Source organism: Frigoribacterium salinisoli (assembly GCF_054781095.1).
Genome location: NZ_BAAGVB010000004.1, coordinates 226,414 through 282,411 on the forward strand (window position 1 = coordinate 226,414; position 55,998 = coordinate 282,411).

Genomic DNA, 55,998 nt, shown 5'->3' on the forward strand with positions numbered 1-55,998 from the left:
CCGTCGAGCAGCAGACCGCGAGCTACACGGCCCTGCTCGAGGCGTTCCCCGGCAAGAAGGTCGTCGTGCGCGCCCTCGACGCCGGAGCCGACAAGCCGCTCGCGTTCCTCAACGACGCCCACGAGGAGAACCCGGCCCTGGGGCTCCGCGGCCTGCGCGCCCTGCGGGCGAAGGAGGAGATCCTCCGCGACCAGCTGACGGCGCTCGCCGCGGCCCAGGCGGCCACCACCGCCGACCTCTGGGTCATGGCGCCCATGGTCAGCGACGCGGCCGAGACGGCCTATTTCGTCGAGCTGGGGCGCGAGCTCGGGCTGCGCACGGTGGGCGTCATGGCCGAGGTGCCCTCCCTCGCCCTCGTCGCCGACCAGGTGCTCGAGTCGGCCGACTTCGTGAGCATCGGCACGAACGACCTCACCCAGTACACGATGGCGGCGGACCGCATGCTCGGGTCGGTCGCGTCCTACCAGGACCCGTGGCACCCCGCCGTGCTCCGTCTCGTCCGGGCCCTCGGTGCCGCGGGCGCGACCGCGGGCAAGCCCGTGGGCATCTGCGGCGAGGCGGCGGCCGACCCGCTGCTCGCCGTGGTGCTCGTCGGCCTCGGCGCGACGACCCTGTCGATGACCCCGGCGGCCCTCGCCGACGTGCGGCTCGAGCTGTCGCGGCACACCCGCGAGCAGGCCGTCGCGCTCGCCGAGGCGGCCGTGGCGGCGACGACGGCGGCCGGTGCGCGCGAGGCGGCGCAGGCCGCCTCGGCCTGACCCCCGGTCACGCCGGGCCTCCGGGGAGCAGACTCGACAGGTGGGCACACCAATCCGACACCCGCTGGTCGACGCGGTCACGCCGCGGGTCGTCCGGGTCGACGGACGAGCCCGCGTGGTCCGGCTGAGCCGTCCCTTCGCCGAGGTGCTGGCGAGACCGGCGCGCGGCAGGAGGGTCGTGCTCGTCACCGACGAGGGCTCGCGGCTCACCGTCGGGCTCCGTGCCGCGCTCGTCGCCGCGGGGGGCGTCTGGGCCGTGACCGACGGCACGGGGGCCCTGCGCGACGGCCTCACCGGCGCGCCGTACGCCGACGTGGACGCCGCGGCGCTGCCCGTCGAGCAGCAGCCCCGGGGGACCGCCGCGCCCGTCGTCGCCGACGCCCAGGGCACGACGGCGCAGCTCACGGTCGATCTCACCGTCCTGCACCGGGCCTCCCACGACACCAGCCTGGGCGGCCCCGTCGAGGCGCTCGCGGCCTCCATCGGCGACGCGGTCCCCACGCGCTGGGGCGAGTCGGAGCCGCTGCAGCACCGCTGGGACCGCTGGGTGCTGACCCAGCACGCGCGGCACGCCGCGCCCGAGACCGTGCGCGTCGTCGTGGAGGGCGACCGCTTGTCGGCGACCATCACGGCGCGGGTCACCGAGCACGGCATCGAGGAGACCACGTCGCTCACCGTCGAGGTGCTCGCGGGCGAGGATGGCGCCCCCGACCTCGACGCCGCCTCGGAGCGGCTCACCGACGCCCTCGCGCAGCTCGCCCGGACCTCGTTGCCCACCTTCGCGCTCGTCGTCGCCCGCGAGGGCGAACCGGACCGCTCCGTGCGGGCCGTGACCTACCCGCCGCCCAATCCGCTGGCCCTGCTCATCGGCGCCCCGAGCGTCAAGCGGCTCGGCCTCGAGGCGTCGGGGCTCGACGCCGACCGTCCCGTGGTCGTCGTGGGCCGGCCGCGCCTGCCCGGGTTCGTGGTGCCGCTCGGCGACTCCGCGACCTCCGGCTGGACCGCCCTGCACCGCACCCTGGACGCGGTCGGTCCCGAGCGCATGTCGACGCTGGTCGCGCCGCCGCTGCTGCAGGCCTGGGAGGACGACCTGCGCGAGTTCGACCTCCTGCACGAGAGCGAGCTGCCGGGCGAGCCCGGTGCCGAGCGCCCCGAGGCCGACGACGGCACGGTCGCCGCCGACACGACCGACGACGACGACGAGGACGGTGCCCCCGGTGCCCCGTGAGATCACGATCCTGAGCCCCGGGGAGCCCGACGCCCTCGACCTGGCGGTCGCGGCGCGGGGCGTCGACGACGCGTTCGGCGTGCGCGAGATCGACGGGGGCGACGCCCTCCAGGTCTTCGACGCCTCCGGCAGCTCGGTGCTGACCGTCTACGGCGCCCGTCGGCTCGACGTCGAAGGCGAGATCGAGCGCCTCCTGCCCGACCCTCCCGCCGTGCGCCTGCCCGTGTTCTGGATCGACGCCGTGGCGCCGCTCGACGACGTCGGCGAGGGCGGCGTCGGCGTCGCGCTGCGCCTCGCGCTCGCGCTCGACGCGACCTGCATCGTCGAGGACGACTAGCCGACGCTCACGCGGCTCACGCGGCTCACGCGGCTCACGCGGCTCACGCGGCTCACGCGGCTCACGCGGCTCACGCGGCTCACGCGGCGCACCGGGAACGACGGAGGGCGCCGACCCCGAGGTCGACGCCCTCCGCAGGACGTGCCGTGCGCCGTCCGAGCGCGCGGACCGCGACGGCAGGAGGCCCTAGGGCCGGCCGCGCAGGACGGCCTGCTTGACCTCGGCGATGGCCTGCGTGACCTGGATGCCACGGGGGCAGGCGTCGGTGCAGTTGAAGGTCGTGCGGCAGCGCCAGACGCCCTCCTTGTCGTTGAGGATGTCCAGCCGCACCTGGGCCTGGTCGTCGCGCGAGTCGAAGATGAAGCGGTGCGCGTTGACGATGGCGGCGGGGCCGAAGTACTGGCCGTCGGTCCAGAACACCGGGCAGCTGGACGTGCACGCGGCGCAGAGGATGCACTTCGTGGTGTCGTCGAAGCGGGCGCGCTCCTCGACGGACTGCAGGCGCTCCTTGTCGGGCTTCGACGAGGCCTGCAGGAACGGCTGGATGTCGCGGTACGACTGGAAGAAGGGCTCCATGTCGACGACGAGGTCCTTCTCGAGCGGCAGGCCCTTGATGGCCTCGACGTAGATGGGCTGCGTCAGGTCGAGGTCCTTGATGAGGGTCTTGCAGGCCAGGCGGTTGCGGCCGTTGATGCGCATGGCGTCGGACCCGCAGATGCCGTGCGCGCAGGAGCGCCGGAAGGTGAGCGAGCCGTCCTGCTCCCACTTGATCTGGTGCAGCGCGTCGAGGACGCGGTCCGTGGGGAGGACCTGCACGTCGAAGTCCTGCCAGCGCGGCTCGTCGTCGAGGTCCGGGTCGAAGCGGCGGACGATGAGGGTGGCGGTGAAGCGCTGGACGGCCTCGGCGGCGGCCGGCTTCTTCTCGTCGAGGACTGCGGTCATCTCAGTACTTCCGTTCCATCGGCTGGTAGTTCGTGATCACGACGGGCTTCGTGTCGAGCCGGATGTGGTCCCCGGCGAGGGAGGAGTGGGCGTCGCCCGTGAGGTAGGCCATGGTGTGCACGAGCCAGTTCTCGTCGTCGCGCGTCGGGTAGTCCTCGCGGAAGTGCCCGCCGCGGCTCTCCTGGCGGGAGCGCGCCGAGTAGACGACGACCTCGGCGAGGTCGAGCAGGAACCCGAGCTCGATGGCCTCGAGCAGGTCGGTGTTGAACCGCTTGCCCTTGTCCTGGATCGAGATGTGGCGGTAGCGCTCGCGCAGGTCGGCGATGACGCGCGTGACCTCGTCGAGGGTCTCCTCCGTGCGGAACACCTGGGCGTTCTCGTCCATGCTGTCCTGGAGCTCCTTGCGGAGCACGGCGATGCGCTCGGTGCCGGAGGCGGAGCGCACCTCGTCGACCATGCCGCGGACGAAGCCGGCCGGGTCGTCGGGCAGCGGCACGAAGTCGGCCGTCCTGGCGTACTCGACGGCGTTGTCGCCGGCGCGCTTGCCGAAGACGTTGATGTCGAGCAGCGAGTTCGTGCCGAGGCGGTTCGAGCCGTGCACGCTCACGCAGGCGCACTCGCCCGCCGCGTACAGGCCGGGGACGACCGTGTCGTTGTCGCGGAGCACCTCGGCCTTGACGTTGGTGGGGATGCCCCCCATGGCGTAGTGGGCCGTGGGCAGCACGGGCACGGGCTCGGTGTACGGCTCGACGCCGAGGTAGGTGCGCGCGAACTCGGTGATGTCGGGCAACTTGGCGTCGATGACCTCGGGGGAGAGGTGCGTGATGTCGAGGTAGACGTAGTCCTTCTCGGGGCCCGCGCCCCGACCCTCGCGGATCTCGGTGCGCATGCAGCGGGCGACGATGTCGCGCGGGGCGAGGTCCTTGATGGTGGGCGCGTAGCGCTCCATGAAGCGCTCGCCCTCGCTGTTGCGGAGGATCGCGCCCTCGCCGCGCGCGGCCTCGGAGAGCAGGATGCCCAGCCCGGCCAGGCCGGTCGGGTGGAACTGGAAGAACTCCATGTCCTCGAGCGGCAGGCCCTTGCGCCAGATGATGCCGACGCCGTCGCCGGTCAGCGTGTGGGCGTTCGAGGTCGTCTTGTAGACCTTGCCGAAACCACCGGTGGCGAACACGACCGACTTGGCCTGGAAGACGTGCAGCTCGCCCGTGGACAGCTCGAGGGCCACGACGCCCGCCGGGCGCTGCTCGCCGTCGACCTCGCCCATGACGAGGTCGAGCACGTAGAACTCGTTGAAGAAGTTGATGCCGAGGCGGACGCAGTTCTGGTACAGCGTCTGCAGGATCATGTGGCCCGTGCGGTCGGCGGCGTAGCAGGCGCGGCGCACGGGGTTCTTGCCGTGCTCGGCGGTGTGCCCGCCGAAGCGGCGCTGGTCGATCTTGCCGTCGGGCGTGCGGTTGAAGGGCAGGCCCATGTTCTCGAGGTCGATGACCGCGTCGATGGCTTCCTTCGCGAGGATCTCGGCGGCGTCCTGGTCGACGAGGTAGTCGCCGCCCTTGACGGTGTCGAAGGTGTGCCACTCCCAGTTGTCGTCCTCGACGTTCGCGAGGGCCGCGGCCATGCCGCCCTGGGCCGCGCCCGTGTGCGAGCGCGTCGGGTAGAGCTTCGAGATGACCGCGGTGGACGCGCCGGGGCCGGCCTGGATGGCGGCCCGCATGCCCGCGCCTCCTGCACCCACGATGACCACGTCGTGCTGGTGGTAGTGGACGCCGTCGACGACGGTGCTGCCTGCGGAGGGGGAGGGAGGAGGAGTCACGGTGCTTTCCGGTGGTGGGAGGGGCTCGGGGACGGCGGGTCGGCGAGCGTCAGGCGCTGCAGAACGACGGCAGCAGGTCGGCGGGGGCGCCGGCGGGGCACGGGTCGAAGGTCCAGACGACGAGCGTGCCGAGCAGCAGCAGCACGGCGCTGGAGACGACGAGCGCTCCGAGCAGGACGCGGCGGACCGTCGGCGCCGCGACGTAGTCGTTGACGATCGTGCGCATGCCGTTCGAGCCGTGGACCAGCGCGAGCCAGAGCAGCAGGGTGTCGTAGACCTGCCAGAACGGGCTGGCCCACTTGCCGGCCACGAAGCCGAAGTCGATGGCCTTGACGCCGCCCTCGCCCGCGATGAGGTTGATGAAGAGGTGGCCGAAGACGAGCACGACGAGCACGAGCCCGCTGGCGCGCATGTAGATCCAGCCCCACTTCTCCCAGTTGGTGCTGCGGCGGGCCTTCTGGGCCGAGCGGGGGGCCTCGACGGTCTGGGTGGTCATGGCGCTACTCCGAGAAGATGTTCATGAGGTGGCGGGGGGCGAAGCCGATCATGAGCACGGCCCAGACGGCGAGGACGACCCAGAACATGACCTTCTGGTACTTGGTGCCGAGGCTCCAGAAGTCGATGAGGATGATGCGCACGCCGTTGAGCGCGTGGAACCCGATGGCCGCGACGAGGCCGAGCTCGCCGATGCCCATGACGGGGTTCTTGTACGTGCCGATGACGGCGTTGTAGGCCTCGGGGCTCACGCGCACGAGGGCCGTGTCGAGGATGTGCACCAGCAGGAAGAAGTAGATCGAGACGCCCGTGATGCGGTGCAGCACCCAGGACCACATGCCCTCGCGGCCGCGGTAGAGCGTGCCGGCGAAGCGCTCCGGCTTGTCGGCGCCGCGGGGCGGGGTCGCACGGGGCGACGGCGTCGTGCCGACGGTCGTCGCACCCCCGGGCGGCACGGTCGTGCTCGTCGTCTGCTCGGCCATGAGCGACCCTCCTCGAGGATGGGGCGGCACCGGGCCGTGGGCTCGTGGTGCGAGCCAGGGACCGCCGTGTCCGCCGGATGCGTTCTCAGAACCCCCTCAGTCTACGGACGGGCGGGGCGCCCCGCCGCTGAGGCGTGCCTAACTGTCTCGACGTCGAGCGACGAGCGCGGCCGTCCAGGCCTCCCCGAGCGGGGTCGCCGCGACCGGTGCGCGGCGGGCGAGGACGGTGCCGTAGTGGCCCAGCAGCTCGTCCCCGACCTTCTCCCAGGTGCGGCCGACGACGGCGCGCCGACCGGCCTCGCCCAGGCGCGCGCGGAGCTCGGGCTCGCGCACGAGCCGACGCACGGCCCGGCGCAGGGAGTGGTCGTGCCGGGGGTCGAAGAGGAACCCGTCCTCGCCGTGCCGCACGAGGTCGAGGGGGCCGCCCGCGGCGGGGGCGACGACCGGGGTGCCGCTCGCGTGCGCCTCCTGCAGGGTCTGGCCGAACGTCTCGGTCGTGCCCGTGTGCACGAAGACGTCGAGCGAGGCGTAGGCCCGGGCGAGCTCGTCGCCGTGCAGCGGACCGGTGAACACCGCGCCGAGCGGTCGCAGCCGACGGCGCAGGGCCGCCTCCGCCGGGCCGCCGCCGACGACCACGAGGCGGATGCCGTCGACGCTCGCCAGCGCCGCGAGGCGGTGGACCTCCTTCTCGGGGGCGAGGCGCCCGACGTAGCCGACGACGACCTCGCCCCCGGGTGCGACGCGCTGCCGGAACGCGGCGACGCGCTCGTCGAAGCGGTGGTTCGGGTGGTAGCGGACCGCGTCGACCCCGCGGCCCCACAGGGACACGCGGGGCACGCCCGCCGCGGCGAGGTCGCGCTGCGTCGCGGTGCTCGGCGCGAGCGTGAGGTCGGCGCCCTCGTGGATGCGGCGCAGGACCTTCCAGACGAGCTTCTCGCCGACGCCAAGCCCGTTGCGGACGGCGTAGCGGGCGACGTCCGTCTGGAAGACCGCGACCGTGGGCAGGCCGAGGCGTCCGGCGGCGGCGAGGGCACCGGCCCCGAGGACGAACGGCGAGGCGACGTGCACGACGTCGGGGGCGATCCCGGCGAGGACGGGCTGCAGGTGCGGGCCGGGCAGGCCCACGGGGAACTCCCGCCAGCGGGCGGCGGGGACCCGGTGCACCGGGAAGCCGGCGACCCGGTCGGGGCCGCGGCCGGCCGGTGCGACCACGACGGCGTCGTGCCCCCGCAGCGCCAGGTGGTCGAGCACGCGCAGCACGCTCGTGGTCACGCCGTTGACGGTGGGCAGGAAGCTCTCGGTCACGACGGCCACGCGCATGTGCTCTCCTCGGCTCGGTGCTGCCGAGCCTCACGCCCGGCGGTGAACGGCCGGAGGCCCGCCCGGCGTCGCCGCGGTGACGGTCGCGTGAACGGGGCGGTCCGACCGTGCCCCTGCCGGTCGGCACCGCGTCGCTACAGTGGCGGGATGACGACCTCCCAGGACGCCCTCGGCCGGTTCTACAGCGTGATCCCCGCCGGCGGCATCGGGTCGCGGCTGTGGCCGCTGAGCCGCGCCGACGCCCCCAAGTTCCTGCACGACCTCACCGGCAGCGGGTCGACCCTCCTGCGCGGCACCTGGGACCGGCTCGCCCCGCTCAGCGGCGACCAGCGGATCATGGTCGTCACCGGCCGCGCGCACCGGGCCGCCGTCGAGGCGCAGCTGCCCGACCTGGCCGACCACAACGTCGTGCTCGAGAGCGAGCCGAAGGACAGCACGGCCGCCATCGGCCTCGCCGCCGCGGTGCTCCGTCGGCGCGAGCCCGACGTGATCGTCGGCTCCTTCGCCGCTGACCACGTCATCGCCGACGTGCGCGGGTTCCACCGTTCGGTGCGCGAGGCCGTGGCGGCGGCGGACGCCGGGTGGATCGCCACGATCGGCATCACCCCGACCGAGCCCGCCATCGGCTTCGGCTACGTCCACGCGGGGGAGCAGCTGGGCATCGAGGGCGCCCCCACCGCCATGACGGCGCGCGAGTTCGTCGAGAAGCCCGTGCTGGCGAAGGCCAAGCGCTACCTCGCGGACGGCTCGTACCTCTGGAACGGCGGCATGTTCATCAGTCGCGCGGATCGCCTCCTGGAGGAGATCGGCCGGTCGCGGCCCGAGCTGCTCGCGGGCCTCGAGGAGCTCGCCGACGCCTGGGACACCTCGCGACGCGGCGCCGTCGTCGACGCGGTCTGGCCCCGGCTCGAGAAGATCGCCATCGACTACACGGTCGCCGAGCCCGCGGCGGCGGCCGGGCGCCTCGCCGTCGTGCCCGGCGACTTCGACTGGGACGACGTCGGCGACTTCGCCTCGATCGCCAAGCTGCACTCGGGCGGGCGCACGCGCGACCTGGCCATCCTCGGTGCCGACGCGCGCGTGCTCGCCGACGCCTCGAGCGGGATCGTCGTGGCCAACAGCGGCCGGCTCATCTCGCTCGTCGGGGTCCGCGACATCGTCGTCGTCGACACCCCCGACGCCCTGCTCGTGACCACCACGCACGACGCCCAGCGCGTCAAGAGCGTCGTCGACTCGCTCAAGCTCAGCGGCAGCACCGACGTGCTCTGACCGGGGGCCGGCGGCCGGAGGTCACGCTCGCGTCACGCTCCTGCGCCGGGCGCCCGCGCGCTGCCATGATGACCGGATGACCCACCTCCGACGCCGTCGTCCCTCGCCCGTCCGCGCCTCCGGGGCGGCCCTCCTCGGCACGGCCCTCCTGCTCGCGGGCTGTGCCAGCGCCCCGACGGACGACGGGGCGGGCGCGCCCGGGGCGACCGTCGCCTCCTGCGCCCGCATGGTCACCAACTCGGGCGGGCTCGAGGACCGCTCCTTCAACCAGTCCTCGTGGGCGGGGCTGCAGGCGGCCGAGGCCGACGGCGTCGCCGCCGAGGTGCTCGTCTCGACGACCGAGAACGACCTCGCGCCCAACGTGCGGCAGGCGGTCGACAGCGGCTGCGGGTTCGTGCTCACGGTGGGCTACGAGCTCGCCGCGGCCACCGAGGAGCAGGCCGCGGCGCACCCCGACGTCGACTTCGCCATCGTGGACGAGGCCGTCGAGGCCGAGAACGTCAAGCCGATCCTCTTCGACACCGCCCAGGCGGCCTACCTGGCGGGCTACGTCGCCGCGGGCGTGAGCGAGAGCCACGTCGTCGCCACCTTCGGCGGCGGCAACCAGCCGCCCGTCACCCTCTTCATGGACGGCTTCGAGCAGGGCGTCGCGGCCCACGACGAGGCGCACGGCACGAGCACGACGCTGCTCGGCTGGGACCAGGAGGCGCAGGACGGCTCGTTCACGGGCGACTTCGAGGACGTCGCGAAGGGCCGGCAGCAGGCGCAGGCGCTCATCGACCAGGGAGCCGACGTGATCATGCCCGTCGCCGGCCAGGTGGGCGAGGGAGCCGCCTCCGCCGCGCTCGACGCCGGGGGCGTGAGCATCGTCTGGGTGGACAACGACGGGTACGAGACGCTGCCGGAGCAGTACCGGCCGATCCTGCTGACCAGCGTGCTCAAGGACACCGAGGCCGCCGTCCGCGAGATCGCCGTCGCCTCGCAGGAGGGCTCGTTCGACCCGGAGCCCTACGTCGGCACGCTCGAGAACGGCGGGGTCGGGATCGCGCCGTTCCACGACCTCGAGGACCGCGTCGGCACGGAGCTCGCCGCCGAGGTCGACGAGCTCCAGGAGCGGATCGCGAGCGGCGAGCTGCGCGTGACGTCGCCGAGCGCGCCCTGACGGACCGGTCCGCCCCTCCTGCCCCGCGCGGGGCGCACGTTTCGGGCGTGTGACGAGCGGGTCGCAGCTCGGCAACGATGCCGGGTCGTGACCTCCGGGCGGTCGTGCGCGGCCCCGGCCTGTGGGTACCCTGCTGCCATACGTGCCCGGCGCCCCCTCGTCGGGCAGCACCTTGGAGGAACTCTGTGAACACCACTGCGCGCAAGGCCGTCCTGTCCGGCCTCGCCCTCGCGAGCACCGCCGCGATCCTGACCGGCTGTGCCTCGGCCCCCGAGGGCGACAACGCCTCGGGCGGCTCCGGCGGCAGCGACTTCGTCCCCTGCATGGTCTCCGACCAGGGCGGGTTCGACGACAAGTCGTTCAACCAGCTCGGCTTCGAGGGCCTGAACGAGGCCGCCGACGAGCTCGGCGCCGAGGCCAAGACCGTCCAGTCGGCCGACGACACCGTCTACCAGGCCAACCTCGACAACCTGGTCGGCCAGGGCTGCGAGCTCATCGTCACGGTGGGCTTCCTGCTCGCCGACGCGACGGGCGTGGCCGCCGAGGCCCACCCCGACGTGAACTTCGCCACGATCGACGACGCGTCGAACACGGGCGACAACGTCCGCCCGATCACCTTCAACACCTCCGAGGCCGCGTTCCTCGCCGGCTACGCGGCCGCGAGCTACTCGAAGACGGGCGTCGTGGGCACCATGGGCGGGGCGCAGATCCCGACCGTGACGATCTTCATGGACGGCTACTACGACGGCGTCCAGTACTACAACGAGCAGAAGGACGCCGACGTCCAGGTCGTCGGCTGGGACGTCGACGAGGCCACGGGCACCTTCACGGGCGGCTTCGAGGCCGGCACGCAGGCCAAGGCCAGCGCGCAGACCCTGATCGACCAGGACGCCGACGTCATCATGGCCGTGGGCGGCCCCATCTACCAGAGCGCCGCCGAGGCGATCCGCGACTCCGGCGAGGACATCGTCATGGTCGGCGTCGACAGCGACCTCTACGTCAGCGACGAGGCCAACCAGGACCTCATGCTCACGAGCGTGCTCAAGGGCATCAAGCAGGCCACGAACGACGTCGTCACCGAGGCGGCCGAGGGCTCCTTCACGAACGAGCCCTACGTCGGCACGCTCGAGAACGAGGGCGTGGGCCTGGCCCCGTTCCACGACTACGAGAGCGAGGTCGACCCCGGCCTGCAGGACGAGCTCGACGCCATCGAGCAGGGCATCATCGACGGCGACATCGAGGTGAAGACCTCCTCGGGCGAGTAGTCGCCCCACCCGCATCGTCTACGATCGATGCACCAGGGCCCGGAGCGCGCGGTCACGTGCCGCCGCTCCGGGCCCTCACCACGCCGGTCGCCGGTCCACCCCGCGCTGCCGAGCACCCGCACAGCACCCACACCCGAGGTGACACCACACGATGAAGCTCGAACTCCGGGGCATCACGAAGCGCTTCGGCGCGCTCACCGCCAACGACCACATCAGCCTCACGGTCGAGCCCGGCGAGATCCACTGCCTGCTCGGCGAGAACGGCGCCGGCAAGTCCACGCTCATGAACGTGCTCTACGGCCTCTACCAGGCCGACGAGGGCGAGATCCTCCTGGACGACGTCGTCCAGGCGTTCTCGGGCCCGGGCGACGCCATGGCCGCCGGCATCGGCATGGTCCACCAGCACTTCATGCTCGTGCCCGTCTTCACGGTCGCCGAGAACGTCATGCTCGGCCACGAGCAGACGAAGGCCGGGGGCCGCCTCGACCTCGCCGCCGCCCGCGCGACGGTGCGCGAGATCTCGGCGCGCTTCGGCTTCGACGTCGACCCCGACGCGCGCGTCGAGGACCTCCCCGTCGGCGTGCAGCAGCGCGTGGAGATCATCAAGGCGCTCTCCCGCGACGCCCAGGTGCTCGTCTTCGACGAGCCCACCGCGGTGCTCACCCCGCAGGAGACCGACGAGCTCATGGGCATCATGCGGCAGCTGCGCGAGGCGGGGACCGCCATCGTCTTCATCACGCACAAGCTGCGCGAGGTGCGCGAGGTCGCCGACCGCATCACGGTCGTCCGGCTCGGCAAGGTCGTCGGCGAGGCCGTGCCCACGGCGACCAACTCCGAGCTCGCCGCGCTCATGGTCGGCCGCTCGGTCGAGCTGACGGTGCAGAAGGCCCCCGCGGTCCCCGGCGAGGACGCCCTCGTCGTCGAGGGGCTGCGCGTCGTCGACCAGGTCGGCCAGGTCGTCGTGGACGACGTGTCGTTCACGGTCCGTCGCGGCGAGATCCTCGCCGTGGCCGGCGTGCAGGGCAACGGCCAGACCGAGCTCACCGAGGCGCTGCTCGGCCTGCAGGACCGCGTCGAGGGGCGCGTCACGCTCGACGGCCGCTCGCTCGTCGGCCGCAGCGTGCGCCAGGTGCTCGACGCGGGCGTGGGCTTCGTGCCCGAGGACCGCAACGAGGACGGCCTCGTCGGCGAGTTCACGGTCGCCGAGAACCTCATGCTCGACCGATCGCAGTCCGGTCCCTTCGTGACGCGCGGGTCGCTCCGCCTGGGCGAGCTCGCCGCCTTCGCCACCGAGAAGGTGCGCGAGTTCGACATCCGCACCCAGGGCATCACCACCCCGGCCGGTCGGCTCTCCGGCGGCAACCAGCAGAAGGTGGTCCTCGCGCGCGAGCTCAGCCGCGACCTGCGCCTCTTCGTCGCCGCCCAGCCCACGCGCGGCATCGACGTCGGCTCGATCGAGTTCGTGCACAAGCGCATCGTCGAGACGCGCGACCAGGGCGTGCCCGTCATCGTCGTCTCGACCGAGCTCGACGAGGTCGTCGCGCTCGCCGACCGCATCGCCGTGATGTACCGCGGCGGCATCGTCGGCATCGTGCCGGCCGACACCCCCCGCGACGTGCTGGGGCTCATGATGGCTGGCGAGATGCCGCAGGGAACGGAGCAGGCAGCGTGACCGACGCCACCACCACGACCACCCCGACGACGCCCCCCGGGCGCGCGGGCGACGAGCAGGGCGGGTCGCGCGGGTCGCGCCTGCTCCGCGAGCTGACGACGGGCAACGCCGCGATCTCGGTCCTGGCCGTCGTGCTCGCGCTGATCGTCAGCGGCGTGCTCATCGCCGCGACCGACCCCGACGTGCAGACCACCGCCGGGTACCTCTTCGCCCGACCGAGCGACTTCCTCCAGGCCCTCGGCGACGCCGTGGGCGGGGCGTACTCGTCGCTCTTCCAGGGCTCGGTCTACAACTTCCGCGTGGACGGCTTCGCGGCGGGCATCCGCCCGCTCACCGAGACGCTCAACTACTCCGTGCCGCTCATCGCCGCCGGGCTGGGCGTCGCCGTCGCGTTCCGCGTCGGCCTGTTCAACATCGGCGCGCGCGGCCAGATCCTCATCGCGGCGGCGGCCGCGGGCTGGGTCGGCTTCTCGTTCGAGCTGCCGGCGGGCGTGCACCTCGTGCTCGCGCTCCTCGCGGGCGTCGCAGGAGGCGCGATCTGGGGCGGCATCGTCGGCCTGCTCAAGGCGCGCACCGGCGCCCACGAGGTGATCCTCACGATCATGCTCAACTACATCGCGTTCTACCTGATCTCGTACCTGCTGCGCACCCCGGGCCTCCTGCAGGCCGAGGGCAGCAACAACCCGAAGTCGCCCGCCACGCTCGAGACCGCGATCCTGCCCGGCCTGTTCGGCAGCGGCTACAACCTCGACCTCGGCTTCGTGGTCGTGATCCTGCTCACGGTGGCCGTGTGGTGGCTGCTGTCCCGCTCGACGCTGGGCTTCCGCTTCCGTGCCGTCGGGGAGAACCCGCACGCGGCGCGCACTGCGGGCATGAACGTCAAGAACGTCTACCTCTACGCCATGCTCATCTCGGGCGGCCTCGCCGGGGTCGCCGGCTCGACCCAGGTGCTCGGCACCCTCACGACGGGCTTCAGCTCGGGCATCGACGCGGGCATCGGCTTCGACGCGATCACCGTCGCGCTGCTCGGCCGTTCTCGCCCGTGGGGCGTGTTCGGCGCCGGGCTGCTCTTCGGCGCCCTCAAGGCGGGCGGGTACTCGATGCAGGCCGCCAACGGCGTGCCGATCGACATCGTGCTCGTCGTCCAGTCCCTCATCGTGCTGTTCGTCGCGGCCCCGCCGCTCGTGCGCAGCATCTTCCGCCTGCCGACGCCCGGCGCCCGCCGGGCCACGCCCTCGACCAAGGAGGCGGTGGTCACCAAGTGAGCACCCTCACCCCCGACACCACGGTGCCGTCGACGCCCTCCGGGCAGCTCGCCACGGCGCGGACCCGCAGCCTCAAGGCGCCGATCGGCTTCGCGGCCTTCACCGTCGTCGCCGCCGTGCTCTTCCTCGGGCTGCGCCGCGAGGGCGACAGCACCTTCCGGCTCTCCACCCCGTCGGACTTCTTCGCCCTGCCCGACGCCGTCCTGCCCGCCGCGGGCACGGGCGTCGTGCTCACGGTCGTCCTCGCCGCGCTCACGGCCCTCGCCGTCGCGCGGACCGTCCGCTACCGTCGCGTGCCGGTGTGGCTGGTCGCCGTGTTCGGCGTGCTCTTCCTGGTGGGGTTCCTCACCTGGACGAGCGCGGGCTCGACGATCCCGGTGCCGGGCCTCCTGCTCGGTGCGCTCGCGCTGAGCACGCCGCTCATCTTCGGGGCGCTCGGCGGCGTCATCTCGGAGCGCGTGGGCGTCGTCAACGTGGCGATCGAGGGCCAGCTGCTGGCGGGGGCCTTCGTCTCGGCGCTCGTGGCGTCGATCACCGGTTCGGCCGTCGTCGGGCTGCTCTCGGCCATGATCGCGGGCGTGCTCGTGTCGATGGTGCTCGCGGTCTTCAGCATCCGCTACATCGTCGACCAGGTCATCGTCGGCGTCGTGCTCAACGTGCTCGTCACGGGCCTGACGAGCTTCCTGTACTCGCAGGTCCTCACGAAGGACTCCTCGCTGACGCAGGGCATCCGGTTCCCGCAGCTGCCGGTCCCTGGGCTCAGCCAGATCCCGATCCTGGGGCCGGTCTTCTTCCGGCAGACGATCATCGTCTACCTCATGTACGTCGCCATCGCCGTCGTGCTCTTCGCGCTGTTCCGCACCCGGTGGGGCCTGCGCCTCCGCGCGGTGGGCGAGCACCCGGCCGCCGCCGACACGGTGGGCATCAAGGTGAACGCCACCCGGTTCTGGAACGTGTCGCTCGCCGGCGCCATCGCCGGCCTCGGCGGGGCCTACTTCACGCTCGGCTCGCTGGGCAACTTCCAGAAGGAGATGACCGCCGGTGCGGGGTTCATCGCCCTCGCCGCGGTGATCTTCGGCCGCTGGGACCCGGTCCGGGCGACCCTCGCGGCCCTCCTGTTCGGGTTCGCGTCGAACCTGCAGAACGTGCTCGGCGCCATCGGCTCGCCGGTGCCGAGCGAGTTCATGCTCATGCTCCCGTACGTCGTGACCATCTTCGCCGTCGCCGGCCTCGTCGGGCAGTCGAGGGGCCCCGCGGCCTCCGGCAAGCCGTACCTGAAGTCGTGACCGCGCCCGACCTCGCCGACGTCGTCGGCACGACCGACTGGGACGCCCTCCGTGGGGCGGCCCGGGCCGCCATGGCGAAGGCGTACGTGCCGTACTCGCGGTTCCCCGTCGGGGCGGCGGCGATCACGACCGACGGCCGCGTCGTCTCGGGCTGCAACGTCGAGAACGCCTCGTACGGCGTCACGCTCTGCGCCGAGTGCTCGCTCGTCAGCGACCTCGTCATGGGCGGCGGCGGCAAGCTCGTCGCCTTCGCCTGCGTCGACGGCGACGGCGGCGTGCTCATGCCCTGCGGCCGCTGCCGCCAGCTGCTCTACGAGCACAGCGACGCGCGCATGGTGCTCGACACCGTGAGCGGGTTCCGCGGCATCGACGAGGTGCTCCCCGACGCCTTCGGGCCGCGCCAGCTCGAGGCGTACCGAGCCCAGCACGACTGAGCGGCCGGGGCACCGTCCCCGTGCCGCGACCCCCGGCCCCCGGCCCCCGGCGGCACCCCGTCGGCGGTCGTCCACCGCACCACCGCTAGGAGACCCCGTGACCGAGACCACCGTCGAGCCCTTCGACACCGTCGACCTCATCCGCGTGAAGCGCAGCGGGGGGAGCCTCAGCACCGCCCAGATCGATTGGCTGGTCGAGGCGTACACCCGGGGCTACGTCGCCGACGAGCAGATGTCGGCCCTCACGATGGCGATCTTCCTCAACGGCATGGAGCGCCGCGAGATCCGCGACCTCACCCTCGCGATGATCGCCACGGGCGAGCGCATGGACTTCTCGGGCCTGGGCAAGACCACGGTCGACAAGCACTCCACGGGCGGGGTGGGCGACAAGATCACCCTGCCCCTGGCCCCCCTGGTCGCGTCCTTCGGCGTCGCCGTGCCGCAGCTGTCGGGCCGCGGCCTCGGGCACACGGGCGGCACGCTCGACAAGCTCGAGAGCATCCCCGGCTGGCAGGCCCAGCTCACGAACGACAGGATGCGCGCCATCATGGCCGACAGCGGCGCGGTCGTCTGTGCGGCCGGCTCGGGCCTCGCCCCCGCCGACAAGAAGCTCTACGCGCTGCGCGACATCACGGGCACCGTCGAGGCGATCCCGCTCATCGCCTCGAGCATCATGAGCAAGAAGATCGCGGAGGGCACCGCCGCGCTCGTCCTCGACGTCAAGTTCGGCTCGGGCGCGTTCCTGCAGGACATCGAGCAGTCCCGTGAGCTGGCCCGCACCATGGTCGACCTCGGCAAGGACGCGGGCGTCGCCACGACCGCGCTGCTGACCGACATGGGCGTCCCGCTCGGCCTCACCATCGGCAACGCCCTCGAGGTGCGCGAGTCGGTCGAGGTGCTCGCCGGCGGCGGTCCCGCCGACGTGCGCGAGCTCACCGTGGCGCTCGCCCGGGAGATGCTCACGCTGGCCGGTCGCCCGGACGCCGACGTCGAGGCGGCCCTGGACGACGGCCGCGCGATGGACGCCTGGAAGGCCATGATCCGCGCCCAGGGCGGCGACCCCGACGCCGCGCTCCCGACGGCCGCGCACTCGCACGTCGTCACCGCCGACGCCACGGGGTACCTCACCGAGCAGCAGGCCCTGCCGTTCGGCATCGCCGCGTGGCGCCTCGGAGCCGGCCGTGCGCGTCAGCAGGACCCGGTGCAGGCCGGGGCGGGCATCGAGCTGCACGCCAAGCCCGGCGACCGGGTCACCGCGGGGCAGCCCCTCTTCACGCTGCACACCGACGAGCCGGGCCGCTTCGAGCGCGCCCTCGAGTCGGTCGAGGGAGCCTGGGCCGTCGGCGACGTCGCCCCCGAGCGCGGCGCGCTCGTCGTCGACCGCATCTCCTGACCCTCGTGGGGCGGCGCCCGGGTCGCCCCACCGCGGCCGAGTAGGATCGGTGCCCATGAGCGCTCCCGACAAGGACTACCGTCTGCCGAACGGGGGCCCGAGCATCGTCGCCCTGCCGAAGGTCTCGTTGCACGACCACCTCGACGGCGGGCTGCGACCCGGCACCGTGCTCGAGCTGGCCGACGCGGTGGGCGTGGCGCTGCCCGCGTCCGACGCGGACGCCCTCGGCGCGTGGTTCGTCGAGCGGGCCGACTCGGGGTCGCTCCCCGCGTACCTCGAGACGTTCGACCTGACGGTGGGCGTGCTGCAGACGGAGGACGCCCTGCGCCGGGCCGCGCGCGAGTTCGCCCTCGACCTCGCCGCCGACGGCGTGCTGCACGGCGAGGTGCGCTGGGCGCCCGAGCAGCACCTCCGCGGCGGCGCCTCGCTCGACGCCGTCGTCGAGGCCGTGCAGGCGGGCTTCGACGACGCGGTCGTCGAGCTCGCCGACCGCGGGCACGACCTCTCGGTCGGCCAGGTCCTCTCGGCCATGCGGCAGGGCGACCGCGCGACCGAGATCGCGCGGCTCGCGGTGCGGCACCGTGACCGCGGCGTCCTCGGCTTCGACATCGCCGGGCCCGAGGAGGGCTTCGCGCCGGCGCGGCACCGCGAGGCCTTCGACCTGCTGGCGCAGGAGTTCCTCCCGGTCACGGTCCACGCCGGCGAGGCCGCCGGGCTGGACAGCATCCGCGGGGCCCTCCTCGACGGCCGGGCGCTGCGCCTCGGCCACGGCGTCCGGCTCGCGGAGGACGTCCGCGTCGTCACGACGGGACCGGACCGCACGACCGTCGAGCTCGGGCCGATCGCCTCCTGGGTGCGCGACCGCGAGATCGCGCTGGAGCTGGCCCCGAGCTCGAACCTGCAGACCGGGGCGATCGCGGCGTGGGGGAGCGACCTCGACGACCACCCCTTCGACCTGCTGCACCAGCTCGGCTACCGGGTGACGGTCAACACCGACAACCGGCTCATGAGCGGCACGAGCCTGAGCCGGGAGCTCGCCCTGCTCGTGCAGGCCTTCGACTACGACCTCGACGACCTCGAGGCCTTCCAGCTGCACGCGGCCGCCGCCGCGTTCCTGCCCCTGGAGGAGCGCGACGACCTGGCGGACCGCATCGCCGCCGCTTTCGCGGAGGTGCGCGCGTGACGCTCCCGGCACTGCCCGACGCCGCCGTCGTGATCGGCGCCCGCGTGGACGACTGGCGCGGCGCCGTGCGGGCGGCCGGCGACGCGCTGACGGCGAGCGGCGCGACGCTGCCCGGGTACTCCGACGAGATGGTCCGCATGATCGAGGAGCACGGCCCCTACGTGGTCATCGCCCCCGGGCTGGTCCTGGCGCACGCCCGCCCCGGCGACGCCGTGCTCGCGGACGGCCTGGCCGTGGTGACCCTCGCGGGGCCGATCGCCTTCGGGCACCCCCACAACGACCCCGTGAGCGTCGTGCTCGCCCTCTGCGTGGCGACGGTCGGCGGGCACCTCGAGTCCGTCGCCGACATCGCCAACGTGTTCAACGACGCCGCGGTGATCCCGGCGCTCGCCCGTGCGACCTCGGCCGACGAGGTCCGACGACTCCTAGGAGCGACCCCGTGAAGATCGTCACCATCTGCGGCGCCGGCATCGGCTCCAGCGGCATCCTCAAGGTCAACGCCGAGCGCGTGCTCCAGCGCCTCGACATCGAGGCCGACGTCGTCGCCGCCGACGTGCGCTCGATCGCCGAGGTGGCCGCCGACGCCCAGGTGATCCTCACCTCGGCCGAGTTCGTCGACGCCATCGGCGACACCTTCGCCGAGGTCGTCGTCGTGCGGAACCACTTCGACCAGCAGGAGCTCGCCGAGAAGCTCGAGCGCGCCCTCGGCTGACGCCCCGCGGCGCGACGACGGCGCCCCTCCGACGACCAGGTCGTCGGAGGGGCGCCGTCTGCCGGTCTAGGCCAGCAGGGCGCGGGCGCCGGCCTCGAGGTCGGCCACGGCGGCCTCGGCGGTCGCCCGTCGCGTCGCGGCGTCGCCCTCGGTGCTGGAGGCGTCGACGTAGACCTTGAGCTTGGGCTCGGTGCCGCTGGGGCGGACGACGACACGGGACCCGTCGGTGGTCCACAGCCGCAGCACGTCGCTGGGGGCGAACTCGTCGGAGCCCTCGCGGAGGTCGTCCGTGCGGTCGACCGCACGGCTGCCGACGTGGGTCGGCGGGGACTCGCGCAGGCGGGCCATGAGCTCGTCGATGCGGCGCAGGTCGGTGACGCGGATCGACACCTGCGACGAGGCGAACGCGCCGAAGCGCTCGTCGAAGGCCACGAGGCGCTCCGAGATCGACGAGCCGGCGTCGTGCAGCTCGGTGGCGAGGGCGAGCAGGTCGACGGCCGCCGAGATGCCGTCCTTGTCGCGGACCACCTGCGGGTCGACGAGGTAGCCGAGGGCCTCCTCGTAGCCGTAGAGGAGCCCGTCCACGCGGGAGACCCACTTGAAGCCGGTGAGGGTGTCGACGTGGTCGAGACCGTGCTGGCGGGCGACCTCGCGCAGGGCGGGCGAGGACACGATGCTCGCGGCGAGGGCTCCGTGGCGACCGGCGGCCACGGCGCGCTCCGCGGCGCGCCAGCCGAGCAGCTGGCCGACCTCGTTCCCGCTCAGGCGACGCCAGCCGGTGGCGGTGGGAACGGCGACGGCCAGGCGGTCGGCGTCGGGGTCGTTGGCGACGACGAGGTCGGCGCCCACCCGTTCGGCCGTGGCGAACGCCAGGTCGAGCGCGCCGGGCTCCTCGGGGTTGGGGAACGCCACCGTCGGGAACGCCGGGTCGGGCGCGGCCTGCTCGGCGACGGGCACGGGCTCGCTGAAGCCGGCGCGGGCGAAGACGCGGCGAGCGACCTCCCAGCCGACGCCGTGCATCGCGGTGTGCACGACGCGGGGCTGCCGTAGGCGCGCGGCCGTGCCGGCCAGGGCGGCGGTGCGGTCGACGTAGGCGTCGACGACGTCCTCGCCCGCGGTGCGCCAGTCGTCGGCACGGGGCAGCTCGGCGACCGAGCCGCGGGCGGCCTCCTCGATGTGCCGGGCGATCTCGGCGTCGACGGGCGCCACGATCTGCGAACCGGCGTCCGCGCCGCCGAGGTACACCTTGTAGCCGTTGTCCGCCGCGGGGTTGTGGCTCGCCGTCACCATGACGCCCGCACTGGCGTCGAGGTGCCGCACCGCGAAGGCGAGCACGGGGGTCGGCAGGGCGCGGGGCAGGAGGGTCGCGGCGACGCCGGCGGCGGCCATGATCTCGACGGTGTCGCGCGCGAAGACGTCGCTGTTCGTGCGGCCGTCGTAGCCGACGACGATGCTGGGCCGCTCCTCGCGGCCGCGGAGGAACGCCGCGAACCCGGCGGCGGCCTGGGCGACCAGCACGCGGTTCATGCGCGTGGGACCGGCGCCCAGCTCGCCACGCAGCCCGGCGGTGCCGAACTGCAGGCGGCCGTCGAAGCGCTCGGCGAGCGCCGTGCGCGCCGCCTCGTCGTCGCCCCGCGCCGCCTCGAGCAGCCGGTCGAGCTCGTCGCGGGTGCGCGGGTCCGGGTCCTGGTCGCGCCAGGCCTCGGCCGCCGCGACGACGGCGTCGTGGCCGGTCACAGGGCCGCCACGATCCGGGCGAGCAGGTCGCTGATCACCGGCTCGGCGGCCTTGCCGGCCTCGAGCACCTCGGCGTGGCTGAGCGGCGTGGTCTGGATGCCGGCCGCGAGGTTCGTGATGAGCGACATGCCCAGGACCTCCATGCCGGCCTGTCGCGCCGCGATGGCCTCGAGCGCCGTCGACATGCCCACGATGTGGCCGCCCATGGCCTTCGCCATCCGCACCTCGGCGGGCGTCTCGTAGTGGGGCCCGCGGAACTGCGTGTAGACGCCCTCGTCGAGGCCCGGGTCGATCGAGCGGGCGACGTCGCGCAGGCGTGCCGAGTAGAGGTCGGTGAGGTCGATGAACGTGGCGCCCTCGAGGGGGCTGTCGGCGGTCAGGTTGAGGTGGTCGCTGATGAGGACCGGCTGCCCGGGGGTCCAGGTCTCCTTGATGCCGCCCGCGCCGTTCGTGAGGATCATCGTCGTCGCACCCGTGGCGGCCGCGGTGCGGACGCTGTGCACGACGCGACGGACGCCGTGGCCCTCGTAGTAGTGCGTGCGCGCGCCGATGACGAGCGCGTGCTTGCCGCTCGGGAGGGCGATGCTCCTGATCGAGCCGGTGTGGCCGACGACGGCGGAGGCGCTGAAGCCCGTGATGCGGGTGGCGGGCACCTCGGCGACGGTCTCGCCGACGAGGTCGGCCGCGGCGGCCCAGCCGCTGCCCAGGGTGAGGGCGATGTCGTGGCGGGCGACGCCGGTCTGCTCGGCGATCTCGGCGGCGGCGGTGCGGGCGACCTCGAACGGGTCGGCGGCCGGGTCGTCGAGGGGGTGGGGAGTGGTCTCGGACATGCCCCCACCCTACGGCCGCGGGGCGCTACGAGATGCTCAGCAGCACGTGCCCCGACGACACGGTCGCGCCGACGGCCGCGTCGATGCCGGTGACGGTGCCGTCCCGGTGCGCGGCGACGGGCTGCTCCATCTTCATGGCCTCGAGCACGAGCACGAGGTCGCCCTTGACGACGGCCTGGCCCTCCTCGACCGCGAGCTTCACGACCGTGGCCTGCATGGGCGAGACGACCTCGGCGCCCGTGGCGGTGACGGCGGCGCCCCGGCCCGAGCCGCGGCGGCGCGGGGCGGCGGCAGGAGGCGCGGACCGGCTGCCGAGGCCCGCCGGCAGCGAGACCTCGAGCCGGCGGCCGCCGACCTCGACGACGACCGTCTCGCGGGCCTGGGCGGCCCGGGGTGCCTCGGCCTCGCCGTCCCACGGCTCGACCGTGTTCTCGAACTCGGTCTCGATCCACCGGGTGTGGACGCTGAAGGGCGCGCCGTCGGCCGGAGCGAAGGCCGGGTCGTCGACCACGACGCGGTGGAACGGCAGCACGGTGGGCAGGCCCGCGACCTCGAACTCGGCGAGGGCGCGGCGCGAGCGCTCGAGGGCGTCGTCGCGGTCGGACCCGGTGACGACGAGCTTGGCGAGCAGCGAGTCGAAGGAGCCGCTGATCTCGTCCCCCGCCTGGACGCCGCTGTCGACGCGCACGCCGGGGCCGCCGGGTGCGGAGAAGACGTGGACGGGGCCGGGCGCGGGCATGAAGCCACGGCCGGCGTCCTCGCCGTTGATGCGGAACTCGAACGAGTGGCCGCGGGGCGCGGGGTCGTCGTAGTCGAGCACGCCGCCCTCGGCGAGGCGGAACTGCTCGCGCACGAGGTCGATGCCCGTGATCTCCTCGCTCACCGGGTGCTCGACCTGCAGGCGCGTGTTGACCTCGAGGAACGACACGGTGCCGTCACGCCCCACGAGGAACTCGCAGGTGCCCGCGCCCACGTAGCCGACCTCGCGCAGGATCGCCTTCGACGACGTGACCAGGGCCTCCTGCTGCTCGGCGGTCAGGAACGGCGCGGGCGCCTCCTCGACGAGCTTCTGGTGGCGACGCTGGAGCGAGCAGTCGCGGGTCGACACGACGACGACGGTGCCGTGCGCGTCGGCGAGGCACTGCGTCTCGACGTGCCGCGGCTGGTCGAGGTACTTCTCGACGAAGCACTCGCCGCGGCCGAAGGCGGCGACGGCCTCGCGGGTGGCGCTGTCGAACAGCTCGGGGACCTCCTCGCGGGTGCGGGCGACCTTGAGGCCGCGCCCGCCGCCACCGAACGCGGCCTTGATCGCGACGGGCAGGCCGTGCTGGTCGACGAACTCGAGGACCTCGTCGGCACCGGAGACGGGGTTGAGCGTGCCGGGCGCGAGGGGAGCGCCGACCTTCTCGGCGATGTGCCGCGCCGAGACCTTGTCGCCCAGCTGCTCGATCGCCTCGGGGGAGGGGCCGATCCAGGTCAGGCCGGCGGCGGTCACCGCGCGGGCGAAGTCGGCGTTCTCGGCGAGGAACCCGTAGCCGGGGTGGACGGCGTCGGCGCCCGAACGGCGCGCCACCGAGAGCAGCTTGTCGACGACGAGGTACGTCTCGGCGCTCGTCGTGCCCTCGAGGGCGTACGCCTCGTCGGCCAGGCGGACGTGCAGGGCGTCGCGGTCCTGGTCGGCGTAGACCGCGACGGAGCCGATCCCGGCGTCGCGGGCCGCCCGCACGATGCGGACGGCGATCTCTCCGCGGTTGGCGACCAGGACCTTCTCGATGCGCGACATGTCACCGAGCTTATGGGCACGTGGCGCTCCTCCCTTGGCTGCCGCGCACAAGAAATCGCGAGCCGTGCTGTCGCGACCTACAACGAGGCGGTCGCCCCGGGCGTCCAGAGCTCGTGCCAGCCGACGCCGAAGCCCCGCACCAGACGGCGCAGGTCGGGCACCGACAGGCCGACGACCGCGCTCGGCGTGCCCTCGATGTGCGAGATGAACGCCGCGGCCCGACCGTCGATCGTGAAGGCGCCGGCGACCTCGAGCGGCTCGCCCGTGGCCACGTACGCGACGAGCTCGTCGGGGTCGAGGTCGTCGGCGAAGGTGAGACGGGCGCTGGCCACGGCGCCGGCCGCCCCGCGCCTCCTGCCCCCGCGGTGGTCGACGAGCCAGTGCCCCGACCAGAGCGTGCCGCCGCCGATCTCGGCCATGCGGCGCCAGCGCTCGAGCGCCACCTCCGGGTCGTGCGGCTTGCCGTGCACCTCTCCGTCGAGCTCGAAGGCCGAGTCGCCGCCGAGCACGAGCCCGTCGAAGGGCGCCCCGTCGGTGCCGGCCCCGACGACCGCCTCGGCCTTGAGTCGAGCGAGCAGCTGCACCGTGGCGGCCGCGTCGAGCGGGGCGCCCGCGGCCGCCTCGGCCTCGGCGACGGCGGCCTCCTCGTCGACGCCGGGCGCCTGCAGCGACGGCTCGATGCCGGAGGCGCGGAGCAGGGCGAGGCGGGCGGGCGAGGTGCTGGCGAGCAGGAGGGGGACCGTCACCCGGTCAGCCTGTCAGACTCGGGGGATGGGCGAGATGCAGGGCCGAGAGGTCGAACTGGACGTGACCGGGTTCGCGCACGGCGGGGTCTCCGTCGCGCGGCACGAGGGGCGCGTCGTCTTCGTGCAGGACGCGATCCCCGGTGAGCGCGTCGTGGCGCGCGTGACCGACGACCGCAAGAAGTCGTTCTGGCGCGCCGACGCGGTGCGGGTCCTCGAGCCGAGCGAGCACCGCCGCCCGCACGTGTGGTCGGCCGCCTCGATCGACCTCGACCCCGACGACCGGGCGGGCGGCGCCGAGCTCGGCCACGTGGACCTGCCGCACCAGCGCGAGCTCAAGCGCCAGGTGCTGGCCGACGCCCTGGGCCGCTTCGGCGGCGTGGAGGACGCCGTCCGCGAGGCCGTCGTCGTCGAGGGGCTCCCCGGCGACGACGAGCGCCGCGGCACCGGCTGGCGCACGCGCGTGCGGCTGCACGTCGACGCCGAGGGCCGCGTCGGCCCCTACGCCTCCCGCTCGCACCGGGTCGTGGCCGTCGACGACCTGCCGCTCGCGGCCCCCGAGGTGGCGGCGGCGGCGCCGCTCGGCGAGCGGTTCCCCGGCGAGGAGCACGTCGACGTGCTCGCCCCGGCAGGAGGCCCGGCGCGCCTGGTCATCGGGCGCCAGGCCCCGACGGTGGTCACCGAGCAGGTCGGCGACCGCTCCTTCCGCGTCGACGACACGGGCTTCTGGCAGGTGCACCGGCTGGCCGCCGGCGCCCTCACCGCGGCCGTGCAGGACCTCGTCGACCCGGCGCTCGTCGACCCGCGCGCGGCGAACCTCGACCTCTACGGGGGCGTCGGCCTGCTCGCGGCGGCCTTCGCCGACGTCGCGGGGCCGGCCACGAGGATCACCACGGTCGAGGGCGTGGCCCGCGCCACGGAGCACGCCGCCGAGAACCTGGCCGAGTGGGTCGGCGCGGCCGCGGTCACCGGGCGCGTGGAGCGCTGGCTCCGGCAGGCCGGCGCGCAGGCCTCGGCGACGGAGCGCGACCGCCAGCGCGCCGCGACGGTCGTCCTCGACCCTCCTCGCAGCGGCGCGGGGCGCGAGGTCGTGGCCGCGATCACCGAGCTGGAGCCCGCGCAGGTCGTCTACGTCGCCTGCGACCCGGTGGCCCTTTCGCGCGACCTGGGCCTGTTCTCGGCGGCCGGCTACCGGCCGGCGGCGCTCCGCGCCTTCGACCTCTTCCCGTCGACGCACCACGTCGAGACGGTGGTGCGCCTCACCAGGTGAGCGACGGGTGAGGCGCATCCGCGACGCGGACCACCCGCTCGACCTCGGCGTGCCGGTACGATGTGACCGCTGGCCGGGCCGGATCAGGATCCCGGCGGCAGCCGAGGGAAGGACGCCCCGTGTCGAACAGCACGTCGCACAGCACGCCCGAGCAGGCCGAGCAGGCGCCTCGACCGCCGCAGCGCACCAGGGTCGCGGTCGTCGACGACCACGAGTCGGTCCGGCTGGGCATCCAGGCCGCCTGCCAGGCCGAGGGGTTCGAGGTCGTCCTCACCGCGGCCGGCGTCCAGGAGTTCGTCGAGGGCCTCGGCGGCCGCGAGGTCGACGTCGTCGTCCTCGACCTGTCGCTCGGCGACGGGTCGACCGTCACCGAGAACGTCAAGCGCGTGCAGGCCACCGGCTCGGCCGTCCTCGTGCACAGCATCGCCGACCGCGTCGCCTCCGTGCGCGAGGCCCTCGCCGCGGGCGCGGCGGGCGTGATCCCCAAGTCCTCGGCCACGAAGACGGTCATGGCGGCCGTCGCGACGGTGGCGCGGGGCGACGTGCTCAACAACCTCGAGTGGGCCAGCGCCATCGACGCCGACCGCGACTTCGCCAAGGCCCAGCTCGGACGCCGCGAACGCGAGATCCTGCACCTGTACGCCTCGGGCCTGCCGCTCAAGCTCGCCGCGCAGCAGCTCGGCATCGGCTACTCGACGGCACGCGAGTACCTGGACCGGATCCGCGTCAAGTACGTCGAGGTCGGCCGCCCGGCCCCCACGAAGGTCGACCTGCTGCGGCGGGCCGTCGAGGACGGCATCCTGCCGGGCCTCGACGCGGACGGCGGCGATGGCCGCTGAGGCGGCGGCCGCCGCTCCCGCCCCGCTCCGCGCTCCCCGGGCCCCGATCAGCCGGGCCCTCCTCGACTCGGTCCTCGCCCGGGCCCTCGGCGTCTTCGCGCTCGCCTTCGGCGCCCAGGCGTTCCCCTACCTCGTCGGCCAGTTCGACGCCCTGCGCCCGGGCTGGGCGATCACCATCGCGGTGGCGCTGTACGGCGGCTTCGTCGCCGTGACGATCGCGGGGTTCGCCGGCCGGTGGTTCGAGGTCGCGAGCGGGGTCGTCGCCGCGTCGTACCTGGTCGCCCTCGTGACCTGGCCCCTGGCCGTCGCCGACCCCGGGGTCGTGCAGGGCAGCGACCCCTGGCTCTGGTACCTGTGCACGGTGGCCACCTCGGCGGCCGTCTTCGCGACGACGCTCCCCGTGGCGACCGTCTACCTCTTCGTGACGCCCGTGGTCTACGGCCTCGTGCGCCTCACGCCCTCCGGCGGGGGCGTGGCGCCCGTCGAGGCCGTCCTCGACGCGGTCTACGCGATCATCCTGGGCGGGGCGATCGTCGTGCTGGTGACCGTCCTCCGGCAGGCGGCCTCCGCGGTCGACGCCGCCCAGCAGACCGCGGTGGCCCGCTACTCGAGCGCGATCCGCGAGCACGCGACCGAGCTCGAACGGGTCCAGGTCGACGCCATCGTGCACGACAGCGTGCTGACGACGTTCATCCAGGCGGCGAGGGCCCAGACGCCGCAGCAGCACGAGCTCGCCACGACCTCCGCGCGCAACGCCATGGCGCACGTGGCGGCCGCGGCCGTCGCGGCGCCCCTCGACGCCAGCGACGTGCCGCTCGCGGACCTCCGGGACCGCATCGCCGAGGGAGCCAGGGCCTCGGGCGTCGACGTCGCCGTGAGCAGCCACGGGATCCCCTGCCACGGCCTCCCGGCGGCGACCGCCGACGTGCTGCACAGCGCCGCGCTGCAAGCGGTCGTCAACAGCGCCCAGCACGCGGGGGACGGCCCCGGGGTGCGGCGCTGGGTCCGCGTCGAGTGGGACGACGACCGCACGACGGTCGAGATCGGGGACACGGGGGTCGGCTTCGACCCGCTCACGGCCCCCGAGGGGCGCCTCGGCGTCCGCGTCTCGATCGTCGAGCGCGTCGAGGGCGTCGGCGGCCTCGCCGTCGTGGACAGCGCGCCCGGCGAGGGCACGCGCATCCGGCTCGTGTGGCCCGCCCCCGACGCGCGGGCCGAGGTCGCCCCGTGAGGATCACCGTCCCCCGGCTGCTCATGGTGACGCTCGCCGCCGTCTTCTCCGCCTACCACCTCGTCCTCGCGGGCGTGTCGCTGCCGTGGTACGCCGACCCGACCCCCGTCGTGGTCTGCGGCGTCCTGTACGCGGTCGTCACGGTGATCGCGCTCTGGCCGAGCCGTGGCGCGATCATGCCGCTCTGGTCCGCGTGCGCCGCCCTCGCGGTGGCGGTCGTGCTGCCCGTGCAGGTCAGCGTGCAGCTCGACCCCGACGACGCCAACGGCTACGCCACCTGGTACGTGGCGGCCGTCGGCACGCTCATGGTCATCGTGTCGGCGCGCCGTCGACAGGGGATCGCCTGGACGGGCGTGGGGTTCCTCGCGGTGCACGCGGTCGTCTGGGGCGGGCTCCCCGCGCTGGCCGACACGGGCGTCATCGGCAGCATCAGCTGGGTGGCGTTCTCGACCGCGATGAGCGCGACCCTGGCCCGCGCCGGGCGCGAGACCCGGGAGTTCGTCCTCGCCGAGCAGGAGGCCGCCGACTGGCAGGCCGCCCAGGAGGCGCACCTGAGCGAGCGCCAGGTCCGGCTCGCGCAGACGGGTCGCACCGCGCGGCCCATGTTGCAGGCGATCGTCGAGCAGGAGGGCCGGCTGACCGACGAGCAGCGCAGCGAGTGCCTGCACCTCGAGGCCGGGATCCGCGACGAGATCCGCGGGCGCCGCCTGCTCGACGACCGGGTCCGCAGGGAGGTCCTCGCCGCGCGGCGGCGCGGGACCGTGGTGTCGCTGCTCGACGAGGGCGGCATCGACGACCTGCCGGAGCGGGACCTGCACCGGGTGCACGGGCAGCTCGCCGACGCGATCCGCGGCACGAGCGCCGACCGCATCATCGTGCGGACGGTGCCGGGGGGCGAGGAGGCGGCCGTGACGGTGGTGGGGCTGGGGCAGCCCGATCCTGCGGCGACCGCGCTCGGCGCGGGCGTCTCGCCCGGCGCCCTCGAGGACGACGACGCCGACGAGGTGCGGCTGTGGCTGCAGATCCCCCGCGTGGACGAGGGGTCGACGGCCGGTGCCGCCGGAGAGGCACCCGGGGGCGGGGCGAGCTGAGCTCAGCCCCGCCCGGGGCACCTGATCAGGGCGACAACCCGAATGCCGCCCTGACCGCCCGTCGAGCGACGGCCCGCTTACCCTAGTCGGCCACCGCTCGCCGGCGTGACTCTGCGTGAGAGGCACCTGGCTCCACCATCATGCCCTGCGGACGGCGCCGCCCGCAGTCGTCCCTTTGGGGGACCGCGTGCGGCGACCCGCTCTCGGCGGCCTTCCCGGGGCGGTCGCCCCGGGAGCTCAGCGGACCGAGCCGCCCCACGCGCCCGGGCCGGGCGCGCCGATCGTGCGGCCCCGCCGGGCGGACCGGGTCCAGGCCGAGGTCGGCGTCGTGCCCACGGCGGCCGGCGCCGCCGAGGCCTCCGCCTCGAGCGAGAGCAGCACGGCGGTCACCGCCGCCAGCTCCTCCGGGGTCGGGCTGCCCGCGACGACGCGGAGGACCGCCGACCCGGCCGGGTCGGCGGACGCCTGCTGCTCCGCGCCGGTCACAGCGGGATGTTCCCGTGCTTCTTGGGCGGCAGCGAGGCACGCTTCGTGCGCAGCGCCCGCAGCGCCTTGACGACCGCGACGCGCGTCGCGGCCGGCTCGATGACGCCGTCCAGCTCGCCGCGCTCGGCCGCGAGGAACGGGCTCGCGACGTTGTACGTGTACTCGCTGGCGAGCCGTGCGCGGACCGCGGCGACGTCCTCGCCCGCGGCCTCGGCCTCCTTGATCTCGGTGCGGTACAGGATGTTCACGGCGCCCTGGCCGCCCATGACGGCGATCTCGGCCGTCGGCCAGGCGAGGTTGATGTCGGCGCCCAGCTGCTTCGAGCCCATGACGATGTAGGCGCCGCCGTAGGCCTTGCGCGTGATGACGGTGACGAGGGGCACGGTGGCCTCGGCGTACGCGTAGAGCAGCTTCGCGCCGCGGCGGATGACGCCGGTCCACTCCTGGTCGGTGCCGGGCAGGTAGCCGGGAACGTCGACCAGCGTGAGGATCGGGATGTTGAAGGCGTCGCAGAAGCGCACGAAGCGGCTGGCCTTCTCGCCCGCCTCGATGTTGAGGGTGCCGGCCATGGCCGACGGCTGGTTGGCGATCACGCCCACCGGGCGCCCCTCGACGCGACCGAAGCCGATGAGGATGTTCGGCGCGAAGAGCGGCTGCACCTCGAGGAACTCGCCGTCGTCGACCACGTGCTCGATGACGGTCTTCATGTCGTACGGCTGGTTCGGGCTGTCGGGGATCAGCACGTCGAGCTGACGGTCCGCGTCGGTGGTCTCGAGCTCGACGGCCGTGTCCGCCACGTGCGGGTCGGCGAGGTTGTTGTCGGGCAGGTACGACAGCAGGGCGCGCGCGTAGTCGAGCGCGTCGTCCTCGTCGTCCGCGAGGTAGTGCGAGACGCCCGAGACCTTGTTGTGGGTGAGGGCGCCGCCGAGCTCCTCGAAGCCGACGTCCTCGCCGGTGACGGTCTTGATGACGTCCGGACCGGTGACGAACATGTGGCTGGTCTTGTCGACCATGATCACGAAGTCGGTGAGCGCGGGGGAGTACACGGCCCCGCCGGCGGCCGGGCCCATGATGATCGAGATCTGCGGGATCACGCCGGAGGCCGCCGTGTTGAGGCGGAAGATCTCGCCGTACTTGCCCAGGGCGACCACGCCCTCCTGGATGCGCGCGCCGCCCGAGTCGAGGATCCCGATGATGGGGACCCCGGTCTTGAGCGCGAGCTCCATCACCTTGATGATCTTCTCGCCGGCCACCTCGCCGAGAGAGCCGCCGAAGATCGTGAAGTCCTGGGAGTAGACGGCGACCTGGCGGCCGTGGATGGTCCCCGTGCCGGTGACGACCGCGTCGCCGTACGGGCGGCGGGCGTCCATGCCGAAGGCGTGGGTGCGGTGCCGGACGTACTCGTCCAGCTCGACGAACGAGCCGGGGTCGAGCAGTTCGTCGATGCGCTCGCGCGCCGTCTTCTTGCCCTTCGCGTGCTGCTTCGCGACGGCGGCCTCGCCGCTCGCCGTCACCGCCTCGTGGTACCGGGCCTTGAGGTCGGCGATCCGGCCGGCCGTGGTGAGGAGGTCGGGCTGTGCGTCGTCGTGGGTCACGAAGGAGACACTATCGGAGGGCTCCCGGCCCGCCCTTGGAGGGATCCTCGCGCTTCGCGGCCGATCCGTCGTAGGTCGTCCACGAGCCGGTCCGGGAGCACGCGGGCCCGACGTGGCACGCTGTCGCCATGGGACTCGACCGCAGCCGCGCCGTGCTGCCCCGCCTCGCCGTGCTGGGCTCCACCGGCTCCACCAACGCCGACCTCCTGGCCGTCGCCGCCGACGAGCCCCACCTGTCCGTGCTCGCCACCCTCGACCAGACCGCGGGGCGCGGCCGCCTCGGGCGCCGGTGGGTGGCGCCCCCGGGTCGCACGCTCGCCGCGAGCGTCCTCCTCGACGTGCGCCCCACGGGGGCGCGCCCGCTCCCGGCCCACGCCCTGGGCTGGGTCCCGCTCCTCGCGGGGGTGGCGCTCGCCGAGGCCGTCGCGCCCCTCGTTCCGGGCGCCGACGTGGGCCTCAAGTGGCCCAACGACGTGCTGCTCGAGGGCGACAAGGCGTGCGGCCTCCTCGCCGAGGTCGCGGCAGGAGGCGCGGTGGTCGTGGGCGCGGGCGTCGACCTGGTCCTGACCCGCGACGAGCTGCCCACCCCCACCTCGACCTCGCTCGCCCTGCACGGGGCGACGGGCACGGCCGAGGAGCTCGCCGACCGCGTCCTCGCCGCCTGGGTGCCGCGCCTCGACGCCCTGCTCACCGGCCTCTCCTCGGCCGACGGCGACGCCCGGGCGGCCGGCGTGCACGCCCTCGCCACGCACCGGTGCGCGAGCATCGGCCGGGCGGTCGAGGTGCACCTGCCCGACGGCCGGCGCGTGCTCGGGACCGCCTCGGCGCTCGCGGACGACGGGCGGCTCGTGGTCGCCGTCCCCGACGGCCCCGACCTCGTCGTCGGCTCGGGGGACGTCGTGCACCTGCGGCACGGGGCCACCCCGTGACGGACCCGACCGGCGCCGAGCGCGTGCTGGTGCGCCTCCGGCCCCACGGTCGCACCCTCACGCTGCCCGCCGTGGCGGCCGTGCTGCTCTCGGCCGTCACGGGCTTCGGCCTCGGCGTCGCGCCCGAGGACTGGCAGCGGTCGCTCGTCGCCGCGGTCGGGGCGGCCCTGCTCGTCCTCACGGGCCTCCTGCCGTCCCTGCGCTGGGCGGCCACGCGGTACGTCGTGACCGACCGCCGCGTCGTCGTCCGCCGGGGCCTCGTCGTGCGCACCCGACAGGAGGTGCTGCACGGCCGCGGCTACGGGGTGACGGTCCGGCGCAGCGCCCTGCAAGCGGCGTTCCGCAGCGGGGACGTGCTGCTCGTCGCGGGCGGCGACCCGCCCGTGGTGCTCACCGACGTGCCCACGGTCAGGCTCGTGCAGGCCACCCTCCAGGACCTCGTCGAGCGCGCCGCTCAGGACGACGCCGCGGCCCGCCGGGCGTGGCCGTCCCCCTTCGGCTGACGGGTCGACCGTCCGTCGCCCCCTGCCGCCCCGCTCGCGTCAGGCCTGGTCGTGCCGGCCCTGCTCCGGCTCGGGGGCGAACAGCGGGAGGGGGTCGAACTGCTCGCGCGCCCGCTCGTCGGCGGTGTCGCGCCGCTTCGGGTGGTAGACCCAGGCGCGGTAGAGCCAGAAGCGGAAGAGGGTCCCCAGGCCCAGGCCGATGACGTTGGACGCGATGTTGTCCGCGAGCACCGAGGTGAACCCCAGCACGTAGTGCGAGACGAAGAGCGTGCCGAGGCCGATGGCCATGCCGCCCAGGCTCACCACGAGGAACTCCAGCCCCTCGCGGAGGGCGTGCGGTCGACGCTCGGCCCCGAAGGTCCAGTACCGGTTGCCGATCCAGTTCACCACGATGGCCACGGACGTGGAGACGACCTTCGCCAGGACCGGCCCCGAGTGGATCTCCTCGGGCGAGAAGACCGTCGCCCTGAGGAGGTTGAACAGGGTGAGATCGACGACGAAGCCGACGCCGCCGACGACGCCGAACCGGGCGAGCTGGGTGATGAGCCGACGCACGGGGTCCTCTCGTCGTGGGCCAAGATGGAGGTGGCCGCAGCGGCCCCGGTCAGGCTACACGTGCTCCCGAGGGCACCCTGGCCGCCACGACGGAGGAGGATCCATGGCGTACCGCATCGGCGTGATCGGCGGCGGACAGCTCGCTCGCATGATGGTCCCCCCGGCCGTGCAGCTCGGCATCGAGCTGCACGTGCTCGCCGAGGTCGAGGGCTCCTCCGCCCGCCTCGCCGCGACGGCGGTCGGCGACTACCACGACGTCGGGACCGTCCTGGACTTCGCCCGCGGCGTCGACGCGATCACCTTCGACCACGAGCACGTGCCGCAGGAGGTCCTCGCCGCCCTCGTCGACGCCGGCGTCGCGGTGCACCCCGGGCCGGCGGCGCTGGCCGTCGCCCAGGACAAGCTCGTCATGCGCGAGCGCCTCACCGCGCTCGGCGTCCCCGTGCCCGACTGGGCGGCCGTCCGCGACGAGCGCGAGCTGGCCGCGTTCCTCGCCGACCACGGCGGGCGCGCGGTCGTGAAGACGGCGAGGGGCGGCTACGACGGCAAGGGCGTGCGCGTCGTGCGCGACGCCGCCGAGGCCGCGGACTGGTTCGCCGTGCTCGACGAGGCCGCGGGGGAGGGCGCGCTCCTCGTCGAGGAGCTCGTCGACTTCCGGCGCGAGCTCGCGCAGTCCGTCGCCCGGCGACCGAGCGGCGACGTCGTCGCCTGGCCGCTCGTCGAGACCGTGCAGCGCGACGGCGTCTGCGCCGAGGTCCTCGCGCCCGCACCGGGCGCCAGCGCGCGGCTCGTCGAGGTGGCCGAGGGCATCGCCCGGACGGTGGCCGCCGAGCTCGGGGTCACGGGCGTGCTCGCCGTGGAGCTCTTCGAGACGACCGACGACCGCGTGCTCGTCAACGAGCTCGCGATGCGCCCGCACAACACCGGCCACTGGTCGATCGAGGGCTCCACCACGAGCCAGTTCGAGCAGCACCTCCGGGCCGTGCTCGACCTGCCGCTGGGCGACACCGCCGCCCGGGCGCCGTGGAGCGTCATGGTCAACGTGCTCGGCGGGCCCCGGGAGGGCTCGATGGCCGACCGCCTGGCCACCGCGCTCGCGGCGCAGCCCACGGCCGGCGTGCACGACTACGGCAAGGCCTCGCGGCCCGGCCGCAAGGTGGGGCACGTCACCACGCTCGGCGGCGACCTCGACGACGCGGTGGCCCGGGCCCGCTCCGCTGCAGCGCACTTCGACGCCTGACGGTTACCATCGTCTCCGTGCCGGACCCAGACGCCCAGACCCCCGCCCCTCGCGTCGCCGTCGTCATGGGGTCGGACTCCGACTGGCCCACGATGCGCGCCGCGGCCGACGTGCTCCGCGACTTCGGGGTGCCCTTCGAGGTCGACGTCGTCTCGGCGCACCGCACGCCCGAGAAGATGATCCGCTTCGGTCAGCAGGCCGCCGCCCGCGGCCTCGGCGTGATCATCGCGGGGGCAGGAGGCGCGGCCCACCTGCCCGGCATGCTCGCCTCCGTCACGACCCTGCCGGTCGTCGGGGTGCCCGTGCAGCTGGCCCGGCTCGACGGGCTCGACTCCCTGCTCTCCATCGTGCAGATGCCCGCGGGCGTCCCCGTCGCGACCGTGTCGATCAACGGTGCCGCCAACGCGGGGCTGCTCGCCGTCCGCATCCTCGCGACGGGCGACGCCGACCTCACCGACCGCCTGACCCGCCACGCGGAGGGGCTCGCCGAGCTCGTCGAGGCGAAGGCCGCCGCCCTGCAGGAGTCCCTGTGAGGCCCACCCCGTGAGCGCGACCGCGCTCCCGGTCCGCTACCCGGACCTCCGCTCGCAGCCCTTCATGACCCGTCGGGCCGTCTGGCTCGTCGTGCTCAACGTGCTCGTGCCCGGCTCGGCGCAGGTGCTCGCGGGGAACAAGCGCCTCGGTCGCTGGGGGCTCGGCTCCACGCTGCTCTTCTGGGGCGTCGCGCTCGTCGTCGTCGCCCTCGCGCTGTTCTGGCGCACGCCCTTGCTCGACGTCGCCACGAGCACCGTGGCGCTGACCGTCGTCCAGGTGTTCCTCGTCTACTACGCCGTGCTCTGGGTCGTGCTGACGGTCGACACGCTGCGCCTCGTCCGCATCGTCCGCGTCGCCCCGCGGGCGCGAGGCGTCCTCGCGGGCGCCATGGCCCTCCTGCTCGTCGCGACCGTGGGGCCCGCCGCGTGGGGCGCCTACCTCACCGGGGTCCAGCACGGCCTCCTGAGCGGGCTGTTCTCGTCACGGGCGGCGGCGGCCGATCCCGTCGACGGGCGGTACAACGTCCTCCTGCTGGGCGGCGACGCCGGTGCCGACCGCACGGGGCTGCGGCCCGACAGCATCTCGGTGGCGAGCATCGACGCCGAGACCGGGCAGACCACGATCGTCGGCATCCCGCGCAACCTGTACGACGCGCCGTTCTCCGAGGGCTCGCCGCTCTGGGGCCCCTTCCCCGGCGGGTACGACTGCGGCGACGACTGCCTCGTGAGCTTCCTCTACACCTACGCCGAGGAGCACCCCGAGCTCTACCCCGACGCCGAGCAGCAGAGCAGCTCGCCCGGGATCGAGGCCATGCGCGACGCCGCCGAGGGGGTCACGGGCCTGACGATCCAGTACTACGCGCTCATCGACATGCAGGGCTTCGTCGACCTCATCGACGCCCTCGGGGGCATCGAGGTCGACGTGCAGCAGCGCATCCCGATCAACGGCGGGGAGGATGCCGCGGGGCAGCCGATCAACGTCGACGGGTGGATCGAGCCCGGACAGCAGCGCCTCGACGGCTACCACGCCCTCTGGTACGCGCGCGCGCGCCACGGCACGAGCGACTTCGACCGCATGGCCCGCCAGCGCGAGGTGCAAGAGGCGGTGCTGTCGCAGTTCCAGCCGGCCACCGTGCTCGCCTCCTTCCAGCAGGTCGCCGCGGCGGGCGTGCAGACCGTCGACACCGACGTGCCCCAGGCGGCGCTCACCGCCTTCGCCGAGCTCGCCGTGAAGGCGCGCAGCCAGCCCGTGACGAGCGTCGAGCTCGTGCCGCCGACCTACAGCAACCTGCACCCCGACTTCGACGCGATGCGCGCGGCCGTCGCGGCGGCGACCACGTCGGCCACGCCCTGAGGCGGGCCGGGGGAGCGCAGGAGGCGCGGGCCGGGTCCACCCCGCACCGCGCCTCCTGCCGCGTCAGATGTCGGCGTGCAGCTGCCAGACCTTGTCGGCGGAGTCGCGCCAGCTGAAGGCGCGCACCCGGTCGAGCCCGGCCACGCCGAGGCGGGCGGCCAGCTCGAGGTCGGCGGTGACCTGGAAGATCGCCTGCGCCAGGCGCTCGGGGTAGTGCTCGGCGTCGTCCCGCGGCACGACGACGGCCGCGTCGGCCGCGACCTCGACGAGCGCGGGGGCGTCGCTGATGATGACCGGCGTGCCGAAGTGCATGGCCTCGACGACGGGGAGCCCGAAGCCCTCGGCCAGGCTCGGGAAGACGAACGCGCTCGCCCGCTGCTGGAGCACCGCGAGCTGGGCGTCGCCGACGAAGCCGAGCGTGCGCACGCGCTCCGGTGGCAGGCCGGCCTGCGCCGCGAGGTCGGCGACCTGGACGTCGCCCCAGCCCGCCGGGCCGACGACGAGCAACGGGATCTCGGGGGCGTCGGGGTGCGCCATGGCGCTGATGAGCGGCCCGAGGCCCTTGCGGGGCTCGAGCGTGCCGACGCTGAGCACGTACCGCTCGGGCAGGTCGAGCTCGTCGGCGACCGCGTCGGCGTCGTCGGGCAGGGCGAGGCTGTCGCTCACGGCGCCGCCGACCACGCGCAGCCGGTCGCCGAAGCGGTAGCGCTCGGCGAGCTCGTCGGCGACGGCGTGGGTGGGCACCACGACGGCGTCGGCGTACCGCACCGCACGCCGTGTCATGGCCTTGTGCCACGAGACGCCGCGCGGGGTGAGGGTCTCGGGGTGCGTCCACGGCACGGTGTCGTGGATCGTGACGACGGTCTGCGTGCCGGGCTCGTTGACGCGGTCGTGCCGGGCGAGCGGGGCGAGCAGGCTCGTGGCGTGGACCATGCCGCGGCCCGCGCGGCCGACGGCGCCGGCCTGCCAGGCCAGTGAGAGCTCGCGACGCCCGAGGAGGGTCGCCTCGAGCCCGGCCAGCCCCGGGAGCCGCTCGGCGAGCCGGTCGCGCTCGGCGCGCGGGTGCGCGGCCACGAGGCCGACCACCTCGCAGCCGCGGGGCGCCGCCGCCACGAGCTCTCGGGTGAGGCCCTCGGCGTACCGGCCGATGCCGCCGGGCACGGGGGCGAGGAGCTGGTCGACGACCACGCGCAGCGTCGTCGTCACGGAGTCGCCAGCACTCCCTGGTCGGCCGCCTCGGTCAGCGCCTCGCGCCAGGGGCGCATCGGGGCGAGGCCGGCGGCGGACCATCCGTCGTGCCCGAGCACGCTGAAGGCGGGCCGGGGCGCGGGGCGCACGAAGGCGGAGCTGTCGGTGGGCAGCACGCGCTCGGGGTCGAGCCCGGCGACCTCGAAGACGGCCCGGGCGAAGTCGAACCAGCTGCCACGGCCGGCGGCCGTGCCGTGGTAGGTGCCGGCCGGAGCGTCGGAGTCGACGAGGGCGACGATCTGACGCGCCAGGTCGGCCGTCCAGGTGGGCTGCCCGACCTGGTCGTCGACGACGCTCACGGTGTCGCGCGCTGCGGCCAGCTTCAGCATGGTCGTGGCGAAGTTGGGGCCGTGCTGGCCGTAGAGCCACGCGGTGCGCACGACGAACGTGCCGTCGGGGTGCGCGGCACGGGCGAGGCGCTCGCCCTCGGCCTTCGTGCGGCCGTAGGCGCTCACGGGAGCGAGCGGGGCGTCCTCGGCGTAGGGCTCGGTGGCCGTGCCGTCGAAGACGTAGTCGGTGGACACCTGCACGAGCTTCGCGCCGGAGGCGGCGGCCGCCCGGGCCAGGTGGCCCACGGCCGTCCCGTTGACGGCCAGCGCGGTCGCCTCGTCGGTCTCGGCCGCGTCGACCGCCGTGTAGGCGGCCGCGTTCACGACGACGTCGTGCCCGTGCACCGCGTCGGCCACGGCCCGCGGGTCGGTCACGTCGAGGTCGGCGCGCCCGAGCAGCGTCACGGGGCGACCCGCCAGGGCGGCCTCGAGGTCGCGCCCGAGCATGCCGCGCGCACCGGTGACCAGGAACCTCGTCTCAGCGCTCATGGTCACGCGAGGGCCGCGCGCTCCTTGAGGGGCTCCCACCAGCTGCGGTTGTCGCGGTACCACTGCACGACGTCGGCGAGGCCCTGCTCGAACGGCACCTGAGGCTCGTAGCCGAGCTCGCGCTGGATCTTGGAGATGTCGACCGAGTAGCGCAGGTCGTGGCCCAGGCGGTCCTGCACCCGGTCGACGTACGACCAGTCCTTGCCGGTCGCGTCGAGCAGGAGCTGCGTGAGCTCCTTGTTGGTGAGCTCGGTGCCGCCGCCGATGTTGTAGATCTCGCCCGCGCGGCCCTTCACGAGGACCATCGCGATGCCGCGGGTGTGGTCGTCGACGTGCAGCCAGTCGCGGATGTTGTTCCCCTCGCCGTAGAGCGGCACGTGCCGGTCGTCGATGAGGTTCGTCACGAACAGGGGGATGACCTTCTCGGGGAAGTGGAAGGGGCCGTAGTTGTTCGAGCAACGCGTGATCGAGACGTCCAGGCCGTGCGTGCGGTGGTAGCTGCGGGCCAGGAGGTCGCTGCCGGCCTTCGAGGCCGAGTACGGCGAGTTGGGCTCGAGCGGGCGCTGCTCGTCCCACGAGCCCTCGGCGATGGAGCCGTAGACCTCGTCGGTCGACACGTGCACGAAGCGCTGCAGGTCGTGACGGAGGGCGGCGTCGAGCAGCTGCTGGGTGCCCAGCACGTTGGTCTCGACGAAGATCGACGCGTCGCGCACCGAGCGGTCGACGTGCGACTCGGCCGCGAAGTGCACGACCGCGTCGAGCTCGGGGTAGAGCGTGTCGAGGAGGGCCGCGTCACGGATGTCGCCCTGCACGAAGCGGAAGCGGGGGGAGTCGGCCACGCTCGCCAGGTTCTCGAGGTTGCCCGAGTAGGTCAGGGCGTCGAGGACGACCACCTCGGCGCCCTCCAGGCCCGGGTAGGCGTCCTCCAGGGTGCGTCGGACGAAGTTGGAGCCGATGAACCCGGCGCCGCCGGTGACGAGGATCTTCACGTTGTTCCTTGAGGTAGGTCGCGGACGAGTCGGTCGAGTGTACCGGAGGGGTGGGCCCGGGCGGCGGGACGGCGCCGGTCCGGCGCCTTGTCCTCCTTAATGCCGGTCCCCGTTCGAGGGATGGCGATGTTTGGGCGACACCTGTCAGGCTCTCGGCATGGTCTGTGCACGTGACGACGAGCTCCCGCGGGGGGGAGCGGTGGACCGGCGGACGGTCGTCGGGTACGCCCTCGCCGCCGCCGGCCTCGGCAGCGCCGCGGCGCTCGGGACGGACGTGCGGGGGGCGCGGGCGGCCGTCCGGCTGGGCGAGACGACGCAGGGCGTCGACACCACCGCCGAGGCCCTCGCGGTGGCGAGGGAGAGCGCCTGGGGCGGCTTCTCGAACGGGAGGATCCCGGCCTCCCGGCTCACCCCGGTCATCGCCACGGTGGCCGGCTCCGGCTACCTGCGGGACGACGCCGCCCGGCAGTACCTCTCGATGAGCCTCGCCTTCAAGCGCGACGTCGGCCGCTCGCTGACCATCACCGAGGGCTACCGCAGCTACGACCGCCAGCTGGACTACTGGAACGCCTACCAGGCCGGGCAGGGCAACCTCGCGGCCTATCCGGGCACCTCGAACCACGGCTGGGGCATCTCGTGCGACTTCGGCGCCGGCGTCGAGACCGCGGGCACCAGTGCGAAGCGGTGGATGGACGCCAACGCGCCCGCCTACGGCTGGACGCCCACGGGCAACGGCTTCAGCCAGAAGGAGCCCTGGCACTTCGACTACACGGCCGCCTACGCCGGAGCCCCCGCGGGCAGCGTCCTGACGCCGCGCGAGGCGGGGATGGTCATCCTGCGGACCACCGAGGCGCTGCCCCAGACCGGGGGCGTCTACACGGGGCTCCTCAGCGTGCGCGGACTGCGGCACCTGCAGAGCGTCGACGGCATCAACGCGCTCCGGGTCGTCGGGGTGCCCTACTACGAGGTGACGGCGGCCACGTTCTACGAGGTCGCGAACGGCCTGTCGGTGCCCCGTTCGGCCATCACGGTCGGCGCGGACCACTGGCGTCCCTGACAGCGAGAGGAAGAGGATCACGATGTTGCACATCCGATGCACCGAGGCACTGGCCGGGGTCGGGCGCGGGTACACCTGCGTGGTGGCCATGCGTTCCCTGCGGCACATCCGGACCGCGAAGCAGATGAACGCGCTCGCGTCCGTCGGCATCACCCCGCGCAACGTCAACGCCGCGGCGTTCTGGGAGATCCTCAACGGGCTCGGCGTGCCGCGTGCCGCGGTCACCGACGGCGCGGACTGGGTCCGACGCTGACCCGGCGTCGACGGCTTGCTACGATCGCCGAGTGCAGATCCGCGAACTGAAGATCCCCGACAGCTACGAGATCACGCCGAAGCAGTTCGGCGACGACCGGGGCGTCTTCCTCGAGTGGTACCGCTTCGACCGGCTCGCCGAGGTGGTCGGGCACTCGGTGGACCTCCGCCAGGCCAACACGTCCGTCTCGAAGCGGGGCGTCGTGAGGGGCATCCACTTCGCCGACGTGCCGCTCGGCCAGGCGAAGTACGTCACGGCCACGCACGGCGCGGTGCTCGACTACGTGGTCGACATCCGGGTGGGCTCCCCGACCTTCGGGCAGTGGGACTCGGTCCTGCTCGACGACGTCGACCGGCGGGCGATCTACCTCGCCGAGGGCCTCGGGCACGCCTTCGTCGCCCTCACCGACGACGCGACGGTGAGCTACCTCGTCACCGACACCTTCAAGGCGGAGCGCGAGCACGGCATCGACCCGCTCGACGCGGAGATCGGCCTGGTCTTCCCGCCCGAGGCGGGCGAGGCCCTGCTCTCGCCCAAGGACACCTCCGCTCCGTCGCTGGCCGAGGCCGCGGCGTCCGGCCTGCTGCCCACGTGGGACGACATGCGGGCCTACTACTCGACCCTCGACCAGAAGGAGGCCCGCGCGTGAAGGGCATCATCCTCGCCGGCGGCTCCGGCACGCGCCTGTGGCCCATCACCAAGGGCATCTCCAAGCAGCTCATGCCCATCTACGACAAGCCGATGGTCTACTACCCCCTCTCGACGCTGATGATGGCCGGGATCCGCGAGGTGCTCGTCATCACCACGCCCGAGTACAACGACCAGTTCCGGGCGCTCCTCGGTGACGGCTCCCACCTCGGCATGACCATCGAGTACGCGGTCCAGCCCTCGCCCGACGGGCTCGCGCAGGCCTTCATCATCGGCGAGGACTTCATCGGCGACGACAGCGTCGCGCTCGTCCTCGGCGACAACATCTTCCACGGGGTCGGCCTCGGCTCGAGCCTGCAGAAGAACGCCGACGTCGACGGGGCGACGATCTTCGCCTACCACGTGGCCGACCCCAAGGCCTACGGCGTGGTCGAGTTCGACGAGCAGCACAAGGCGGTCTCCATCGAGGAGAAGCCGACGGCGCCGAAGAGCAACTACGCCGTCCCCGGCCTGTACTTCTACGACAACAAGATCGTCGGGATCGCCAAGACGATCGAGCCGAGCGCGCGGGGCGAGCTCGAGATCTCGACCGTGAACGAGCGCTACCTCGAGGCCGGCGAGCTGCAGGTCGAGGTCCTCGACCGCGGGACGGCGTGGCTCGACACGGGCACCTTCGAGTCGATGATGCAGGCGTCGGAGTACGTCCGCGTCATCGAGGACCGACAGGGCCACAAGATCGGCTGCATCGAGGAGATCGCCTGGCGGAACGGCTGGATCGACGACGACCAGCTCGCCGGGCTGGCGGCGCCGCTCGCGAAGAGCGGCTACGGGGTCTACCTCAGCGCCCTGCTCGACTGAGGGGTGCCCGTGGCTCCCGGTGCGTCGGACGGCCGGGGGCGAGCGTGGTCGATCGACCTCGTCGTCCACGGCCGTGACGGTGCCCACCCGGGGTCGGCGTACGTGCGCACCCTGCTGCGCGCCTCCTGGGCCCAGCGGGAGGGCTGGGCGTCGGTGCGCGTCCACGACGCCGCGAGCGTGGCGGCGGTGGGCTGTGCCCCCGACGCCGACCTCCTGCTCGTGCAGCGCGACGCGCTCCTCGACGCGGAGCTCGCCACGGGCGTGCTCGACGAGGCGCGTCGCCGGGGCCTTCCCGTGGTCCTCGACGTCGACGACGACCTCTGGACGGCCCCCGCCCGGGAGCGGCTCGTCCGGGAGGGGTACTCCGCGGAGCGGCTCGCGGCGCTGGACGCCACGACGGCCACGGCGGAGCGCGTCCTCGTGAGCACCGAGGTCCTGGCCGGGCGCGTCCCGTCGGTGACCGCGTCCGTGCACGTCGTCCCCAACGCGCTCGACCCGGCGCTCTGGGGGCTGGACGTCCTCGGCGGCCCGAGCCTCCGGCGCCCGGACGCCGGCCTGCTCTACATGGGCAGCCACACGCACGCCGCCGACCTCGACCTTCTGCGCGGGCTCCGGCCACGGGACCGTTCGTCGCTCGACGTGCTGGGCGTGGCCGTCCCCTCCTCCGCCGAGGGGTTCCGCGTGCTCGGGTTCGCCCGGCGACCCGTCGCCTACCCCGCGCTGGTGCCGTGGCTGCGGGGACGCGCCGCCCGGTGGCGGGCGGGGCTGGCGCCCCTGGTCGACGACGACTTCGACGCGGCCAAGAGCGACCTGAAGTTCCTGGAGTACAGCGCCCTGGGCCTCGCGACCGTCGCGTCGGCGGTCCCCGCGTACGCCGCCGCGGGCGAGCACGGGGCCCTGCTCGTCCCAGGAGGCGCGGACGCCTGGGGCGAGGCGGTCGCCGAGCTGCGCCGACGGCCCGGCGCCCTGACGGAACGCGCGCGGGCCGCTCGGGAGCACGTCCGCAGGAGGCGGACCTTCCGGTCCGACGACGGCTGGCTCGGCGCGGTCACGGGCGACCCCGCGCCACCGGTGGGGTGAGCCGTCCCGGTGCCGGGCGACCCGGCGGCCCCGAGCGGCTCAGTCGGCCGCCGGCCGCGTGACCCCGCGGAGGTTGCGCTGCTTCTGCCGGCCCTGACTGCTGCGGAGCACCAGGAGGTCGGTGCCGCCGGCGGTGGTCAACCGGGCCGGTGCCTCACGGACGGCCTCGCCGTGCGCGAGCGGGACGTCGGCGACGCCCTCGACGTCGAGCCGTGCCGAGACGGACCAGGTGCCGTGGCCGGACAGGACCGCGCGCGGCACGATCACCCCCTCGGCCCCGAGGGGCGGGACCGGCGACACGTGCTCGTCCAGGGTGCTCTCGTTCCGGAAGACGGTCGAGACGGGCGTCGTCACCGTCACCGGGGCCTCCGGTACGACGGACCAGCGCTTCCGGCCGCGCTGCACGAGCGAGGCGCGCCCCCGGGAGCCGAGCCGGACGACGTCGCGCGCGGCCGCGACGGAGTGCGCCAGGGCCGCGTCGAGCGAGCCCGTCCACGGCCAGGCCGTGGAGTGCACGAGGTAGGGCTTGAACCGTTGGGCGAAGCGACCGGCGATCTCCGCGAGCTCGGCGAACGTCGCGTCGTCGGCGCTGTCGACCACCGCCGTGAGCTGCCGGAGCAGGTGCACCTCGAAGATCGTGCCGACGAGCTGTTCGGGCGCACCGCTGCGGACGACCTGCTCGGCGAGGTCGTAGCCCGCTCGGAGGTCGTCGGCGCCCAGGGGGCGACCCGCGAGGCGCGTGCCACCGGGCACGTCGGGGAGCAGGGACGTCAGGTCGGCCCGCCCCGCGCTGAGGAGCTGGTACACGCGGCGCTGCTTGGGCTCGAGCTCGCCCACGACGCTGCCCTCCTTCGCGAGGACCTGCCGCAGGCCGGCGGCGAAGGCCCCGTTGGCCGGGGGGACGTCGACGAGGACGCGCGAGGTCACGGCCTGCATGGTGCCGGACCACCAGCGGTGGCGCAGGAGGTGCCCGAGGTCCCGGCGGGACAGCTCGCTGCCCTCCGCGACCGCCGCCGTCATCTCGGCCGCGAGCGCCCGGACGTCGTGCTCCGCCTGCGTGGGCTCGGAGGCGTCGGTCCCGTCGGGCGTCGATGGCATGGGGTCCTCTCCTGGCCGTGCGGCACGACCGACCCTCGATCTTACCCACGCGGTCGGCGGCGTCCTGGCGGCAGTCAGTAGGCTCTGCCGCATGGGACGGAACCGCGCGATGGACCTGGCCGCCGTGACCGGGAGGCTCCGCACCGCGGTGCGCGATCCGCGTCGGGCCGTCTCGGCCGTCGTGCGGCGCCTCTCCTCGACCCCGACCCCGGCCGTCGGACCGGAGCCCGCGCCGGGCGTCGTCGTGCGCGACGCCGTCCCCTCCACCGACCTGCGGCCGGGCCTGGGACTCCTGCTGACGGTCCGGGACGACCAGGTGGGCCACGTCGCGCACCGCGTCGCCGCCGCGCGCGAGGCCGTGCGCCTGCTGGGCAGCGAGCTGCAGGTCGTCCTGACGGTCTACCGGGCCCCCGGCGAGCGGGGCGCCTCGTCCCTCCCGGCGCTGCCCGACGGCTCGACCTGGGCGTCCGAGCAGGTCGCCGCCGACTGGTCGGCGGCCTACGCCTCGGGCCTGCCCCACGTCCGGCGTGCCCGCTGCCTCGTGCTCGACGCGAGCATCGAGGTCGAGGGCGCGGTGCTCGCCGAGCTCGTCCGGCGCCACGGCCGCGGCGTCACCACCCCCGTCGTGGTCGGGCCCGACGACGTCGTCGTGTCGGCGGGGGCGATCAGGCCGCACGCGGCGCTCGCCCCGGCCCGCCTGCTCGAGGGCCACCCGGCCGAGGACGCCGACGTGCTCGGCCGGCACGAGGTCTTCGGCGCGGTCGAGCCCGTGTTCGTGGTCGACACGGCGCTGTTGGGCGGTGCGCCCGAGACGGCCGACGAGTCCCTCGCCGTCGTCGCCGTGACGAACGAGGCCGCCGAGCGCGACGGCGCGCCCGTCGTCGTCGAGCCCGTCGGGCGGGTGCGCCGCCTCGGCGGGCGCAGCGTCGGCGCCCTCGACCAGCACGCGGCCGACCTGGTCGCCTCGTGGGCGGACCGTCCGGCCGACCTGGGCGCCCTCGCCGCGGCCGGCTTCGAGGTCGTCGGCGTCACGGCCGAGCGCGTGCCCGTGCGCCACCTCGTCCGCGAGGCGCGGCCCGTCGTGGCGGGCGGCAGGATCGACCCCCGCTCCACCGTGCAGGAGCACCTGCCGCGCCTGCGCTGGTCCATCCGCATCGCCGCGCACCCGGGCCCCCGCGGCGACGACTGGGGCGACGTGTTCTTCGCCGACGACCTGGCGGTGGCCCTGCGCCGGCTGGGGCAGCGCGTGCACGTCGATCGGCGCCAGGCGCACGGGCGGCCCCGCTCCGAGCACCTCGACGACGTCGCCGTCGTGCTGCGCGGGCTCGACGTGACTGCCCCGTCGCCGGCCCGCCACAACGTCCTCTGGGTGATCAGCCACCCCGAGCTCGTGACGCCCGCCGAGCTCGCCCTCTTCGACCAGCGGTACTCCGCGGGCGCGGCCTGGGCCGACGAGACGACGCGGGCCACGGGCCTCCTGGTCGAGCCGCTGTTCCAGGCCACCGACCCGGTCCGGTTCAGCCCCGACGGCCGTCGCGTCGACAGCGGCGCGCTCTTCATCGGCAAGACCCGCCGCGTCTTCCGGCCCATCGTCGCCGACGCCGTCGAGGCCGGCCTCGACCTCTCGCTCTACGGGGAGGGCTGGGCCGACTTCGTCGACCGGGAGCGGATCGCCGGCGAGTTCGTGCCGAACGCCGAGCTGCCCGACCATTACCGGGGCGCCCGGGTGGTGCTCAACGACCACTGGGACGACATGCGGCGGTTCGGGCTCTACAGCAACCGCCTGTTCGACGCCGTCAGCGCCGGTGCCCGCGTCGTCTCCGACGACGTCGCCGGGCTCGACGCGGTCTTCGGGCCCTCGGTCCAGACCTACCGCGACGCCGCCGACCTGCGCCGCCTGGCGACGGACCCCACGGCGTGGGCCGACGACGAGGTCATCGCCGAGAACGCGCGCCGCGTCGGGCGCGAGCACTCGTTCGACGCGCGAGCCCGACGCCTCCTGGACGACGTGCTCGCGCGACGCGCCTGAGGCGGGACCGCTCGAGGGCGGCCGGCCTCAGCCGCGCCGTCGCCGCAGGGCGGAGACGCGCTCGGCCAGCTGCACCACGCGTCGACCCCGGAACTCGGCGAGCTCGCGGTCCCGTCGGGCGATCTCCTCGAGGAGCTCGTCGCGCTCGGCCGCCCAGAACTCCTCGGCGAGCTCGAGCACGGCGGCGCCGTCGGCCTCGACCACCATGTAGGTCTCCGCGACGGCGCGCTGCTCGGCCACGAAGGCCGGCTCCATGACGTCCTCGGGGGCCTGCGCGAGGGGGTGCTGCGGGGCGGGCAGGGCCGCGATCTGCCGCGCCAGCGAATCGTCGTGCTCGAAGGGCCCGTGGTCGGCACCCGGCTCGAGCACGGCGGGATCGGGCTGCCGCAGGAGGTAGATGGGCAGCAGGCGCTCCTGCTGCAACCGGGCGTAGTCGCGCATGCCGTGGTGGCGCGGGCTGGGCTTGAGGCGGGGGTTGTCGCGATAGGCCCGGCCAGCGATGTCGACCTTGTGCTCGAACTGGCGCCACGAGCGCCACGGCAGGTGCAGCACCTCGAGCTCCAGGCCGGCCGGGGGCGTCCCGGTCGAGGGGATCGACACGACGTGGTTGCCCTGCTTGACGACGACCCCGGCGTCGCCGACGTGGACGGCGTTCGGGGTGGGCTGCGCGTGCACCCCGGCGCGGTGCAGGTCGGCCTCCGTGCGGTGGTCGCGCCAGAGCAGCCTGGACGTGCCCGAGCCGGACCAGGCCGGCGGGCCGACGAGGTTCACGACGGGCACCGTGAACGCCCCGAGGGACCGGGGCAAGCGGGCGAAGACCTCGCCCAGGGTCAGGGTGGGGTCCACGGGTCGGAGGAACTCGTCGGCGTCCGCGTTGATGACCCAGTCCGCGCCGAACTCGGTGTGGGCGCGCCGGGCCATGTTCGTCACAAGCTGGCCCTGCTGCTTCTTCTGCACGGGTTCGTGGGTCAGCTGCACGCGTCCGTCGGCGGCGTAGCGCTCGAGGATCTCGCGCGTGCCGTCCTCGGAGCCGTTGTCGGTGACGAGCACGACGTCGACACCCTGGGCCAGGTGGAACTCGAGCATCGTCTCGATGATGTCGGCTTCGTCTCGGACCATCATGGTCAGGGCGAGGGTCACGGTCGTGCTCCGTCTCTCGGTTCGCGGTCGGTGGTGCGGGGGGTCACGAGGTGCTGGCCCGGCGGCCCAGGACGATCTCCGTGGCGGTGTCGAGCAGCGTGCGCACGTCGTCGTCGACGCTGCCGGTGCGCGCGATCGAGGACTGCGTCGCAGGGCGGCCCGCGGCTCCTGCCGACACCTCGCCCTCGGCCACGATGAAGTCGTACGAGTGCGCCTCGTCCTCCGAGACGCGGGCCGGCGAGGTGGTCGTCCAGAGGAAGCTCACGGCGCCCGGCTGGGGGGCGACGGCGGAGCCGCCCTGGACGGTCACGGTCGCGTCGTCGAGGTAGTCCGTCGACCGGTAGTGGGCGTCGCGCTGGTCGACGACGACCTCCTGCCCGAGGGCCTCGAGCGTCTCGACGACGGCACGGACGAGGTCGCCGTGGTCGGTCGACGAGGCGTCGTGCTCGTCGAAGGCGGAGTCGACCTTGACGGCCCACCGCAGGCAGGGGCGCTCGACGCCGTCGACGTCGCGCACCGTGCGGGGAGGTCGCACCACGACGGGGTGGCTGGTGCGCAGGAGGCGGAAGGCCTGGGGCGTGCCCGCCGTCGTGTGGAGCGCCTCGAGGCCCGCCGCCGCGTAGCGGGGGAGGTCGGAGGCGGGGTAGCGGCCGCGCCAACGGATGTCGAAGAGGCCGCGGTTGAGCACGCTGGCGTTCATGCGACCGACGCTCTTGGACTCGTGGTGGAAGACGGTCGCCTCGAGGACCGTCTCGAAGTGGGCGTCCTCACGGAGCAGGTTGCCGCGGAGGCAGAGGTCGACGTCCTCGAGCCCGTTGCGGAACACGGGGTCGAAGCCGCGCAGCGCCACGACGTCGTCGGCGCGCATCATGAGCGCGGCGGCCGTGACGGCGCTGAACCGGCGCACGCCGGCACGCACCGCGTCGACGCTGGGGTGCCCGGCCAGGAAGTGCCACGGCATGATCCGCTCACCGTTGAAGAAGGTGCCCGCGGTCTGGACCGTGCCGTCCGGGTAGCGCAGGAGCGGCTGCACGCCCACGACCGAGGGGTCGTCGACCAGACGCTGCCGCAGGGCTGCCAGCGCGCCCGGAGCAACGACCGTGTCGTTGTTGAGGAACAGCGCGTACTCGCCCGTCCCGTGCGCGAAGGCGAGGTTGGAACCTGTGGAGAAGTTGTGGTTGCGGGGGGAGCGGACCACGTGCACGCGGGGCTCGTCGTGGTAGAGCGCCGCCAGGATCGACGAGACCGACCGACGGGAGCCGTTGTCGAGCACGACGACCTCGAGGTCGACCTCGTCGGCGTGCTCGAGGAGGGCGGCCACGGCGCGACGCGTCATGGTCCAGTCCTCGTAGGTGGGCATGCAGACCGTGACGCGCCCGGCGACGCGCTCGACGGAGCCCGCGGCGAGGGCGTCCCAGTCGAGGAGGTGCTTGCTCACCACGACCTTCTCCCAGACGCGGGGATCGGTCGTCGAGACGGGGCGCACGGGGCGTTCCGGGTGCTCGTACGTCACGCCCGTGCCCGCACGGAGGCCCCGGCCGACCTCGGCGAGCCGGACGACCAGGTCGAGGTCCTCCGCGCCGCCGAGCTCGGTGTCGAGGCCGCCGACGTCGTCGAGCAGGCGCTTGTCGGCCACGACGGCCGCCAGGGGCGTGTCGATGCCGCGCTCGACGAGGTCGCGGGGCGAGAGGTCGTTGGCCGACCGGACGACGAGGTCCGAGCGGTCCTCCCGGACCTCGGCGGAGAACCAGGCGTACTCGTGGTCGCGGCAGCGCACCACCGCGCGCGAGAGCACGTCGCTGCTCCACCGCGAGCCCGGGACGAGGAAGGCGACCGGCCCCTCGGGGATCCGGTCCAGCGCGGCCTGCAGGGTCGCGGCCGGGGTCCCGTCGGCCCGGACCGTCGAGACGCGGTCGGCGACCCCCGAGGCGGCCACGGCGTCGTCCGCCGTGTCCGTGTCGCCGACGACGACGGCGTGCCACTCGGCGTCGACCTGGCCGGCGAGGTCGGCGAGGCGCTCCCGGAGGTCGGATCGCGTCCCCACGGGGACGACCACGGTGACCCGACGGGCGGCGGCGACGGGGGGATCGAGCCTCCTGGCGCGGGCCGGGGACACCTCGGCGAGGGCGGCCCTCTCCCGGGCGAACGCGCGGGCGTTGTCGCGGACGGCGGCCACGAGGGGTGCGCTCGCGGGGTCCGCCGCTGCTCGGCGCAGCGCGGTCAGGGGTCCGTCGGTGGCGCGCTCCCGGGCGGCGCCGACCGGACCGGGGGCGGCTCCCGGGGCGTCCTCGAGGAGGTAGGCGACGGGCTGCTTCTCGGCCGCCTGGTGCAGTCCCTCGAGCAGCCACTCCGCCTCGAAGAGCGGGTGCGGGGAGAAGTCCTCGCCGGGGCCCCGGGACAGGAGGTGCCGGGCCGCGGCCTCGTCGGACGGGAAGCGGACGCCCGTCTGCAGCTCGTAGTACGAGCGGTCGAGCACGCCGGAGCGCACCAGGCGGCGCACCCAGAGCTCCCGGCGCGCGGGGGCGGCCGCGGGGGTCGCGGCGAGGGCGCGGAGCTGGGAGGTCGCTCGTCCACGGAGCTGGGCGGTGAGGGGGGTGCGCACGATGGGGGGTCTCCGGTCGTCAGATGGGGTCGGGCGCCGAGGCGCGGTCGTCGGTGCGACGCCCTGCGGCGTCGGGGTCGGCCCTCACGGGTCCGATCGGCCGGCCACGAGCCGGGCCCGCACGGTCAGGCCGAGGCGGACGAGCCCGCGCAACGGCGCGGCGAGGGCTCCGGGGTGGCGGGCCGCGACGTAGCGGGCCGCCGAGTCGTGGTGCGCCCGGACCATCGCGGCCCGGCGCAGGGAGGTCGAGTGCGCGCCCGTGTGCACGATGCGGGCCGAGGGCACGTAGCGTCGTCGCCAGCCGACCTCGCTCAGCCGCAGGGAGAGGTCGACGTCCTCGAAGTACATGAAGTAGCCCTCGTCGAAGCCGTCCACCTGGTCGAAGGCGCGCCGACGGAGCAGGAGGCACGCGCCGCTCAGCCAGTCGACGTCGCGCGCCTCGTCGCCGGTGCGGGCCATGAGGTAGGCCTCGCTCCAGGGGTTGCGCGGCCAGATCGCGGCGAACAGGGCGTGCCCGGTCCCGGCGACCAGGGAGGGGAACCGGCGGGCGGAGGGGTACGGCACGCCGCCGGCGTCCGTGATCGCCGGACCGGCCGCGCCGACGTCCGATCGATCGCGGACCTCGTCGAGGAGGGCGTCGACCGATCCCGGCGCGAGGACCGTGTCCGGGTTGGCCACGAGGATCCAGTCGACGTCGCGCCCGTGGCGCTGCGTCGCCGCGTTGACGGCTCCACCGTAGCCGGGGTTGTGCGGGAGGTGGACCAGGTGGAGCTCGGGATGGGCGGCCAGCGCCGCCTGCGGCGCACCGTCCGTCGAGCCGTTGTCGGCGACGACCAGCGTGACGTCGGCCGTGGTGCTCGTCGGCACCGAGGCGAGGAAGGCCTCGAGGTGCTCGCCGGAGTCGTAGGTCACCGTGACGACGAGGACGCGTTCCCGTGCGGTCATGGCGTGCGTCGTCCTCTCGCTCGGGCCCAGGCCTCCTCGTGGACCCCGGCGCACCGGTCCCAGCTGAAGGAGCCGGCACGGGCCCTGGCGCGCGCCCGCAGGGGCGCCGCACCGGGCCGGGAGGCCTCGTCGAGTGTACCCGCGAGGGAGGAGGGGTCGACCTCGGCGTAGAGCACCGCGTCCCCGCCGACCTCGGGGAGGGAGAGCCGTCGGGTGGTGACGACCACGGCGCCGCAGGACATGGCCTCGAGGACGGGCAACCCGAAGCCCTCGCCGAGGCTCGGGTAGGCCACGACGTCGGCGTCGCCGAGGAGCGCCGCCAGCGCCTCGAGGGGGAGGTAGCCCAGCCTGCGGACGTCGAGGTCGGACGAGGCGGCCGCGACCGCCTCGTCGACGGCGTCGTCCCAGCCCCGCGACCCCGCGAGCAGGAGCGCCGGGGCCGGCCCGCCCGCCGCACGACGGGACACGGCCAGCTGCCGCGCCGCCTCGATCAGGGCCGGCACGTTCTTGCGCGGCTCCAGCGTGCCGAGGAAGGCGATCCAGGAGCGGGGGAGGTCCGGCACGGACCGGGCGAGCACGGCGCGGTCCTCGTCCCGGGGCGGGTGGAAGACCGCGGGGTCCACCCCGAGCGGTGCCACGTCGACGGGCGGGAGGGGGTGGCGGACGGAGGTCGCGACCGCGTCGGCGGTCGCGCGGCTGGGGGTGACGACGCCGTCGGCCAGGCGCACGGCGATCCTGGTCCAGGTGCGGAAGAAGCGGGCCTTGACGGGGAGGTGCCACTCGGGCGACGAGAAGAACGTCGCGTCGTGGAGGGTGACGACCCGCGTGCGACGGGACGCCACCGGCAGCGTGTAGTGGGGGGAGTGCACGACGTCGACCCCGAGCCGACGGGCGAGGAGGGGCAGCCCGAGCTGTTCCCAGGCCAGGCGGAGGGCGGTGCGGGAGGTCAGTGCCGGCGCCGCGACGACCTCGGCACCGGGGAGCGCGGCGCGCAGTCCGTCGACGACCGGTGGCTGCGCCACGACGACGAGGTCGACCCGTCCTCGGCTCGCCACGGCCCGGGCGAGGGACAGGACGTAACGGCCGACCCCGCCGAGGTCGGCCGGCACGGCGGTCGCGTCGAGCAGGACGCGCAGGCGGCTGGTCGAGCCCTCCGAGCGGGGCGAGTAAGATGACGTGTCGATCTCCCGAGTCTAGACCAGGTGGTCACGCGGCCCCGGGGCTGCGACCACGTGGCAGAAAGATGTTGCATGACGTATTTCCGGGATCTCTGGACGTCCAGGGAGCTGCTCCTGAACCTGACCATGCGGGAGATCACGGGCCGGTACAAGCGCACGGTGCTCGGTCAGCTGTGGTCCTTGCTGAACCCGCTCGCGTCGATGCTCGTCTACACGGTGGTCTTCGGCATCATCTTCCGCAGCGACCCCGGGCCCGGCGACCCGAGCGGCCTGGACGTCTTCGCCCTCTGGCTGCTCTGCGGGCTCCTGCCGTTCCAGTTCTTCCAGAACGCGGTGAACGGCGGCATGGGGGCGATCTGGGCGAACACGGCCCTCGTCAAGAAGGTCTACTTCCCGCGGACGAACCTCGTCCTCGCGGCGACGTTCTCGGCGGCGTTCAACTGGGGCATCGAGATGCTCATCCTCGTCGTCGCGATCCTCGTCGCCGGGGCCTTCGTGCTGCCGTTCGTGCCCTTGCTCGTCGTCTTCATGGTCCTGTTCGCCCTGCTCGCGACCGGCTTCGGGCTCGTGCTGGCGGTCGTCAACGTCTACTTCCAGGACATGCAGCACATCGTCGGCATCGCCCTGCGACTGCTCATGTACCTGAGCCCCGTCGTCTACCCCCTGAGCTACGTCGCGGACCGCTCCCAGGCCTTCGGGCCCATCGTGGGGAACTGGACGATCCTCGACATCTACCAGCTGAACCCGCTCGAGCGGTTCATCAACGTGTTCCGGCAGCTCCTGTACGACAACCGCCTGCCCGACCTCTCGGACTCCCTCTCGTGCGTGGCCTGGACCGTCGGCGCGCTCGCGGTGGGCGTCCTCGTGTTCCAGAAGAACGAGAAGCGATTGGCGGAGATGCTGTGACCGAACCGGCAGTGGTCGTGGACCACGTCTCGAAGAAGTTCCGCCTCTTCCGTGAGAACAACCGCTCGCTCAAGTCCGTCGCGATGCGCGGGCGCAGCGTGCACGAGGACTTCTGGGCCGTCCGCGACGTCAGCTTCGAGGTGCCCAAGGGCTCGACCTTCGGGCTCATCGGTCGCAACGGGTCCGGCAAGTCGACGTTGCTCAAGACGCTGGCGAAGATCCTCTACCCCGACCGCGGCACCATCACGGCGGACGGCAAGCTCGCCGCCATGCTCGAGGTGGGCAGCGGCTTCCACCCGGAGCTCTCGGGTCGCGAGAACATCTACCTCAACGGGTCGATCCTCGGCATGAGCCGCAAGCAGATCAACGCGCGCCTGGACGAGATCATCGACTTCTCGGAGGTCGGCGAGTTCATCGACCAGCCCGTCAAGAACTACTCGTCCGGCATGTACGTGCGCCTCGGCTTCTCGATCGCGATCACGGTCCGGCCGGACATCCTCGTCGTCGACGAGGTCCTGGCCGTCGGCGACTCCGCCTTCCAGCGCAAGAGCGCGAAGAAGTTCGAGGAGCTCCGTGACGGGGGGCGGACCGTCATCCTCGTCACCCACTCCATGGCGAACATCCGCAACATGTGCGACCACGTGGCCTGGCTCGATCGGGGCGCCCTCGTCCGGGTGGGCGAGGCGGGGCCGATCTCGGCCGAGTACGAGGAGTTCATGCGCGCGCAGTAGCAGCGCCCCCGGGGTCCTCCTCGGGGCGCGTCGTCCCGGGGCGTCAGTCCCGGGAGACGAGCGCCCTGAGGTCCCGTCGGGACACGACGGTGGCGCGTACTTCGCGCCGCCGGAGGCGCAGCTCGCGCGGCAGGGACCGCACCGCGGCCACGGTGCCGCGCCGGACCGCGCCGCGCTGGCCGCCCTGCACGCGCACGGCGCGCACGAGCGCGGAGGCCCAGGCCCGGAGCACGACCTCGAGGGGAGCGTGGCGCGTCGCGACGCGCAGCCTGTTGCGCGTGTTGTGGAACGTGAAGACGTCGCTCTCGGTGCCCGAGCTGAAGGCGTGCCGGTGGACGACCACCGCTCGCGGCTCGTACCGGACGGTGAAGCCCCTGCGGCGCAACCGCCAGCTGAGCTCGGTGTCCTCGTAGTACAGGAACAGCGAGGCGTCGAAGTTGCCGGCCCGGTCGAGGGCGGTGCGCCGGAGGGCTGCCGCGCCGCCGCAGAAGCCGAAGACGTCGCGCGGTGCCGGGGGCCCGTCGTCGCGGGTGAGCCAGCCCCGGTCGCGGCCGTTGCCGGACGGGGTCACCTCGTTGCCCGTCGAGTTCACGAGGGGCACGCCCCGGTCGTCCCGTCCGTCGCAGAGCAGGAGGTGCCCGGTCACCGCGGCGACCTCCGGCGACGCGCCGAGCAGCGAGTCGACGACGATCTGCAGGAAGTCCTCGTCCACGACCGCGTCGTTGTTGACGAGGACCACGACCTCCCCGTGGGAGCGCTCGACGCCGAGGGCGGCGCCGCCGGCGAAGCCCAGGTTGGCGTCCGTCCGGACCACCAGCGACCCCGGTGCCGTCCGCCGCACGACGTCGAGGGAGTCGTCCGTCGACGCGTTGTCGACGACGACGAGGGTGACGTCGTGCTCGCTGCGGGCCGCCGAGGCCACGAGCGACGAGAGGCAGTCGCCGAGGACGGCGGCCCCGTTCCAGTTCACGACGACCACGTCGACGGTGCTCATCCGGTGGCTCCTGCTCTTGCCGTCGCGCGCGGACAGACGGTTATGCTCTTCCGACGGGAGGGCCCGCCACGCCCTTCCCCATCCAACCAGACTCCTGCCCGCCGCCGGCCCGCGCCGTGCCGTCGGTGGGCGTCGACGGACCGAGCGAGGGGACGACCACCATGGACCGTGCGATCGACGAGGACGCCCCCGAGGGCCGCACGGCGTCGAGGCGCCGCGGGGTCCGCCCGGCCCTGGCCGCGCTGCTGGTCGCCTCGCTCCTGGCCACGCTGGTGTCGGTCGTGGTGCCCACCGCGCAGGACTCGGCCCGAGCCGCGGTCGGCAGCGACTTCGATCCCGGCTTCATCATCAGCGATTCCAACTTCTACGACGGCACGGCGCTGTCGGGCGACCGGATCCAGTCGGTCCTGGTCGAGCGGGGCAGTGCGTCCTGCACGGGACCGACCTGCCTGAAGAACATGCGGCTGAACTCGGCCTCGCGTCCGGCCGACGCCGTCTGCCGGGCCTACGGCGGCGGTCGGGGACTGCGCTTCGCCGACGTGCTGGCGCGCGTGTCGGCCGCGTGCGGCATCAACCCGAAGGTCCTCCTCGTGACGCTCGAGAAGGAGCAGTCGCTCGTGACGACGGCGACGACCCCCAGCCAGGCTCGCCTCGACCGTGCCCTGGGGTACGGGTGCCCCGACACGGCGCCGTGCGACCCGGCGTTCCTGGGCCTCGACAGGCAGGTGTACGCCGCGGCGCGGCAGTTCAAGAACTACTCTGTGGCCACGGACTTCTTCACGTGGTTCCCCGTGGGACGAGCGGTGTCCATCTCCTACCAGGCCAACGCCCCGCAGTGCGGGAGCTCGCGGGTCGTCATCCAGAACGCGGCCACGGCGGCCCTCTACTACTACACGCCCTACCAGCCGAACGCCGCGGCCCTCCGCAACCTCTACGGTTCCGGCGACGCCTGCTCGGCCTACGGCAACCGGAACTTCTGGCGGCTGTTCAGCGACTGGTTCGGCAGTCCGGTCGGAGACGTCGACCCGCGCGGGTCGCTCGACTCGGTGGGGGCCGGGGCCGGGCCGGGGACCGTGCGCGTGACGGGCTGGGCCGCGGACCCCGACAGCACCGGGCCGATCCGGGTGCACCTGTACGTCGACGGCTCGCCGACGCAGTCGGTCGTCGCCGACGCGCGCCGCGCCGACGTGGGTCGGCTCTACCCGAGGTGGGGTCCGGACCACGGCTTCGACGCCACGCTCACCGGGCTGAGCGGGGGCCGTCACGAGATCTGTGCCTACGGCATCAACGTCAGCTTCGGCCGCAACGCCCTGCTGGGCTGCAAGACCACGACGGTCCCGGCGGACCCGACGGGCCGCCTCGACCGCGTGACGGCCACCGGTCCGGGATCCCTCTCCCTGACGGGGTGGGCGCTCGACCCGGACACCAGGGCGCCCATCCGGGTCCACGCGTACGTGGACGGTCGGGCGGTCACGTCGCTCGTCGCGGGCGGCTCCCGCCCCGACGTCGAGGCGGTCCACCCGGGCTGGGGGCCCGACCACGGCTACTCGGGCACCATCACGGGGCTCAGCGGAGGACGGCACCAGGTGTGCACCTACGGCATCAACGTCGGAGCCGGCCGCAACGCCCCGCTCGGCTGCCGGACGGTCGTACTGCCGTCCGGGTCGCCCTCGGGGGCCCTCGACACGG

General features: G+C 73.9%; 53 protein-coding genes (2 of these 53 cut by a window edge). 32 read left to right on the plus strand and 21 right to left on the minus strand.

The features are described 5' to 3' along the window. The 3 genes in view from ptsP to ACYVHQ_RS11030 are tightly spaced (at most 40 nt apart) and all read left to right on the plus strand, a layout consistent with a single transcriptional unit that may run on beyond the window. Positions 1–758 carry the final stretch of a phosphoenolpyruvate--protein phosphotransferase gene (gene ptsP, locus ACYVHQ_RS11020; protein WP_460512944.1) on the plus strand. 892 nt of this gene lie to the left of the window's left edge, so the window shows 758 of its 1,650 coding nt (coding positions 893–1,650); its start codon lies off the left edge, out of view; the stop codon is at positions 756–758. Between the two features lie 40 nt (positions 759–798). After that, a complete protein-coding gene (locus ACYVHQ_RS11025) occupies positions 799–1,986 on the plus strand; it encodes a DUF6177 family protein (RefSeq protein WP_460512946.1) in 1,188 nt (395 codons plus the stop codon). Beyond that, a complete protein-coding gene (locus ACYVHQ_RS11030; RefSeq protein ID WP_460512948.1) occupies positions 1,976–2,323 on the plus strand; it encodes a hypothetical protein in 348 nt (115 codons plus the stop codon). The genes ACYVHQ_RS11025 and ACYVHQ_RS11030 overlap by 11 nt, the downstream gene beginning before the upstream one ends. 186 nt (positions 2,324–2,509) lie before the next feature. Here the strand turns inward: ACYVHQ_RS11030 and ACYVHQ_RS11035 are convergent, their stop codons facing one another. The 5 genes from ACYVHQ_RS11035 to ACYVHQ_RS11055 form a co-directional block, all read right to left on the minus strand. Then, positions 2,510–3,265, minus strand: coding sequence for a succinate dehydrogenase iron-sulfur subunit (locus ACYVHQ_RS11035; RefSeq protein ID WP_460512950.1), 756 nt, complete (start codon positions 3,263–3,265; stop codon positions 2,510–2,512). A 1-nt stretch (position 3,266) separates the two neighbouring features. After that, entirely contained in the window at positions 3,267–5,078 is a 1,812-nt protein-coding gene (gene sdhA, locus ACYVHQ_RS11040) for a succinate dehydrogenase flavoprotein subunit (RefSeq protein WP_460512952.1), read from the minus strand. 49 nt (positions 5,079–5,127) lie between these two features. Further along, a complete protein-coding gene (locus tag ACYVHQ_RS11045) occupies positions 5,128–5,574 on the minus strand; it encodes a succinate dehydrogenase hydrophobic membrane anchor subunit (protein WP_460512954.1) in 447 nt (148 codons plus the stop codon). A 4-nt stretch (positions 5,575–5,578) separates the two neighbouring features. Then, positions 5,579–6,055 carry a succinate dehydrogenase, cytochrome b556 subunit gene (gene sdhC, locus ACYVHQ_RS11050; RefSeq protein ID WP_460512956.1) on the minus strand — a complete coding sequence of 159 codons (477 nt, stop codon included), beginning with the start codon at positions 6,053–6,055 and terminating at the stop codon, positions 5,579–5,581. Between the two features lie 138 nt (positions 6,056–6,193). After that, positions 6,194–7,375: a glycosyltransferase family 4 protein gene (locus ACYVHQ_RS11055; protein WP_460512958.1), complete on the minus strand. Its 1,182-nt coding sequence runs from the start codon at positions 7,373–7,375 to the stop codon at positions 6,194–6,196. Positions 7,376–7,522: 147 nt separating this feature from the next. Here ACYVHQ_RS11055 and ACYVHQ_RS11060 point away from each other — a divergent pair, with 147 nt between their 5' ends. The 11 genes from ACYVHQ_RS11060 (at position 7,523) to ACYVHQ_RS11110 (ending at position 19,016) form a co-directional block, all read left to right on the plus strand. Further along, a complete protein-coding gene (locus ACYVHQ_RS11060) occupies positions 7,523–8,644 on the plus strand; it encodes a mannose-1-phosphate guanylyltransferase (protein WP_460512960.1) in 1,122 nt (373 codons plus the stop codon). A gap of 76 nt (positions 8,645–8,720) precedes the next feature. Next, complete coding sequence (locus ACYVHQ_RS11065; RefSeq protein ID WP_460512962.1) at positions 8,721–9,806, plus strand: BMP family lipoprotein; 1,086 nt, start codon at positions 8,721–8,723, stop codon at positions 9,804–9,806. Between the two features lie 185 nt (positions 9,807–9,991). Next, positions 9,992–11,071, plus strand: coding sequence for a BMP family lipoprotein (locus ACYVHQ_RS11070; RefSeq protein WP_460512964.1), 1,080 nt, complete (start codon positions 9,992–9,994; stop codon positions 11,069–11,071). 151 nt (positions 11,072–11,222) lie between these two features. After that, complete coding sequence (locus ACYVHQ_RS11075) at positions 11,223–12,743, plus strand: ABC transporter ATP-binding protein (protein WP_460512966.1); 1,521 nt, start codon at positions 11,223–11,225, stop codon at positions 12,741–12,743. Then, positions 12,740–14,008 (plus strand): ABC transporter permease, encoded by a 1,269-nt coding sequence (locus tag ACYVHQ_RS11080; protein ID WP_460512969.1) that lies wholly within the window; start codon positions 12,740–12,742, stop codon positions 14,006–14,008. Before ACYVHQ_RS11075 ends, ACYVHQ_RS11080 begins: the two co-directional genes overlap by 4 nt. Continuing rightward, positions 14,005–15,294, plus strand: a complete 1,290-nt coding sequence (locus tag ACYVHQ_RS11085; protein ID WP_460512971.1) for an ABC transporter permease — start codon at positions 14,005–14,007, stop codon at positions 15,292–15,294. Before ACYVHQ_RS11080 ends, ACYVHQ_RS11085 begins: the two co-directional genes overlap by 4 nt. After that, a complete protein-coding gene (locus ACYVHQ_RS11090) occupies positions 15,291–15,728 on the plus strand; it encodes a cytidine deaminase (RefSeq protein ID WP_460512973.1) in 438 nt (145 codons plus the stop codon). The genes ACYVHQ_RS11085 and ACYVHQ_RS11090 overlap by 4 nt, the downstream gene beginning before the upstream one ends. Before the next feature lie 97 nt (positions 15,729–15,825). Next, complete coding sequence (locus ACYVHQ_RS11095) at positions 15,826–17,121, plus strand: thymidine phosphorylase (RefSeq protein WP_460512975.1); 1,296 nt, start codon at positions 15,826–15,828, stop codon at positions 17,119–17,121. Positions 17,122–17,176: 55 nt separating this feature from the next. After that, positions 17,177–18,304 (plus strand): adenosine deaminase, encoded by a 1,128-nt coding sequence (locus tag ACYVHQ_RS11100; protein WP_460512977.1) that lies wholly within the window; start codon positions 17,177–17,179, stop codon positions 18,302–18,304. Continuing rightward, positions 18,301–18,747 (plus strand): PTS sugar transporter subunit IIA, encoded by a 447-nt coding sequence (locus tag ACYVHQ_RS11105; RefSeq protein ID WP_460512979.1) that lies wholly within the window; start codon positions 18,301–18,303, stop codon positions 18,745–18,747. Before ACYVHQ_RS11100 ends, ACYVHQ_RS11105 begins: the two co-directional genes overlap by 4 nt. After that, positions 18,744–19,016: a PTS sugar transporter subunit IIB gene (locus ACYVHQ_RS11110; protein WP_460512981.1), complete on the plus strand. Its 273-nt coding sequence runs from the start codon at positions 18,744–18,746 to the stop codon at positions 19,014–19,016. Before ACYVHQ_RS11105 ends, ACYVHQ_RS11110 begins: the two co-directional genes overlap by 4 nt. 66 nt (positions 19,017–19,082) lie before the next feature. On the opposite strand, the gene ACYVHQ_RS11115 is transcribed toward ACYVHQ_RS11110, so the two are convergent. The 4 genes from ACYVHQ_RS11115 to ACYVHQ_RS11130 all read right to left on the minus strand — a co-directional run bounded on the left by ACYVHQ_RS11115 (position 19,083) and on the right by ACYVHQ_RS11130 (position 24,112). Then, complete coding sequence (locus ACYVHQ_RS11115) at positions 19,083–20,753, minus strand: phospho-sugar mutase (protein ID WP_460512983.1); 1,671 nt, start codon at positions 20,751–20,753, stop codon at positions 19,083–19,085. After that, the gene (locus tag ACYVHQ_RS11120; RefSeq protein ID WP_460512985.1) at positions 20,750–21,583 is read right to left on the minus strand and encodes a purine-nucleoside phosphorylase; all 834 of its coding nucleotides are present in this window, start codon (positions 21,581–21,583) and stop codon (positions 20,750–20,752) included. Before ACYVHQ_RS11120 ends, ACYVHQ_RS11115 begins: the two co-directional genes overlap by 4 nt. A gap of 25 nt (positions 21,584–21,608) precedes the next feature. After that, entirely contained in the window at positions 21,609–23,366 is a 1,758-nt protein-coding gene (locus tag ACYVHQ_RS11125) for an acetyl/propionyl/methylcrotonyl-CoA carboxylase subunit alpha (RefSeq protein ID WP_460512987.1), read from the minus strand. 77 nt (positions 23,367–23,443) lie between these two features. After that, positions 23,444–24,112: a Maf family protein gene (locus ACYVHQ_RS11130; RefSeq protein ID WP_460512989.1), complete on the minus strand. Its 669-nt coding sequence runs from the start codon at positions 24,110–24,112 to the stop codon at positions 23,444–23,446. 25 nt (positions 24,113–24,137) lie between these two features. On the opposite strand from ACYVHQ_RS11130, the gene ACYVHQ_RS11135 reads away from it, so the two are divergent. The 4 genes from ACYVHQ_RS11135 (at position 24,138) to ACYVHQ_RS11150 (ending at position 28,540) form a co-directional block, all read left to right on the plus strand. Next, positions 24,138–25,379, plus strand: a complete 1,242-nt coding sequence (locus ACYVHQ_RS11135) for a class I SAM-dependent RNA methyltransferase (protein WP_460512992.1) — start codon at positions 24,138–24,140, stop codon at positions 25,377–25,379. A gap of 119 nt (positions 25,380–25,498) precedes the next feature. Beyond that, a complete protein-coding gene (locus ACYVHQ_RS11140; RefSeq protein WP_460512994.1) occupies positions 25,499–26,218 on the plus strand; it encodes a response regulator transcription factor in 720 nt (239 codons plus the stop codon). Beyond that, complete coding sequence (locus ACYVHQ_RS11145; protein ID WP_460512996.1) at positions 26,208–27,449, plus strand: sensor histidine kinase; 1,242 nt, start codon at positions 26,208–26,210, stop codon at positions 27,447–27,449. The genes ACYVHQ_RS11140 and ACYVHQ_RS11145 overlap by 11 nt, the downstream gene beginning before the upstream one ends. Continuing rightward, positions 27,446–28,540, plus strand: coding sequence for a hypothetical protein (locus ACYVHQ_RS11150; RefSeq protein ID WP_460512998.1), 1,095 nt, complete (start codon positions 27,446–27,448; stop codon positions 28,538–28,540). The genes ACYVHQ_RS11145 and ACYVHQ_RS11150 overlap by 4 nt, the downstream gene beginning before the upstream one ends. A gap of 237 nt (positions 28,541–28,777) precedes the next feature. On the opposite strand, the gene ACYVHQ_RS11155 is transcribed toward ACYVHQ_RS11150, so the two are convergent. Both ACYVHQ_RS11155 and ACYVHQ_RS11160 read right to left on the minus strand, forming a co-directional pair. Further along, entirely contained in the window at positions 28,778–29,026 is a 249-nt protein-coding gene (locus ACYVHQ_RS11155) for an acyl-CoA carboxylase subunit epsilon (RefSeq protein ID WP_460513000.1), read from the minus strand. After that, positions 29,023–30,621, minus strand: a complete 1,599-nt coding sequence (locus ACYVHQ_RS11160; RefSeq protein ID WP_460513002.1) for an acyl-CoA carboxylase subunit beta — start codon at positions 30,619–30,621, stop codon at positions 29,023–29,025. Before ACYVHQ_RS11160 ends, ACYVHQ_RS11155 begins: the two co-directional genes overlap by 4 nt. A gap of 128 nt (positions 30,622–30,749) precedes the next feature. On the opposite strand from ACYVHQ_RS11160, the gene ACYVHQ_RS11165 reads away from it, so the two are divergent. Both ACYVHQ_RS11165 and ACYVHQ_RS11170 read left to right on the plus strand, forming a co-directional pair. After that, positions 30,750–31,550 carry a biotin--[acetyl-CoA-carboxylase] ligase gene (locus ACYVHQ_RS11165; protein WP_460513004.1) on the plus strand — a complete coding sequence of 267 codons (801 nt, stop codon included), beginning with the start codon at positions 30,750–30,752 and terminating at the stop codon, positions 31,548–31,550. After that, positions 31,547–32,053 (plus strand): PH domain-containing protein, encoded by a 507-nt coding sequence (locus ACYVHQ_RS11170; RefSeq protein WP_460513006.1) that lies wholly within the window; start codon positions 31,547–31,549, stop codon positions 32,051–32,053. Before ACYVHQ_RS11165 ends, ACYVHQ_RS11170 begins: the two co-directional genes overlap by 4 nt. A 39-nt stretch (positions 32,054–32,092) precedes the next feature. Here the strand turns inward: ACYVHQ_RS11170 and ACYVHQ_RS11175 are convergent, their stop codons facing one another. Beyond that, positions 32,093–32,608 (minus strand): GtrA family protein, encoded by a 516-nt coding sequence (locus tag ACYVHQ_RS11175; RefSeq protein ID WP_460513009.1) that lies wholly within the window; start codon positions 32,606–32,608, stop codon positions 32,093–32,095. A gap of 103 nt (positions 32,609–32,711) precedes the next feature. Here ACYVHQ_RS11175 and ACYVHQ_RS11180 point away from each other — a divergent pair, with 103 nt between their 5' ends. The 3 genes from ACYVHQ_RS11180 to ACYVHQ_RS11190 are packed head-to-tail and all read left to right on the plus strand — an operon-like array spanning position 32,712 to position 35,735. Continuing rightward, positions 32,712–33,848, plus strand: coding sequence for a 5-(carboxyamino)imidazole ribonucleotide synthase (locus ACYVHQ_RS11180; RefSeq protein ID WP_460513011.1), 1,137 nt, complete (start codon positions 32,712–32,714; stop codon positions 33,846–33,848). A gap of 17 nt (positions 33,849–33,865) precedes the next feature. After that, complete coding sequence (gene purE, locus ACYVHQ_RS11185) at positions 33,866–34,381, plus strand: 5-(carboxyamino)imidazole ribonucleotide mutase (protein ID WP_460513013.1); 516 nt, start codon at positions 33,866–33,868, stop codon at positions 34,379–34,381. 10 nt (positions 34,382–34,391) lie between these two features. Next, on the plus strand, positions 34,392–35,735 hold the full coding sequence (locus ACYVHQ_RS11190; RefSeq protein WP_460513015.1) for an LCP family protein: 1,344 nt from the start codon (positions 34,392–34,394) through the stop codon (positions 35,733–35,735). A gap of 63 nt (positions 35,736–35,798) precedes the next feature. Here ACYVHQ_RS11190 and ACYVHQ_RS11195 read toward each other — a convergent pair whose 3' ends face one another. The 3 genes from ACYVHQ_RS11195 to rfbB are packed head-to-tail and all read right to left on the minus strand — an operon-like array spanning position 35,799 to position 38,790. Continuing rightward, the gene (locus tag ACYVHQ_RS11195; RefSeq protein ID WP_460513017.1) at positions 35,799–36,941 is read right to left on the minus strand and encodes a glycosyltransferase family 4 protein; all 1,143 of its coding nucleotides are present in this window, start codon (positions 36,939–36,941) and stop codon (positions 35,799–35,801) included. Further along, positions 36,938–37,801, minus strand: coding sequence for a dTDP-4-dehydrorhamnose reductase (rfbD, locus tag ACYVHQ_RS11200; protein WP_460513189.1), 864 nt, complete (start codon positions 37,799–37,801; stop codon positions 36,938–36,940). Before rfbD ends, ACYVHQ_RS11195 begins: the two co-directional genes overlap by 4 nt. A 2-nt stretch (positions 37,802–37,803) precedes the next feature. Continuing rightward, positions 37,804–38,790 carry a dTDP-glucose 4,6-dehydratase gene (rfbB, locus tag ACYVHQ_RS11205; RefSeq protein ID WP_460513019.1) on the minus strand — a complete coding sequence of 329 codons (987 nt, stop codon included), beginning with the start codon at positions 38,788–38,790 and terminating at the stop codon, positions 37,804–37,806. Positions 38,791–38,947: 157 nt separating this feature from the next. Here rfbB and ACYVHQ_RS11210 point away from each other — a divergent pair, with 157 nt between their 5' ends. From ACYVHQ_RS11210 to ACYVHQ_RS11230, 5 genes are read left to right on the plus strand one after another with little or no spacing between them, the layout of a single operon-like run. Beyond that, a complete protein-coding gene (locus tag ACYVHQ_RS11210; RefSeq protein WP_460513021.1) occupies positions 38,948–39,847 on the plus strand; it encodes a M15 family metallopeptidase in 900 nt (299 codons plus the stop codon). Between the two features lie 22 nt (positions 39,848–39,869). Next, positions 39,870–40,100 carry a hypothetical protein gene (locus tag ACYVHQ_RS11215; protein WP_460513023.1) on the plus strand — a complete coding sequence of 77 codons (231 nt, stop codon included), beginning with the start codon at positions 39,870–39,872 and terminating at the stop codon, positions 40,098–40,100. A gap of 31 nt (positions 40,101–40,131) precedes the next feature. Continuing rightward, the gene (locus ACYVHQ_RS11220; RefSeq protein ID WP_460513025.1) at positions 40,132–40,749 is read left to right on the plus strand and encodes a dTDP-4-dehydrorhamnose 3,5-epimerase family protein; all 618 of its coding nucleotides are present in this window, start codon (positions 40,132–40,134) and stop codon (positions 40,747–40,749) included. After that, on the plus strand, positions 40,746–41,606 hold the full coding sequence (rfbA, locus tag ACYVHQ_RS11225) for a glucose-1-phosphate thymidylyltransferase RfbA (RefSeq protein ID WP_460513027.1): 861 nt from the start codon (positions 40,746–40,748) through the stop codon (positions 41,604–41,606). Before ACYVHQ_RS11220 ends, rfbA begins: the two co-directional genes overlap by 4 nt. 9 nt (positions 41,607–41,615) lie before the next feature. Beyond that, positions 41,616–42,686, plus strand: a complete 1,071-nt coding sequence (locus tag ACYVHQ_RS11230) for a glycosyltransferase family protein (protein ID WP_460513029.1) — start codon at positions 41,616–41,618, stop codon at positions 42,684–42,686. A 39-nt stretch (positions 42,687–42,725) separates the two neighbouring features. Here the strand turns inward: ACYVHQ_RS11230 and ACYVHQ_RS11235 are convergent, their stop codons facing one another. Beyond that, a complete protein-coding gene (locus tag ACYVHQ_RS11235; RefSeq protein ID WP_460513031.1) occupies positions 42,726–43,784 on the minus strand; it encodes a hypothetical protein in 1,059 nt (352 codons plus the stop codon). 91 nt (positions 43,785–43,875) lie between these two features. Here ACYVHQ_RS11235 and ACYVHQ_RS11240 point away from each other — a divergent pair, with 91 nt between their 5' ends. Then, positions 43,876–45,813 (plus strand): glycosyltransferase family protein, encoded by a 1,938-nt coding sequence (locus tag ACYVHQ_RS11240; protein WP_460513033.1) that lies wholly within the window; start codon positions 43,876–43,878, stop codon positions 45,811–45,813. Positions 45,814–45,840: 27 nt separating this feature from the next. On the opposite strand, the gene ACYVHQ_RS11245 is transcribed toward ACYVHQ_RS11240, so the two are convergent. From ACYVHQ_RS11245 to ACYVHQ_RS11260, 4 genes are all read right to left on the minus strand, one after another. Next, positions 45,841–46,953, minus strand: a complete 1,113-nt coding sequence (locus tag ACYVHQ_RS11245) for a glycosyltransferase family 2 protein (RefSeq protein WP_460513035.1) — start codon at positions 46,951–46,953, stop codon at positions 45,841–45,843. A 43-nt stretch (positions 46,954–46,996) separates the two neighbouring features. Next, complete coding sequence (locus tag ACYVHQ_RS11250) at positions 46,997–49,555, minus strand: glycosyltransferase (protein ID WP_460513037.1); 2,559 nt, start codon at positions 49,553–49,555, stop codon at positions 46,997–46,999. 84 nt (positions 49,556–49,639) lie between these two features. After that, entirely contained in the window at positions 49,640–50,500 is an 861-nt protein-coding gene (locus ACYVHQ_RS11255) for a glycosyltransferase family 2 protein (protein ID WP_460513039.1), read from the minus strand. Next, entirely contained in the window at positions 50,497–51,609 is a 1,113-nt protein-coding gene (locus ACYVHQ_RS11260; RefSeq protein WP_460513041.1) for a glycosyltransferase family 4 protein, read from the minus strand. Before ACYVHQ_RS11260 ends, ACYVHQ_RS11255 begins: the two co-directional genes overlap by 4 nt. A gap of 141 nt (positions 51,610–51,750) precedes the next feature. On the opposite strand from ACYVHQ_RS11260, the gene ACYVHQ_RS11265 reads away from it, so the two are divergent. Both ACYVHQ_RS11265 and ACYVHQ_RS11270 read left to right on the plus strand, forming a co-directional pair. Beyond that, positions 51,751–52,584 (plus strand): ABC transporter permease, encoded by an 834-nt coding sequence (locus tag ACYVHQ_RS11265; protein ID WP_460513043.1) that lies wholly within the window; start codon positions 51,751–51,753, stop codon positions 52,582–52,584. Continuing rightward, positions 52,581–53,315, plus strand: a complete 735-nt coding sequence (locus tag ACYVHQ_RS11270; protein ID WP_460513045.1) for an ABC transporter ATP-binding protein — start codon at positions 52,581–52,583, stop codon at positions 53,313–53,315. Before ACYVHQ_RS11265 ends, ACYVHQ_RS11270 begins: the two co-directional genes overlap by 4 nt. Before the next feature lie 43 nt (positions 53,316–53,358). On the opposite strand, the gene ACYVHQ_RS11275 is transcribed toward ACYVHQ_RS11270, so the two are convergent. Next, on the minus strand, positions 53,359–54,309 hold the full coding sequence (locus ACYVHQ_RS11275) for a glycosyltransferase family 2 protein (RefSeq protein WP_460513047.1): 951 nt from the start codon (positions 54,307–54,309) through the stop codon (positions 53,359–53,361). 161 nt (positions 54,310–54,470) lie between these two features. Here ACYVHQ_RS11275 and ACYVHQ_RS11280 point away from each other — a divergent pair, with 161 nt between their 5' ends. After that, positions 54,471–55,998: the 5' portion of a hypothetical protein gene (locus ACYVHQ_RS11280; protein ID WP_460513049.1), read on the plus strand. It continues 296 nt past the right edge of the window; 1,528 of the gene's 1,824 nt are visible here — the first part of the coding sequence; the start codon lies at positions 54,471–54,473; its stop codon lies beyond the right edge, outside the window.

Excerpts from the sequence above, each read along its gene's own strand:
- ACYVHQ_RS11035 (WP_460512950.1), bottom strand. The coding sequence starts at position 3,265 with ATGACCGCAGTCCTCGACGAGAAGAAGCCGGCCGCCGCCGAGGCCGTC.
- ACYVHQ_RS11045 (WP_460512954.1), bottom strand. The coding sequence starts at position 5,574 with ATGACCACCCAGACCGTCGAGGCCCCCCGCTCGGCCCAGAAGGCCCGC.
- sdhC (WP_460512956.1), bottom strand. The coding sequence starts at position 6,055 with ATGGCCGAGCAGACGACGAGCACGACCGTGCCGCCCGGGGGTGCGACG.
- ACYVHQ_RS11055 (WP_460512958.1), bottom strand. The coding sequence starts at position 7,375 with ATGCGCGTGGCCGTCGTGACCGAGAGCTTCCTGCCCACCGTCAACGGC.
- ACYVHQ_RS11060 (WP_460512960.1), top strand. The coding sequence starts at position 7,523 with ATGACGACCTCCCAGGACGCCCTCGGCCGGTTCTACAGCGTGATCCCC.
- ACYVHQ_RS11065 (WP_460512962.1), top strand. The coding sequence starts at position 8,721 with ATGACCCACCTCCGACGCCGTCGTCCCTCGCCCGTCCGCGCCTCCGGG.
- ACYVHQ_RS11075 (WP_460512966.1), top strand. The coding sequence starts at position 11,223 with ATGAAGCTCGAACTCCGGGGCATCACGAAGCGCTTCGGCGCGCTCACC.
- ACYVHQ_RS11100 (WP_460512977.1), top strand. The coding sequence starts at position 17,177 with ATGAGCGCTCCCGACAAGGACTACCGTCTGCCGAACGGGGGCCCGAGC.
- ACYVHQ_RS11120 (WP_460512985.1), bottom strand. The coding sequence starts at position 21,583 with ATGTCCGAGACCACTCCCCACCCCCTCGACGACCCGGCCGCCGACCCG.
- ACYVHQ_RS11125 (WP_460512987.1), bottom strand. The coding sequence starts at position 23,366 with ATGTCGCGCATCGAGAAGGTCCTGGTCGCCAACCGCGGAGAGATCGCC.
- ACYVHQ_RS11135 (WP_460512992.1), top strand. The coding sequence starts at position 24,138 with ATGGGCGAGATGCAGGGCCGAGAGGTCGAACTGGACGTGACCGGGTTC.
- ACYVHQ_RS11145 (WP_460512996.1), top strand. The coding sequence starts at position 26,208 with ATGGCCGCTGAGGCGGCGGCCGCCGCTCCCGCCCCGCTCCGCGCTCCC.
- ACYVHQ_RS11165 (WP_460513004.1), top strand. The coding sequence starts at position 30,750 with ATGGGACTCGACCGCAGCCGCGCCGTGCTGCCCCGCCTCGCCGTGCTG.
- ACYVHQ_RS11180 (WP_460513011.1), top strand. The coding sequence starts at position 32,712 with ATGGCGTACCGCATCGGCGTGATCGGCGGCGGACAGCTCGCTCGCATG.
- rfbD (WP_460513189.1), bottom strand. The coding sequence starts at position 37,801 with ATGAGCGCTGAGACGAGGTTCCTGGTCACCGGTGCGCGCGGCATGCTC.
- ACYVHQ_RS11210 (WP_460513021.1), top strand. The coding sequence starts at position 38,948 with ATGGTCTGTGCACGTGACGACGAGCTCCCGCGGGGGGGAGCGGTGGAC.
- ACYVHQ_RS11215 (WP_460513023.1), top strand. The coding sequence starts at position 39,870 with ATGTTGCACATCCGATGCACCGAGGCACTGGCCGGGGTCGGGCGCGGG.
- ACYVHQ_RS11235 (WP_460513031.1), bottom strand. The coding sequence starts at position 43,784 with ATGCCATCGACGCCCGACGGGACCGACGCCTCCGAGCCCACGCAGGCG.
- ACYVHQ_RS11240 (WP_460513033.1), top strand. The coding sequence starts at position 43,876 with ATGGGACGGAACCGCGCGATGGACCTGGCCGCCGTGACCGGGAGGCTC.
- ACYVHQ_RS11255 (WP_460513039.1), bottom strand. The coding sequence starts at position 50,500 with ATGACCGCACGGGAACGCGTCCTCGTCGTCACGGTGACCTACGACTCC.
- ACYVHQ_RS11265 (WP_460513043.1), top strand. The coding sequence starts at position 51,751 with ATGACGTATTTCCGGGATCTCTGGACGTCCAGGGAGCTGCTCCTGAAC.
- ACYVHQ_RS11275 (WP_460513047.1), bottom strand. The coding sequence starts at position 54,309 with ATGAGCACCGTCGACGTGGTCGTCGTGAACTGGAACGGGGCCGCCGTC.